Source organism: Methanobrevibacter sp. AbM4, assembly GCF_000404165.1.
Classification (GTDB): domain Archaea; phylum Methanobacteriota; class Methanobacteria; order Methanobacteriales; family Methanobacteriaceae; genus Methanarmilla; species Methanarmilla boviskoreani.
On the sequence record NC_021355.1, the window covers coordinates 830,172 to 887,842 of the forward strand.

The window sequence follows — 57,671 nt, forward strand, 5'->3', positions numbered from 1 at the left end:
TCAAAATCTCTACTAACTGCAATAATACTTGGAGCCATATCATTAATTGTCCTACAATCAATAGGAGTTCTTCCACGACTGTCTACAATGATTCGTATAGGATTATCTTCTTTTCTTGCTTTGACTCTTCTTACAGTAAGTTTAGGATTATCTGATAAAACGGTACCAATGCCTACCATGATTCCATCAACATCACGTCTTAATTCGTGAACTCTTATTTTATCTTCATTACCTGATATTTCAGAAGATCCTGTTTTTGTGGCTATTTTCCCATCTAGGGTCATTGCTGCATTAAGTATTACGTAAGGTTTCATTTAATCATCCTTAAAATTATTTTTTTTTTATAAAAATTAGATTTACTATAATAATATATATTATATATTATAATTATTTACTATTTCTTTTGAATATGAAATTATTTTTAAATTAAGTTTTCTTGTTTTTAAATTAAGGTCATAATTTAATATTTAATCTTATTTTCTGGATTTTTATTTAAAAATAAATTATTTAAGTTATAATTATTTGAATATTTTTTCCTTTCTACCTATTTTATCTGGATTTTAATTTTTTTATATTTTTTAAGTAATATTCTGGTTGGATTGAATTTTTATTCAATCATTTTCTTTTTTAATGCTATTCTATATAATTTTTTTGATATATTCCTAAAAATATTAAAATAATGGTAAGTTTTAGGCATACCTAAACATTTATATATGAGTTAAACGTAATTATTATACAAGAAGTTTAGGTAAGACTAAATATTCTAAACTTTTTAGATTTAATTTATTGCAAATTAAATTTTCAATTTAAATTAAAATTAATGAGCTTAAATCATTTAAAATATTATTTTTGATTTTAATTTAGATTTTATAATATTTTTTAATAAGATTTGGAGAGATTTAAATGATAAAAACATTAGATCAATTAAAAACTGGTGAATCAGGTAAATTAGTTTCATATAACGAAGACGGAGATACAGAACTTAAAAGACATTTAATGGGTATGGGATTTGTTAGAGGTTCCGAGATTACTCTTGAAAAGATTGCACCATTAGGTGATCCTTATGAATATAAGGTAAAAGGATATTCTGTCTGTCTTAGAAAAGAAGAGGCTAAAAATATAGAGGTTGAAATAGTAGAATAATTGATTTAGTTTTTTCATTTAAATTATTTTAAATTAAAGGAGACTGTGTATGGAGAATATTAAAATTGGACTTGCAGGAAATCCTAATGTAGGAAAAACTACATTGTTCAATAATTTAACTGGACTCCATCAACATGTAGGTAATTGGCCAGGTAAAACTGTTGAACAAGCAGTAGGTCACTTTGAAGAGGATAACAAAAGATTTGAAGTTATTGATTTACCTGGTAACTATGCATTAAGTGCTCATTCCATTGAAGAAATCGTATCCAGAGATTTTATAGTTGATGAAGAATCTGACGCAATTATAAATATTGTAGATGCCGCAAACCTTGAACGTAACTTATATTTAACTGTTCAAATGATGGAACTTAATGCTAATATGGGTGTTTGTTTAAACATGAACAAAATTGCCCGTAAAAATGGAATTACTGTTGATGTTGATAAATTATCTGAATTATTAGGTGTTCCGGTTATTGAAATTGAAGCAAATAGTGATGTTGGACATAAAGATCTTCTTAAAATGATAGAAGATTTAAAAAGTCATCCTATTAATAGTAAGGATAAACTTGTTTATGGTAATGAGTTAAAAGAACATCTTCAGGACTTGGTTGATGTAATCTCAAAAGATAAAAATCTTTTAGATGTTTCCGCATTCTGGACAGCAATCAAATTACTTGAGGATGATGAGATTGTAATGGATAAGGTTCAACAATCCTCAATGTCAAATCCAATATTTTTAGAAGTTAGGAAGGTCAAAGATCACCTTAAAGATATTTATGGAGTTTCTGCAGAAGAGGTTATTGCGGATGCTCGTTACGCTTATATTGATGGATTAATAAATGAATGTGTTAAATTACCTGAAAACCGTCAATTAACATTATCTGAAAAAATTGATAAAGTTGTTACAAACAGGATTTTAGGTATACCTATCTTTTTAATTATCATGTGGGTTGTTTTCCAGGTAACATTTACCATTGGTGCCCCTTTCCAAGATTTATTAGATGCAGGTTTTTCAGCATTAGGTGATGCTGTTATTGCCGGTATGGGTGAAAACATGATATCATCACTTTTAGTAGATGGTGTTATAGGAGGAGTAGGAAGTGTTTTATCATTTGTACCTCAAATTATATTGCTTTTCTTATTACTTAGTTTCTTAGAAGATAGTGGCTATCTTGCAAGAGCTGCTTTTGTAATGGATAGGGTCATGCATAAGGTTTTAGGTCTTCATGGAAAGGCATTTATCCCAATGATTCTTGGTTTTGGTTGTGGAGTTCCAGGAATCATGGCAACACGTACTATGGAACATGAGGAAGATCGTTTAGTTTCCATGATGCTTATACCATTTATGTCTTGTACAGCAAGACTTCCAGTATATTTAATGTTCGTTGGAATATTCTTTGCATCAAACCAAGGTAATGTAATATTTTCACTTTATTTACTTGGTGTAATAGTTGCAATTATTGTAGCTGCAATACTTAAAAAATCATTATTTAAAGGAGTAAGTACTCCATTTGTAATGGAACTTCCATCATATAAATTACCTACACTTAGAGGAGTACTTATGCACACAGGTGAAAAAACCTGGGGATTCGTAAGAAAGGCTGGTACTATTATTTTAGCAGCAGCTATTATTGTATGGGTTTTAAGTTACTTCCCTGCAGGTGTAGACTATGGATCTCAAGGAAGTTTAATTGGTCAAATAGGAACTGTAATTGCACCAATATTCAGTCCATTAGGATTTGGTCACTGGCAAGCAGCTGTAGCATTACTCTTTGGTATGGTTGCTAAAGAAGTTGTAGTCGCTACATTAACCTCTGTATTAGGTGGTAGTACTGCTGCACTTGCTACAATATTCACTCCATTAACCGCTTATGCATTTATGGTATTTGTATTATTATACATTCCATGTTTTGCAACTATCGGAACAATTAAACAAGAATCTAATGGATGGAAATGGCCGTTAATAATGGTATGTGTAACATTATTTACAGCATTTATTGTGTCCTTCTTAGTATTCCATGTCGGATTACTTTTAGGATTCCATTAGTAAATTAAGAAATCTTTATGATTTCTTTATTTTTTTATTTTAGAGGTGATGAAATGAAATCAAGATCTTGCTTAAAAGGTATTAAAATACCTAAGGAAGAGAAAGAAGAATTAGACTCTCAAGATAATAGGAAGTAATATAAGTTGTGACATTAAAAAAATAAGCTTCCTTTATCTTGAGTTATATTGTATATTATTATAATCATTAAGTTTTTAATAAAAATCTCTTGGAGGTGTTTAATGTGGAATGTAGGATGTGTGGATATGAATTTGATCCTAAGGAAGTAAAGGATGACTGTGATGAGTCTTCATGTTGTGGATGTGAAGAGTGTAACTATGTGGTATGTCCTAATTGCGGATATTCAAATTCATTAGATTATGATGTAGAGGAATTTAAATTTATTGTAGACATTAAAAAATTGATTAAAGAAAAATTAAAAGCATAAAAATTACTTTAATCAATCATTTATTTAGAAGGAGGAATTTATATGGAGGATCATGTAAGACCAGCATGTTGTCAGAAAAAAGTGGAAGTTGATGATGGTTCAAATAAATCAAAATTTAAAAAAGCATTATTAAAAGTTAAAAACTTCTTCTTTGGCTGTTGTAGATAATTATTTTTATTTTTTTATTAGTTTTTATTCATAATTTTCATTGATCTAATTAAGTGTCTCTTTATCTATTTTTAGTAGTTTTTTGTATTTTCTAATTTTATTTTGTTGTTGTTTTAATTGTTTTTTCTGGTTTTTTGTATATTTTAATTCTATTTTGTTGTTTTAGTTGTTGTATGCTATAATTTCATTTAATTTTATCTTGTTTTGTTTCTTTATTGACTTTAAAGTAATTTTGGCTATTTGTCATTATATTTATACCATTTTTATATATTATATTATACTTTAGGGGTTATTTTTTCTTGTTTTCTCTGTCCATTGATCCTTAGAAGAATTAAATCAATTTTTATTGATGTCTTGTTCTGTTTTTAATTATTTAGGTGTAATAATTATTTTTTTTAAATATTTTATATTTTTATTGTATCTAAACTATTGAATTATTTGTTTTAATTGCTTTATTCCATTTATTGCCTTCTAATAATGATTTTTTAAAATTATTTTATATAATAATAATATTTTTTTATTAGTAATTTATTTTTTATAAAGTAAAATTTTATTATTTTTTAATTTTATTCTTTTATAAAAGTATAAATAGTATAATCATTATAAAAAATATTGGAGAAACTTTATAATTAAATTTTAAAATTGGGTTTTAAGATGATAAAACGAGATTTATATATACAGTCCTTGGATGATGTTAGGAATACTAAAACAGTTAAGGTTTTAACTGGTGTTCGTCGTGTAGGAAAATCATGTGTGTTATCATCTTATGTGGATAAATTGAAGGAAGATGGAATTAAAAGTGAGGATATAATCTTCTTGAATATGGATTTAATAAAATATTCTAATTTAAGGGATTATGAAAAGCTCTATGAATATGTAAGTAGTAGGATTAATGATGATTCAATGAACTATTTGTTCATTGATAATGTATCAAAAATAAAGGATTGGTGGCGTGCTGTAAATTCTTTAGCTATAGAATATCCTGATTCAATTGATTTTTATATATGTGGATTGGATATGGATATTGAAGAGGCTGATATTCGCAAATTCTTAAATGAACCTGTAATTGAAATAAATATATTGCCGTTATCATTTAGGGAATATCTTCAGTTCGATAAGAAATATTGGGGTGATACTCAATCAATAGATGATAAGTTTAATGATTATCTTCATTATGGGGGATTGCCTGTAATATTTGAACATAAAAAATCAGATTTGATCTTTAATAATATTCTAAAGGGAATATATTCGACAATAGTTGTTAAGGATTTGCTTTCAAAAAACAAGATTAAAAACACTTTACTGCTTGAAGAAATATTTAATTTTGCAATAATTAATCAGGGAGAAAATATGTCCTCTAAAAAAATAGCTGATTATTTTAAAACTGAAGGTGTTAAAACAACACCAACTACAGTACTTGATTATCTAAAACATTTCGATAATTCCTATTTATTGTATTCCCTAAAAAGGTATAATCTTAAATGTAATGCATATCTTAGAACATTGGAAAAACATTATATTGTGGATTTGGGTATTAGAAATACTCTGATTGGTTTTGAAGATGAGCATTCCCAGGGTGTTCTTGAAAATTTGGTCTATTTTGAACTTTTAAGACGTGATTATAAGGTTAATATGGTGAAATATAATAGTCATAAAATAGATTTTCTGGGAGTAAGGCCAGATAGGAAGGTTTATTATCAAATCGTTAAGAATTTAAATGATGATGATCTATTAAACAAGAAATTAAAAGATTTGGAATCAATAAAGGATAATTATGAAAAGGTCATTATCTGTTTTGATAAAACTCATACAAAGAATATTAAAGGAATTAAAATTACAAACATTATTGATTTCTTGTTAAATGATGATGGATTTGGTAGTTTATAGGATGATTATTATTTATTAGTTAAATTATGAAACTTGGTAAATTTGTATAGGATTGAGAGGGATTAAGATGTCAAATGATAAGGATAAATTAGATGAAGCTTTTCAGCTAGCATCCTCACTTTTTGAAAATCATCAATTTATAAGTTCTTTAGATATTTTTAAACAGTTACTTCTTGAAGACTATGAACTTGATTTAATCCTACCATATATGATTAGAATATCATTAATCAACCATGATCTCTCATCAACATTGGATTATATTAATCTTTATCTGAGTGATAATCCTGAAGATATTGAGATTTTGTTTATGAAGGCTTCAATTCTTCTTAAAAACTATAAGTTTGAAGAAGCTTTAGATGTTGCAAATCACATATTAGAATTAGATGAGGACAATGACTCAGCTATTTCTATTAAAGTTTCTGCCCTTAAAATGTTAGGTCGTTTTGATGAAATTGAAGAATTAGGTGATTTTGATTTAGGAATTCTTGAGGATGGTGCATTATATGATGGGGATGAGGAAGAATTATTATATGATGCTTATAGGGATAATCCTTTAAACAATTCTTATAGTAACGACTCTTTTCAAATTAAGCAAAATATTCAAAACAATAAATTTTCAAACGAAACTAAAAACAGAAACACCCCTAAAGTGGAGGATAGTTTCACCAAGAAAAGTTTAGGTTTTATAACCGCATATAATATTGAAACTGGTGATGGGGATAATAAGAAAGAATATAATCAAGGCAATGGTTTAGCTGGTGGAAATAGTATAAAATCTAATGAAGATTACAAAACCACTGAAGAGGAACTTAAAAAAGAGGGAATCAAAGAAGAGAATTTATTATTCACCACAGCAAATAATCTATCAAAATCTAAAAATGAAAATCACATCAAATCCAATAAAGAGGACAATTCCATTGATACGGATATTAGTTTTATAAAAACTAACCACAATAAAAATATTGATAATGAAAATTTAATTAAAGCTCAAAATGATAAGGAGGATAATTCTAAATCAGATGCTTTATTAAATAATTTTATAAATTCTATAGATAAACAAATGTATTCTGATTATGAAATGGAGGATTTTAAGGATGATGATGGGGATGAATATCATTTATTTGATGATAATGATCCTTCAATAAACAAGGATAATGTATTTAATGAGATTTCCGATGATGAGATAGATGAGATATTAAACGAAAACGATGATTCTTATGTTAATGATGAAGTTAATCATGATTTAGTCAGTGAAAATGATGAGGATAATTTGTTTAATGATAAGGAATTAAACATTTTAGATGTTGATGATCTTGATGTGCCATTGCTTGGTGACGATTTTACTGGTTTGGATAATGGAAATTGTTCAGATAAAGATGATGTTGATTTAGATGAAATCTTCGATTTTGATGATGACGGAAATTTAATAGATGAAGATAATGAGAATAAAACTTTAGATTTCTATGATATGGAAAATGATAATTCAAATGATGGTGATTCTCTTGATTATGGTGATAATATAGAAGATAGTGGTTCTGATTCTAATTATGGTGATTATGAGAGTAATGGGGTAGATGGGGATTATATTGAGTATGATGATATAAATGATGATGATTCTGACTTGGGTGTTGATGATTCTGTTGGTTATGGGGGTAATGTAGAGGATGGTGATTCTGGTTATAATAATGAAAATCAGGAAAATCGTGATTATAAGGACAATAAATCTCATTATGTCAGGGATATTGATGATAAGGAACCAAATCATGATGAGAATAAAACTATGGTTTATAAAGAAACATATAATAAAAATAGACTAAAAGGTAGAAAATTCAGGATACATAGAAATATGCCATCTACTTTAGATTATTTCTTTAACTTTTCATCAAGTGGTAAATGATTCATATATAAAATTAATCATTATCTATAAATACTATTTTTATTAAATATTGTTTGTAAAAATTTTAATCAGTGTTTCTTGAGGAATGTTTATGCCAAGAATGGAAAAGTTTTTTAAAAATCCTAATGATTTCTATATAATGGAAGATTATGATACAACAGTTCAACATTATAATCAATTATTTTTAGATGCTGATTTTGACAGGGCAAATGATTTATATAATAAAAGCGAATATGATGCAGCTATTAGATTATATAAACAATTGCTTCAAAGGGATTATAATCCCTTAAAGGTATTTCCAAATTTAATAAATTCTTATTTATATAAACAGGATTTTGAAAATGTTATTTACTATTTAAATAAGTATGCTACTTTAAAACCGATGGACAGAAAAAGTGTTGATGCATTACTTGAAAATATTTTAGTTGAACTTCCAAAACTATCTAAGAATCAATATTATTTATATATAAACAAGGCAGTTGTTCTTATTCAATTTAAACATTTTGATGATGCAATTAAATGTTTAGATAAAGCTATAAAATTAAATCCAGAGGATATTTATCCTGTTCAACTTAAAGCCATACTTCTTTTTGATAATGGGGATATGGAAAACTCTTTAAAATTATTCAATAAAATAATTAATATTAATGAAAGAAACTATGTTGGACTAAAATATTTAGGTTATATTTCCCTTGAAATGGACAATGTTAAAGAGGCTATTGGCTATTTTAAACAAGCATTATCAGTTAATAATAAAGATCCTGAAATATGGAGACAATATTACTTTGCAATCGCATATTCAGGAAATCTAAATAAGGCCCTTGAAGTTAATAATGACGGATTAAAAATATTTCCAGATAATGAAATCTTATGGTATGATAGATTTCAATTGTTTGATAGCATTGGTGATCGGGGTAATGCTAAGGATTGCTTAAAAAGAATTGAAGAGATTAATCCTGACTTGTTTAAAGAATAATTAATTTTTTTTTAAAAATTTAATATTTAACTCTTTTCTATTTATCTTTTAGATTTTATTTTTTTTTCATTGATTTAAGGGAATTTTATTTTTATAACTTAATAAAATAAGATTTTATAATTGTCTGTTTTTAATTTAAACATATATCCTATATATTTTTTCCAGATTAATTTAGAAACTTTTTTTAAGTAAATTAGTTATATTTCTATTTATAAAAATCAATTTTTATTAAGGACAATATTTATGTTAAATTTTAATGAGAATCTTGAAGAGGCAAAGAAATCATATGAAGATGGAGAATATGGTAAGGCTCTAAATCAATTTATTAATCTTTATAATGAAGATTGTGATAAAACTCAGATTTTACCTTATATTATTTTTTCTTATTTATATCAAGGAGACTTTGTTGGTCTTGTTAAATATTTTGAGGAATATACTGATTTGGATATTTCGGATGAGGAGATTAAAAATTTTTTAAATATATCTTTCTCAATCTTTAACAGTCTAAACATAAATGAATTTAGTTTAAATGTTAATAAGGCTCAGTTTTTAATCAAATTTGAATATTTTAAACCGGCTTTAAAATATTTGGATAATGCTTTGGCCATAAAATCAAAGGATGTTTATGTCTTAAACCTAAAAGCATTCTCATTATATAATTTGGGTCATTTTGATGATTCTTTAAAATTATTCTCAAAAGTCACTCGTATTGATAACTTAAATTATGAGGCATGGAAATTTAAAGCCCAGATTTTATATGTTGATGATGAGGATGAAAAGGCAATGAAAGCCTTTCAAAAAGCATTATCAATTGACTGTTCAGATATATTTGTATGGAGAGAATTTATATCCAGTTGTGTATTCTCAGGACATTTACGTAAAGCTATTAAAGAGTGTAATAATGCTTTAAAGATATTTCCAAATGATCTGGATCTACTTTTAGATAAGTTTGACATTTATATGTATGATGAGAATTTTAAACAGGCAAAGATTGTTGCTGATACTGTAGCCAGGGAATATCCCAATATAATTGACCAATATTTGGCAGGTGAAAATGATAAGTTAAATGATGATTTAATCAGTTTTGTTCTTGAAGGTAAACCATATAATGATGGAGATTATATTTTTGAAAGTAATTTCTTTGATGATTTAGATGATGTCGGGGAGGATGATTTTGATTTGGATTTTGATGATTTGGATTTAAATCAAATTTTCTTTGACTTTTTAAAATCTGCATTCATTAAGTCTGGAGACAATACTCCAATATTTTCAAAAGAGGGTAAGGAAATTAATATAAATATGAATGACATAATTAATCTATTCCTATTTGATGATACGATATTAAATAAAGAAGATAAGAATAATCTGTTGAATATACTATCTAAGGATAATAATCTTGAAGTACTTGACGGGAACAATCAAAAGATAGATGACTATATACATGAATATGAAAAAAACCTTCAAAATTTACTTGAAAATCTGGATGAAAACTCAGAGGAATTTGAGGAGATATTTAAGATCAAAACAATCTTTGATGATTGTAACTTCAATATTAAAGATGATTTAAAGAGGATTATATTTAAAGCCACGGTTCTATTTCAATATAAAAAATATCTGAATGCATACGCTTATCTATCTGAGGCAGATAAGATCGCTCCTAAAAACATTTATATTATACTTTTAAAATCTGCAATTCTTTTCTATCGGGGGAAATATGAGGATAGCCTAAGATATGCAAATATGGCTTTGATTATTGATAAATATAATTACTTTGGATGGGTTTTTAAGGCATTTAACCATATTTATCTGGAGGATATGTTTAATGCATTACAATCATTTAATGTGGCTTTATCAATAGATAATAAGGAAAAATCTTTATGGAGGATGTATTATCTATCAGTAATGTATATTGGCAACATGGATTTGGCTATCAAATTAAATCATAAAGCTTTGGAGATATTTCCAGATGATTCTCAACTATGGTCTGATAGATCATTAATAATTAAAAACTTTGATAAAGATAATAATGATTTAAAAGATGATAAAGTATTAGATATTGATTTTAACTCTAAAAAGGATGCTATAGGTGAAGATATTAATCTAAGTCCTCAGGACTATATTGATTATGATTATTTTGATAATTTGGTAAATATAATCTTCAATAAATTCACTGTTAAAACTAGTTAAATCTGATTTAACTGTTTAATGTCATTTCATTTCATTTATTTTTTTATAAAATACTTTAATTACTCTTTTTGAATATTATCGTAATGATTTGATGGATTTTAATCTAAATTACTTCTATAATTTTTTTTATTTATTTTCATGTTTCAATATTGATGGTAAAATTATTTATTTAATTATAAACTTATTCTAATAAGGTAATAAATTTTTTAAATTTGTATTTTTTCAATTTTTATTTTAGATAAATTATATTAAAGGTAGGGCAAATATGGTAGATTTAAAAGAAGATTTCAATAAAGCTAATGATTTATTAACTGAAGGTAAATTAGACGAATCTTTAAAAATATTTCAGGATTTATATGATAAGGATTATGAAAAAACAGATGTATTATATAATATGATTAATATTTACCTTCAAAAACAGGATTTTAGAAATGCTGGAAAACACTGTGATTTATATCTTCAGATTAATCCTGATGATTTACAGATATTGTCTATTAAATGTTCCTGTTTAATAAATATCAAAAAGTATAATGACGGTCTTGATTTAACGGATAAAATGTTGGACTTAGATCCAACAAATGTACAGGCTTATTTAATGAAACTATCTATATATGAATCATTAAATCAGGTAGATGAAGGAACTCAATTAATTGAAAATATTAAAAATAATGATAAGGATACCTTCAGCCAATTGGAAACTATTTGTAATGCAATGTTTAATGAAGAGGACAATCCTATTAATCATTTTTCAAATAATGATTTAAAATTGAGTAATAATGAGGTTAATTCATTCTTATATGATTTGATTCGATATGATGATGAAAATGATGAGATTAAATCTATTTTAAACATGGTTTCAAGTGATATAACAAATAATAATTTGGATATGGGACTTTCAGCTTTGGATGAGATTCTATATAAATATCCTAATAATATTCCTTCCTTATTATTTAAGTCAGCTATTTTAGTTAATTTGAATAACTATGATGATGCTTTAGAAAATGTTAATAAAGTTCTAGCTTTAACTAAAACCGATTCGTCTGTATGGGGTATGAGAGGAATTGTTCAGCTTGATTTAAAAAACTATAATAATGCTCAAAGATCATTTAAAAAGGCAATTGATTTAGATGATTCCATTGTGGAATTCTGGAGATATTATGCATATTCAATGATTTATTCTAATAAATTTGATAAAGTTTTAGAAATAAATGAAAAGGCATTAAAGCTATTTCCAGATAATGAAGATTTAAAAGAGGATCATGAAAAAATCTTAGATGAACTTGAAAAAATAGATATGGATTCATTTAACAAGGAGAATATGGTATTCATGTAAAATATTTTATTTTACCTATTAAATAAATATTATACTATTTTATTTTATTTAAAAATTAAAATACATTATTTATCTCGGATGTTTCTTGGAAATAAAAATAAATATTCTATAAACGTTTTTTATTTGAGTATTCTATTAAGATATTTCCATTTATTCGTTTTTAGAAAAACTTCGTTTGAAGTAAAATTTTTAATTTTTAAACTTCTTAAAAATTTTATATAAATAAAATTTTAAATTTTAAAAGTATATTATTGAATAATTATAAAAATATAATAAACCTATCATGGGGATATTATGTCTGATTTCGAGGAAGAGTTAAGTAAAGCAAAAGAGTTTTATTCTAATATGGAATTCCATTCTGCTTTGGATATTTATAAAAAGCTTTATAATGAGAATCCAAATAATATAACTGTTATTAACAATTTAGTTTCAACTTATATTAAAATTTTTGATTATAATCAAGCTATTAAATATGCTAATATCTATTTGGATATAAATCCGAATAATATAAATGTTTTGTTCTCAAAAACCGTGGCTTTGATTAATCTCAAACGTTTTGATGAGGCTTTGGAGGCAATTGATAGAGTTATACATATTTCACCTTTGGATTTAAATGCTTATACATTTAAATATAAGATATTGAATGCTTTGAATATGGAAGAGGAAAAAAGGGTTTTCTTTAGAGATTTAAAAAACTTCAGTCCACGTACTTTTACACGTTTGATGATTGTTTTAGGTTTTCTTAAGGAACAAGGTGATGATATTACTTTAAGGGAATTTGATAATATGTCTGAGGCTAAGATAAATAAAATGTCTAAAGAAATTGTAAATGATTTTTCCTTTTTATATGAGGATATCAAGAATCCTTTTGTGGAATATAGACAGAATTTATTTATCACAATTCTTGAAAACCTTGCCTGCAAAAATCCTAATCTTCAGGAAATTCTTGATTTAATGGTTGATGATGACTATGAAGGCGCATTAGATGAGGTTAATCATCAGATTACAGTTAATTTTGATGATGATGAGTGTATAAATGAGGATATGGACTTAAATAAAGATAGTGTATACTGTGAAAAGAATAAAAATTTACTTATTTTTAAATCAGTAATATTATTCAATTTAAATGATGAGAAAGATGCGTTTAATATAATAAATAATCTTTTGGATATTGATAACAGTTCATTTGAGATTTTATCTATACGGGCTATAATACAAGCTAGTCTTGGAAATTATAATAATGCTTCCAGATCTTTTAAAAAAGCTTTAAATATAAATGATGAGAATCTTGATTTATGGGTATTATATATTTACTCACTTGTATTGAATGATAATTTGGATAAGGCAATTGAAGAAAATGAGCATGCATTAGAATCAATACCTGATAGCGATATTTTAAAAGCTAATCTTGAAAATATTAAAAATGATATGGAAAATGATGAGGTATCTGATTAAAGTATTAAACATTTGACAAATTTTAAATAAACACATTTTTAGAAGGTAAAGTTTTATGGAAATTTTATTAGAAAAATACCATCACGCTAATTCATTGTTAAAGAAGGGAAAGATAGATAAAGCTGTAAATATTTATCTGGAATTATTGGATAAAGATTTTAGAAAAAAAGAGGTTTTAGAGAAATTAGTATGGTTATATTTTGAAAACTATGATTTTGATAATGCTGAGAAATATATTGATTTATATTTGGAGGAAAATCCTATAAGTGTTGATGTTTTATCTGCTAAAGTTTGTATTTTATTTAAAAACAAGGAATTTTCAGAAGCTTTAACAATATGTAATAAGATGATTGAAATAGATTCAGAATCCCAGATTGCATATTCATTTAAATTATCCCTTCTTGAGGTATTGGGAAGAAATTCTGAAAGGGAAAGAATTATTAACTTCTTAAAAAAGGATAAACCTGAAATATATAAGAATATTAATTATTTTGATGGTAATCAGAAGAAATTGGATAATAATAATTCCAATTTACAGGATTTCTATAATGGTGTTGAAAGCCAAATTGAAACGTCCGATGATAGAATTAAAGAGTTTTTTAATAGGAAATATCTTGAGATTACAAGGGATAGTGAGGATTTAACCCTCTATAATTTTTTAATTTCTGATAAAAATGAAACAGATAATAAGGAATTTAATGCATTGCTTAAGAATTCACAGAAATATTTCGATGAGGGCAATTTTCCAAAATCATTAGAATATATTAGCTGGGCATTGGAATTTTATCCAAACAATATAGAGGCATTACTTTTTAAAGCATTAATCTATATTAATGTTGGAGATTTTGATAAGGCTTTAACCACTGTCGATTCAATTCTCGAGTTAAATAGGAGAAATGTATCCAGTTTACTACTTAAGGGATTAATATATATCTATACTAAACAGTATAATAGGGCACAGATTATCTTTAAACAATTATTGAATGATCATGATAATGATGTTACTTTATGGCGTTTCTATTATATGTCCGTTGCAATAACTGGTGACTATTTAAGGGCATTACAAATTAACTATGATGCTATATCCAAATTCCAGGATAATAAATCTTTATGGAAGGATTATCACTATTTTGAAACTAAAGTTGATAAGATTGAAAAACAGAATTTAAGAGAATCCTTTGATAAAAGCTATAAAAAGGGTTCCAATTTTAAAAATTCAACCTTAGACGATTTTTTTTAGTTTAATCCTATTATTTTTATTCTTATTCTTATTCTTGAAAAGTGGTAGTTGATATTATTAAAAGATTAAAAAAATAAAAGATTAAAAGATTTTATTTCTTTGGTTTAATAGTTGCTAACCCTATTGAAGATAAATTTAATAATAACATTATCTGTCTGGATAGAATTTACCTCTTTTTTTTTAAAACTTACTTGTATTATTAGACTTGATTCTTTCTTTGATATTTTAGAGAGAATTTCTATTAAGTTTTTTTTTAAATAGATTAAGATGAACTAAAGAAATTTAATATGCTTTTTTTAAAACATAAGAAAATACTTTATATGATAAATATTATAATATTAATAAATTGTAGTTTAATTTAATCATTAATAATTTGGAGTATTGTATTTATGCCTAATCTAGATAATATTTTTAATCAAAACTCTTCAGGTAGTGAGGAGACTGTTGAAAATAATACTCGGGATAATAAAGATTATTCAAATGAAAATATTGATGATTATGTCTTAAATTTACAAACCGATTTGAAATTGAAAAATAAGATCTATTACATTTTTAAGGAATTGGAAGAAGAGTATGATGATGAATTTGATTTAAATATTGAAAAATCCAAGGTTTTTGCAGATATTGAAAAATATGAAGAGGCTATAGTTTATTTAGACAATGCTTTAAAAATTAAAAGTGATAAAAAAATCCTGTTTTTAAAAGCCAGATATTTGCATGAACTTAAAAATGATGAAGAATCTTTAAAAATTGTTAATATGATTTTAGATAAAGATCCTGATTGTTATGATGCTTTAAAATTAAAAGTTTCCCTTTTATGTTCACTTAAAAAATATGATGAATCTGAGATAATATTTAACAAAGCAACTTCAATCAATCCTGAGGATATGGATATTTGGCAATTGTATGCTGATGAGTTTGATGCAATATCAGACTATGATAAGGCATTAGAGATAAATAGTAATGCATTAGATTTGTTTCCAGATAATCTCGATTTGTTATATGACAGACGTTATTATTTAATAAACAACGATGCCGATGAATCTACAATTAATCAATTAAACAATAAAATAAATAATCAAGAGCCAGACCTTCCGGAAGATTATGGTTTAAGTTCAACTATTATCTTATCAGATATGGATGATGATAAGGATAATGTGCCAATTACAGAACTTGAGGATAATCAGAACCAATCATTGGATAACTTTATTGTAAGTGGTCCTAAACACTTGGAGGACAGTGATAGCGAAAGTTCTGATGATAATGATATTTTCGATATAGATTCTGAGGATAAACATTTTGATGATGAGGAAAATGTAGATAATCTGGATTATGATGCTGAAGCTGAAGAAGATTCAAATGATGAACATATTGATTATAAAACTAGAACTAAAGAAGTAACATTAGATAGTTTTTTTAATTAGATAACTATCCTTATATTTTTTTAAATTTTAATAGGACTTCTATAATTTCTAACTGTTTTTAAAATTTTATTGAATAAGTTTATTAGTTATAAATATAATATTATATTTAATATTTTAATGAGCTATTTTTTTAATTTCTAACTTTTTTTAAAATTTTATTAAATAAGTTTATTAATCATAAATATAATATTATATCAAATACAATTTTAATCTTAACAAATCAATTATTATCTTTTAATTTTTAATTTTTATTTGATTATATGAGTAATGGAGGCAATATTATGTCTAGTCTAGATGAAAAATTTGAAAAAGCATATGACAATTATGAAAATCACCAAATCGATGAAGCTTTAAAATTATTTGAAGAATTGTTTGAAGAGGAATATGATTTGGAGAAAATCATTCCACCAATGATTGATTTATATCTTGCAACAGATGATTTAGAAAAGGGAGAGGAATGTGTAGATATATTGCTTAAAGACGATTCTGAGAATTTGGAAGCATTATCTATTAAATCTTATATTTTAACCCATATGGAAAAATTTGAAGATGCATTAGAGTATGCAGAAAAAATCATAGAACTTGATCCAAATGTTGAGGAGGGATACCTCCTTAAGATATCTATTTATCATCTTCAAAATAGGACTGAGGATATAAATAATTATGTGGATGAACTTGTTGAGGAAAGACCTGAAGTAATTGATGGAATTAAAGAATTTACAGGTTTAGGTCCTGAAGATTTAAAAACAGGTATTGTTCCGGAATTTGATGATGAGGTTGAGGAACACGACCATAGTGAATGTGACCATGACCATCATCACCATCATCATGATGACGAATGTGAACATTATGATGAACACCATGGTCCAAACAGTGATGATGATTATGAATGTGAGCATCCCGAACTTCATGAACACGACCATGCCCATGACCATCAAGAGCCTATGGATGAGGAAACAATAAATAACATGCTTAAAGAAATCTATGAAGAGGTTGATGCAAATACTGATGATGAAGTGGAACGTAATCTCTATAAAGCAAATGGTGCAGCACAATTTTCAAGATTTGAAGAATCATTAGATTTTATTGATGAAGCTTTAAAAATTGATGATAAAAACATGGATGCACTTCTTTTAAAGTCTGCCATATTATTCAATCTTACAAAATTTGATGAGGCATTAACTACTATTGATAATGTAATTGAATTATATCCGGATAATACCGATGCATTAACTTTTAAAGGATTTGTTTATCTTAATTTAGGTGATTTTAAAGAGGCGGAAAATTCATTTAAAACAGCTTTGGATTTAGATAATGATGACTTTGAAGTATGGAGGCAATATTCATTTGCGGTTGCATCCGGTGGAGACATGAATAGGGCAATTGGTATTAATCAGAAGGCCCTTAAAAAATTCCCAGAAGAGTCTGATCTATGGTATGATAGATATAACTTCCTAAACCAAATTGACTCTAAAGCTAAAGCTCAGGAGGCTTTGGATAAATGTTTAGAATTAAATCCTAATCAATTAGATTATCAAGGAAACCCTGTATCCAGTGATAATTCTGATGAAACTGAGGAAGAATCAGATTTTGGTGATTTTGGTGATAATGATCAATTTGATTTAAACAATGTGGATTTAAACAATGTAAATCCTGAAGATATTGAATTATCTCCAGAAGAAGAAAGATTATTTACATTATTATCTGAAAATGGATATGATTCACAGAAAGCTACAAATTTAGTTTTATCTTCTTATCAAGAGGTAATGTCTCAGAATTTAAATGTTTCCGATGAAGAAGAGCTATTTAAAAAAGTAGTGGATCTTGTTGAAAAGAAGATTCATAATGGTGATATCTAGATAAAAAGATTATCTTCTTTTTATAAGATTCTTATTTTTTATTTTTAAAGGGTTTTTATAATAGTTAATTTTTTTATTTTTTTAGATGTTTTTTATTTTAAAAGGGTTTTTATAATCGTTTTTTTAAATTAAATGTTAAATACTTTTTTTGCATTGTTAGTTGTTATTTTATCGACTTCTTCCAGGTCGATATTTTGTATTTCAGCTATTTTTTTAGCACCTCTTAAAACATATGCAGGTTCATTTCTCTCTTCTTTAGTAAGTCCTAAAAACGGACTATCTGTTTCTGTTAACATATATTCAACAGGTATTTTTGCTGCTAAATCCTGATGATGTTTTGAATAACAAACCATAGTTGAAAATGACATAAAATAATTGTCATGTTCCATTATTCTTTTTGCGGTTTTTAAACTACCACTAAAACAATGGAATACTACATATGGAATATTATCGTATTCATTAACAATGTTTAATCCTTTTTTATCACAGTCCCTTACATGTAGAAGTAAAGGTTTTTTGTATTCATCTGCAATTTCTACAAAAGATATGAAGTTTTCCCTCTGTTTTTGACGTGAGGCTTTGTCCCTTACAAAATAGTAATCCATTCCAACTTCACCAATAGCAACACAGTTATTAATATTGTCTATTAAAAATTCCTGAAATTCCTTAATCTCCTCTTTAGTTTTTTCATGGGATGATACTGGTGAAAATCCTAAACTAGGATATATAAAATCAGGATATTTTTTAGCTAATTCTAAAATTTTTAGACCTGTTGCTTTATTAATTCCAGAGTCAACAATGGAATCTAATACATTTTGGGCTCTATCAATAACATCCTTTCGGTCTTTATCATACTCTTCAAAATCTATATGGCAATGTGTATCAATCATGGAAGTCACTTATAAAAATAATTTTTAAAAAAATAGTGTTAAGATTTAAATAAAATAAATCTTTATAATAAAAAAATAAAAGGAATTTAGGTACCAAAACGTCTGTCTCTTGCTTGGTAATCTCTAATTGCTCTTAAAAAATCAGTTTTTCTAAATTCCGGCCATAAACTGTCACAGAAATATAATTCGGAATATGATGATTGCCATAGTAAGAAACCACTTAATCTTTCCTCACCACTAGTACGGATTATTAAATTAGGATCCTCAAGTCCTCCTGTATAAAGGTTTTTACCAATTATCTCTTCATTAACATCATCGATAGATAGTTTACCTTCTTCAATTTCTTTATACACTTTTTTAACAGCATCGACAATCTCAAGTCTGCCGTCATATCCAATTGCTAAGTTAAATAATCTGTCTTTATAATCCTTGGTTGATTCCTCAGCTTCCTTTATTGCATCTTTAACATCATCCGGTAAAAGGTCGGTTCTGCCAACAACTTGAACTTTCACATGATTTCTATGTATTTTTTCATTAGTAGTTAATCTTTTAAAGTTTTTAACAAATAAATCCATTAATCCGTCTACTTCATGTTTTGATCTATTAAAATTCTCAGTAGAAAAAGCATAAACGGTAATAATTTTAATGCCTAAATCGATAGTCCAGTCTAACACTTTTTCTAATGTATCTACTCCTTTTTCATGCCCTTTGATTACATCCATATTTCCCTGAATTTTACTATATCTACGATTGCCATCCATTATAATAGCAATATGCTTGGGCATTTTATTAGGGTCTAAGTGTTTCATAATATACCATTCGTATATTCTATAAAAAAATTGAGCCACCATTTTATCCCTTTTTTTCTCTTTTTAAATTTGAATAAATATTTTAATTCCCCAAAAAATATATCAAATTTTCATAAATTTATATTATAATAATATATTTATTTATTTATTTTATAATATAGTTAACTACTGATTTATAAATTAAATGTTTAGTTTTAAAAAATATTTTTTTTTAAAAAAAAGGAAGTAGATTAAGATATTAGTTTTCTTTTTTATTTTCCGCAAGCCGAGCTGCAAATTTAAGAATCCTTACATATCCCTCTGTTGTCTGATCTCTACTTGTATCAATATAAAAATCATCTATTCCCAAGGTTATACCGCCATAACTAGGCCAATTACATAATAAAACCAAAATTCTAAATATATAATTTCCAATAATTCCATTAGGTGCTAACAGAATATTATTATTCTCTTTAATTGCTTTTTCAATGAGAATATAATAATTTTTAATTGTTGTGTTATTGAATCTTTCATCCTTTGAAAATTCAGATTTTAACCTTTTCTCAATTAATTGGCTTTCTTTTAAGGTTTTATCTATTTCTTTTGTACGATTAAAATCATCACTTCTTCCACCTGAGAGTATTGCTATTTTTGGTTCTTTGTTGATTTTAAGTAGAAATTCACATCCCTGTTCTACAAGTGTAATCTTATCTTCAATACTTTGACCTTCATCAATGCCGACAGGTAGAATTAAAAATTCATGGTCTTTAGAATGAATATATGTTCCACGGTTAATTTTTAAGGAGGGATTCTCAGATTTTAAACTTTTAATAACATTAGAGGCAGCAAGGGATCCCCTTATAACTGCATCAACATCCTTATTTTTAATAGCATCAATTAATTCCCTTTCATTTTCTACAAGATTGACCTCAATATTGTCATCTTGGTTTACAATTTCAGATGCTTTAATTATATTTCTGTTTTTTCCTAAACCTGCTGTAATCTTTATCATTATGTTATTATTATTTGAATAAATTAATAAATATATTTATTAATAAGTTAATTTCTTAAGTCTTGAAAGTATATCAGTGATTTTTTCTAGTTTATTCTATTTTATTTAATTTTCAGTTGACTTTTGAATTTTTTTTAATTCAATTCTATTAAATTTCTTTATTTATTTTAATAAAAAACTCTTATAAGGGTTTATATTCAAGTTTAACTAAATTTATTCCTTTTTTTTATTTAAATTTATAGATTAAATATTTTAATAAGATTTTCATTTTTTTATAATTATTTATTTAATATTTTATACTATAACAATGTTATTTATAAGAAAATCCATTAATATTATATGTTAAAAAAAATATATAATCTATAGAATTAAATTATTTAAGGAATATATCTAATTTTTTATAAATTTAGATTATTATAGATAATTTGAATCTATAATTAAAGTGAGTTTTATGAGACGAACAAAGAAGTTGGTTATTGCAATTCTATTTGTAATACTTGTAGGATTGGTTGCAAATTATGCAGGTACTTATATATATCATGTGGGTACCTCACAAGGAGAGTTAGCACAAGGAGATAAAAACATATTGATTTGTGCAATTGATGAAAGCGAAAAACGTCCAGGAATGGGGGCATGTGATATGGCTTTCATTGTTCATTTACATAATGGTTCAATTGTTAATTACACAGCTGTATATCCACATGGTATGACTCACCCAACTAAAGCAGAGCCAGCAGAAGCTCAAGCTCAAGGAGCAGGTTCTAAACTCCTACTTCATGATTCTTTCTGGGAAAATAATACAGATCAATCAATGCAGAATGCTAAAGAGATTGTAGAGTATAATACTAATGTTTCAATAGATGCTGTTGTTGCTGTGAATAGTGAAGCTATGACTGCGATAATTGATTCAGCAGGACCTTTAGTTGTTGATGGTAAAACTATTAATAGTAGTGCTATCGATGTTGTTCGTGAAGAGCAATACACTAATAAAAACTCTAGGGGAAGCTCTGTAATGATGTTAGTTAAAGCTGTTGCTAATGCAACAAATGATCCTGGTAAAAAAATGAATATGGTTAACACAGCTTTGAATCAATATAATAAAGGAAATATAGTAATGACTCCTAAAGGTGCATTTACTAGTTTATTATATACCAAAGGAATAAATGCATTATTATAAATAATGTATTTTCCTTTTTTTATTATTAACTCTCTTTAAATAATTTAATTTCATTATTCTTTTTTTTATTTAATATTTTCAATGTTTTAAACTCCTTTTAAAAGTAAATGTTCTTCTTTTATAAAAAAATTTTATTGATTTTTAAGTAATTAGAAATATTTTTAAAATTAGTGGTTTTCATTTAATTATTTAAAAAGATTCAATAATATAATAATATATAATTATTAAAAATTACATAGTATAATTATAATAAATTAATTAAACCAATTAAACTTATTTTAAATTATTATTAAATGATTAGTGATATAATGGATGTAATTAAGTATGATGATAGTCAACTTGAAGATATTATAAAAAGATCTGAAGAAGATGTTAATAATGTTCTTGGTACTGTAAGTGATATCTTGGTTGATATTAAAGAAAATAAAGACAAAGCTATCTTAGGTTACACTGAAAAATTCGATGGTGTTAAACTAGGTGATATGAAGGTTTCTAAAGAGGAAATTGAAGAGGCTTATAATAATATTGATGATGATCTTATAGATGCTCTAAAAAGTGCGTCAGCCAATATTGAAAAATTCCATAAGGCTGAAATTCCAAAGGAATGGGATATGGAAGTAATTGATGGGATTAAAGCAGGCCAAATCATAAGACCCCTTGAAACCGTTGGTTGTTATATTCCCGGTGGAAGGGCTGCATACCCCTCAACTATTTTAATGACTGTAATTCCTGCTAAGATTGCAGGTGTTAAAAAGATTGTTTGTTGTACACCACCTGGAAAGGACGGTAAAGTTATGGATGCAATTTTAGTTGCAAGTGATATTGCAGGAGCAGATGAAATATATAAGGTTGGTGGAGCACAGGCTATTGGTGCAATGGCATATGGTTCAGAAACTGTTCCCAAAGTCGATAAGATAGTAGGCCCTGGAAATATATTTGTAACAGCCGCTAAAAAATTGGTTTATGGAAATGTGGATATTGAATTTCCGGCAGGTCCGTCAGAATTGCTTATATTGGCTGATGAAACTGATGATGCGGAATTTATTGCATATGATTTCTTATCACAAGCAGAACATGATCCCAATGCAGCTTGTATATTTGTAACACCTAATGAAGAATTAGCAGATGAGGTAGCAGTTGAAATTGATAAGAAAACTAAAGAGGCAGTACGCCGTGAGATTATTGAATCATCTATTGAAAAAAGGGGAAGGATTGTACTTGTTAAAGATTTAGATGAGGGAATATATCTAACAAATAAATATGCTCCGGAGCATTTAATTATTTCAACTAAGGATAATGATTACACATTAAGTAAAATAAACAATGCAGGTTCTATATTTTTAGGTAATTATTCACCTGTGGCATGTGGGGATTATGGTTCTGGAACAAACCATGTACTTCCAACTGGTGGTGGTGCAAGAATGTATTCTGGATTATCTACTGAGGATTTCCTTAAAAAACCTACTGTACAGGAAGTTTCAAAAGAAGGTTTGAATGTTCTTAAAGAGACTATTATTCCTATTGCAGAATATGAAGGTTTCTTTGCACATGCTGACTCTGTAAAGGTAAGATTTAGGGAAGATAAAAACTAGTTATTCTTAATTATTTAAGGTGATATTATGCCATCTAACTCAGAGAATATACTTGAGCAGATAGAGGAGATTTCAGAAAAAATCACTGAAACAAATAAGTTTACAAGATCTCAGAAAGGACTTGTTGACGATATTACAAGAGCGATTGAATATGAGGAAGAAAATGAATTTGAAAATTTAATCTCCAATGTTGAAGATGATGATGTTTTCATTAAAACCTCAGAGGATTATAAAAAGATTAAAAATGATTTAGATAAACTTAATAAACTTAATCTTGAACAGGTTAAGGTTTTAAATGAGATTAAAGGTCTTATCTTAAAGAGTTTAAACTAAAATTCATTATAATTCTATTTTTTTTTTTAAAATTTTTTATTAAGATATCTTTTTTATTTTATCATATTTTAAGTATTTATTTAATGTATGAATTTGGGTTTTGGTCAAATCTTAAGGAGAAATAGTATTAGGGTTTAAAATCTTTTATTTTTCAAACTTGATATTTTAAAAAAAGAGTAGATAATTGATTACAATTATCTAATAAAATTGGTTCTTACTTCTTTTTCATGTTCTGGTTTTTCAACTTTATCAAAAGCATTTAACATCCAAGCCATGTTTCTTGCAAGTGTTCTCATGGTTTGAACTCCTTCCTTATCCTGTCTAACCTCTTCAGGGGTGTTACCATGAACAGCATTCCAGTATTGACTTGGTACAATTGGCATGTTTCTAATAGTAAAGTATTTATTTAATCTATCAAAACTTGCAGTTGAACCTGAACGTCTACAACTTACAATACCCGCTCCAGGTTTATTTGCAAATTTGCCTAAATCATGGTAGAAAACCCTATCAAGTATTGCACATAATGCACCATTAGGCCCTGCAAAGTAAACTGGTGAGCCTACAATAATTCCATCACATTCAAGTAATGCTTTCTTAATATCATTAGTACAATCATCTGTAAAGTTACACAATCCGTCTTCAAGGCATTTTTCACATGCAACACAGCCACGGACCTGTCTGTTTCTAATCCATATTTTTTCAGTATCAATATCATATTTGGCTAGCTCTTCACTAATGATTGTTAAAGCTTCATTTGTACATCCATCCCTATGTGGACTTCCATTTACAAGTAATACCTTCATATTATCACCTAAAATCTAAAAATATATAAATTTAAAATTGTTTTTTATATAATTATATATTTATATTTATGAATATTTAAAATTTTTAACATTTTAAATCGATTGAAAGCATTATTAAAATATAAAGTTTATTAATTAAAAATTATATAAATACTGATGTATGAAATACTTCTTAAAAAATTATTGAAATTTTAAATCTTAAATTTGTTTGAAACAATAATTAAGCTATTTTGTTTATAGAAAGAGATTTTTATTAAATATAATTTTTTATATTTCTTACTCTTATTATTTTTTTTATTATAGAGGTGAATTAAGTGGAATACTTATTAAGAGACTTAAGAAGAACTCATTATACTAAAGATGTTACCACTGATGTAATAGGTCAGGATGTAACTATTATGGGATGGGTTCATGAAATTCGTGATTTAGGTGGAATTATTTTCTTACTTATTCGTGATTTCAAAGGTATGATACAGGTTACTGCACCTAGTAAAAAAGTATCTGCTGAAATCTTGGAAGATATTAGAGCTCTTAGAAAAGAATCAGTAGTTGCAGTTAAAGGTACTGTACAAGACTCTAATAAAGCACCAAATGGTGTAGAAATTATACCATCCGAAATTACAGTATTAAATATGGCTGATCAACCATTGCCAATGGATCCAACTGAAAAGGTTAAAGCTGAAATCGATACTAGATTAAATTCCAGATTCTTAGATTTAAGAAAACCTGGTGTAAGTGCAATATTTAAGATTAAAAATCAAATGTTTAAATCTGTACGTGAATACTTTGCAGATAATGATATAATTGAGATTCATACTCCTAAACTTGTAGCATCAGCTACTGAAGGAGGAACTGAACTTTTCCCAATTACTTATTTTGAAAGAGAGGCATTCTTAGGACAATCACCACAATTATACAAACAAATGATGATGTCTGCTGGATTTGATAAAGTATTTGAAATTGGTCAAATATTCAGGGCAGAAGAGCATGATACTCTAAGACATTTAAACGAGGCAATTTCTATAGATATGGAAGCATCTTTCATGGATGATGAAGATGTAATGAAAATGTTAAATGAAATGTTAGTTAAAGTTATTGCTGATGTAAATGAATATCGCTCTGAGGAATTAAATACTTTAGAACATAAAATAGAGGTACCTCAAGGTAAGTTTGAAGTAATCGATTATGATGAAGCTGTGGACCTTGTTAACTCCCGTGGAGTTGAAATGGAATATGGTGAGGATTTATCCCGTGAAGGTGAAAAGGTTTTAGGAGATGCAATGGATGATTTCTATTTCTTAACCGGATGGCCTACTGCAATTAAACCATTCTATGTAATGCCTTATGAAAACAAACCTGAAAAATCCCATGCTTTCGATTTAATGTATAAAAATCTTGAATTATCTTCAGGAGCAACCCGTATCCACCAATATGATCTTTTACTTAATCAATTAATAGCTAAAGATTTAAATCCTGAATCATTTGAAGCATACTTAAAGGCATTTAAATATGGTATGCCTCCTCACGCAGGATGGGGTCTTGGTGCAGACAGAGTAAACATGGTTTTAACTGGTGTTGAAAACATTAGGGAAACTGTACTCTTCCCAAGAGACAGACATCGATTAACTCCTTAGGTTTAAAACCTAAGGTTTATTTTTTACTATTTTTTATTATTTTTATTTTTCAATTTAGTCTTGCTGTTTTTTTAGTGTAATCTTTAATGTAATTGCTGTTTTATGAATCTTTTCACTTTTTAGAGGAACCTGTTTTTATATTATAAACTCTAATTTTTAAATTATGTTTTAATATTATGAGGAACATAGTAATCTTATGGTCTATGATATTGTTATTATTGGGGGAGGAGCTAGTGGGATGATGTGTGCAATTAGTGCTGCTCAAACATCACCTGGAACTAAGATAGTTCTTCTTGAGAAAAATGATCGATTAGGTCGTAAATTAGCTATTACTGGTCATGGACGTTGTAATATAACAAACTCCGCTCCCCTTAGAGAAACTCTTAACAAATATGGCAAGAGGGAAAGTAAATTCTTGAAACACTCTTTTTACAATTTAAAAAATGAGGATTTACTTAATATTTTTAGAGAAAAAGGTTTGGAGTTTAAAGTTGAGGGGAATAATAGGGTTTTTCCAATAACTGAAAAATCACAGTCAGTAATAAATGTATTAAAATCATATTTATCTGATTTAAATGTGGAAATCAAATTAAACTTTGATGTTGAATCTGTTGAAAAGGATTCTGATTTATTTTTAATTAAATCCAAGGATAATGTTATTAAATCTAGAAGTCTTGTTTTAGCTACTGGCGGTCTAACCTATCCGAATACCGGCTCAACAGGTGATGGTTATAGATTTGCAAGTAATTTATCACACCATATATCTGCAATAAAACCTGCTGCCTGTGGTTTTATAATCAATGATAATAATTTAATCAAGCTTAAAGGATTAAGCTTTGAAAATTTAAAGGTATCTTTTAGGGATATGTCCGGTAAAAATATTGAAAGATGTGGGGATATGCTTATATCTCATAATGGTCTTACAGGACCTGTAATAATTAATCTTAGTAATGAACTTATGAATAATCAGGATTTTGATATGTTGAATGGTATTAAAGACTTTAAAAAAACTGATATCTTCATTGATTTTGCTCCGGATTCAAACAGGGAAGAGCTTAAAAATGGTATAATCAATACCCAAGATAATAAGAAAGAGATACATAATTATTTAAATAATTATCTTCCAAATAATTTCTCCAAATACTTTTTGGATACTATTGGTGTGGATAGAACAGTAACTTTAAGTAATTTATCAAAAAAGGATAGAAATAAAATAATTGAAGGATTGAAAAGTTTTAAATTAACTGTTGATAATATAGCTATTAAAAGTGCATATATTACTCTTGGAGGTATTGAATTAGACGAGATTAATCCGAAAACTCTTGAATCTAAATTGGTTGATGGTTTATATTTTGCAGGGGAAATCTTAGATGTCTGTGGACCGACTGGAGGATATAATTTAATGATTGCATTTACAACTGCCTATCTTGCAGGCCAATCAGTAGCCAGATCAGTAAATTCTTAGTTAAGATTTTAAGTGTTTTTTTTAAATTTTTATAAACTAAATATTATGGCAATTATCTAATTTAATAATTTAATTAATTATAAAAACTAATAGAACATATATAATTATATTATATAGGTGAAATAATGGAAACTTATGCAATAGAATATATTTTTAATCATATTCACAGATTATACTCAGAAAATCCAAAAGGAGATTATGGTTATATAAAAATATATCTTAAAAGTAAAATGAGTATTAAAACTCATATTAAAGATATAGTATATGATGAACTAGATAAAGGAATTATTTTTATTAAATATGAGAATAATGAAGACTTCGGGGAATTTATTTCAACTGAAGATATTATTAAAATTAGACATGTAAGTCCATGAAGATGTGATAACAATGTTTATGGGAGCATCTACAGATCAGGGTATGGATATTGCAACGAAAAGTAGGGATATTATACGTTCATTAATAGGTGATGATATTAAAGATTTAAATCCTGCAGAAAGGGATATTGTTGAACGTATTGTACATTCCACTGCAGATCCGGAATATGCTAAATTGGTATCAATTAGTCAGGATTTTGTTGAGGTTAGTCTTAAGTCCTTAAAAAAACATGAGGATATTCTAACTGATATCAATATGGTTAAAGCGGGAATTACCCAGTATGACGGTGAGGTATATTCCTATATTAAAGATGAGAATGTTAAAGAATATGCCAAAGATAAGGGTATTACAAGGGCAGCTGCCGCAATGGAGTATGCCGCAAAAGAAGGTTTTGAGGGTATAATTGTTATTGGTAATGCTCCAACTTCCTTATTTAAATCTATTGAACTTGTAGAATCTGGCAAGCTAAACGCAAGGTCTATAGTTGGTGTTCCTGTAGGATTCGTGAAGGCAGCTGATTCAAAGGAAGCCCTTTCAAAATCAAATATTCCTCATGTAATCACCCGTGGACCTAAAGGAGGTACACCAATTGCCGTTGCATGTGTAAACAGTTTAATTTCAACTTTAAAAAATGAGAATTATTATCAAAGATAATTAGTTTGTGATAAAATGATGACTTCAAAAGAAATGTTTATTATATCAAAAGATTATATTCCTGGAGGGGTTTCATCTCCAGTAAGAGCATATGAACCTTATCCTTTCTTTGTTAAAAAGGGACATGGTTCTAGAATTTATGATGTGGATGGAAACGAATATATTGACCATTGTCTTGCATATGGGCCATTAGTTCTCGGTCATGCAAATGAGAAAATCACCCATAAAATTTCACATCAATTAAAATTAGGTACCGCATATGGGGCACCAACCGAAGCCGAGATTAAACTTGCAAAAGAAGTTGTAAATAGGGTTCCATGTGCTGAAATGGTAAGATTCTGTAATTCCGGTACAGAAGCAACAATGGGAGCAATTAGACTTGCAAGAGGTTTTACAGGTAAAAATAAAATAATCAAATTTGAGGGAACTTATCATGGTGCTCATGATTATGTGCTTGTGAAATCCGGTTCCGGTGGAGCTTGTCTTCCAGATTCAATAGGTATTCCTAAAGAAACTACTGAAAATACAATTTCCTGTCCATTTAATGATGAGGATGCATTAACCAAGCTTATAATGGAAAATAAAGATGATATTGCAGCAGTTATTATTGAACCTGTAATGGGCAATATAGGTTGTGTAGCTCCTGATGAAGGATACTTGGATTTTGTCCGTGAAATTACAAAAGACCATGATATTCTATTAATCTTTGATGAGGTAATTACCGGTTTTAGATTGTCACGTGGTGGAGCTCAGGAATACTTTGATATTTTACCTGATCTTGTAACCTTTGGTAAGATTCTAGGTGGGGGTTTTCCAGTAGGTGCAATTGCAGGACGTAAGGATATAATGGAAATGTTGGCTCCTAATGGTCCTGTTTATCAGGCAGGTACTTTCAGTGGTAATCCAATTACAATTAACGCAGGTCTTGCAACTATGGAACAGTTAACTTATGATTTCTATAATAAGTTAAATGCTAAAGGCCAATATTTAAGGGAATCTATTAATGATATTGTAGAAGATTTGGATTTAGATATTCAGCCTGTTGGTTTAAGTTCAATGTTTCAAATTTACTTTACACCTAATGAGGTCCATAATTATGCAGATGCACAAACTGCAGATAAGGACCGTTTCCTTGTATACTTTAGGCAATTACTTAAAAACAATGTATTTATACCACCAAGTCAATTTGAATGTAATTTTATATCTATTAAACATACAGAAGACGACTTGGATAAAACGGCAGATGCAATTGAGAATGCCTTAAGAGTTGCATGGGATTTACCTGTAGAAGATGATGATTAAATAATAAAATCTTTTAATTTTTTATTTATCTTTTAATCTTGACTTTTTTTTATTTATTTAGATTGTATTTTGTTTCTTTATTTTCGCTTTGACTATTTTTTTTTATTGAGTTTGTATTTTATTTCTTTATTTTCGCTTTGACTATTTTTTTATTTAGATTGTATTTTGTTTCTTTATTTTCGCTTTGACTATTTTTTTTATTGAGTTTGTATTTTATTTCTTTATCCTATTTTAGCTCCTTTTTTATTACAATCAATATTTTTTTAGGATAATCCTATCTTTATTGTTAAAATTTTAATACAATTATTCATCATAGTATTTTTTATAAAAATTTTTTTAACTTAGGTTTATTTTTATAAATTATATTTTAGAAAATATTTGTGATTTGGTTATTTTATTAAAAGTTTATTGTATTATTTATTTGTTCATTTTCATGTTTCTGATTCTAATTAGTTAATTGTTTAAAAATATACATAACCTTTATTAATATTAAAATAAATAATATTAATGTAAAATTAATGAGTACATATATTATAATTTAAAAATAAGATTAGTGTATAAAATTAATATTTATCCAAGTTAATAATTTATATAAATTTCATATAATGGAAAATATCATTTATATAAATCTATTAATTCAAATAATTTATAAATAATAATTAAAATTTAAAAGGTACATAAATTGTATTTTTAAATACTTTCAATTGTTATTTAATGAGTTTATCATTATTAAAATGGCAATCTTTGATTGTTATTTTTAATATACATATAATTTTGGGAAGGGTTTTTTATGTATAAGGATGAAATGATACAAATGCATCAATTTTTAGTTTATGTATTAAAGTACTTAGCAGAAAATGATGAAATTAAAAACGATTGTAGTGAATATATTGCATTAAACATTAGTCCGCATCATATTCACAGGACTAAAGCAGAACACAAACATGCAATATTTGTATTGGCTAATACAATATCTAAAGTAATATTAAATAAAGATGAAAATTCAATTCCGCCAAATGTTACTAATGCTTTACAGGAATTGGTAAAAAGATCTGAAAATGATTTGGCTAAGGCTGAATCTAAATAGTTGATTATATCCTTTATTTATTTTTTTTACTTTTGATTTTTTATCTTTTTTTAATGTTTTCCTAAATCTTTTTAGGTTTTACTCTTAGTTTTTGCTTTTTAATAGATTATCTTTTTTAATGCTTTATTATTATCAATATATTTTAGTAATTTTTATCATTTATTAAATTTAATTATTTTATAACTGTTTTTTAGAATAATCGAGAATTATAACATTTTCTTTTACTTTTTGCTGTTTATATAGTATGGGAAATGTATTTCTAATAAACAGTTTTTTAATTTTTATAGAATTCTGTAAACATATCCATTTCAGTAAAATAATTCTTTATTTGTTTTTTATTTTTTTCAGGTTTTTTTTATTGTCTCATCATTAATCATTCTATTATTTTGATATTTTCTTATTTTCATGATACTAATTTATTTAAATGTGCTTCTAGAATATTATCGAAATAAACTTGTTTTATACAATTGATAAGGATACATTAGTTTTATTGTAAAATTTATAAACTTTTATTTCGAAACAATAAAATCTTTATTATAGATTAAATATAATATTAATATTATTCAATTTTTTTTAGGTTGGTTTTATTATGACTAGTATTCTATGTTTGGTTGATGGGGAACATTATCTTCCTGTTACAAAATCTGCTATTGTATCAATTAATGATATTGAAGACTTTGAAGTAATAGGTATGGTTTTTATTGGAGGAACTGAGAAACTAAAAACAGATAATCCCCAGGCATATTCTGAGGTGATGGGCTTTCCAGTTTATTTTGGTGAGGATGAAAATGAAATTCCATATGATTTAATTTGTAAAATGATTAAGAAATATAGTCCTGATATTGTAATGGACTTATCTGATGAACCAGTACTTGATTATTCTAAAAGGTTTAAGATAGCATGTAATGTTTTGTCTTTGGGATGTATATATGAGGGTCCTGATTTTAAGTTTGAGCCACCTACCTTTGATGATATTCTTGAAAAACCATCCCTTAAAATATTGGGTACAGGTAAAAGAATTGGTAAAACTGCAGTGAGTACTTATACCTCACGTTTAATAGCTAAAAATCAATATAATCCCTGTGTTGTAGCAATGGGTAGAGGGGGACCTGAGGTACCGGAAATTGTTCACGGTGATGAATTTGAAATAACCCCTGAATTTTTAATGGAACAATCCGAAAAGGGAGTTCACGCTGCAAGTGATCATTGGGAAGATGCATTGATGAGTAGGGTTTTAACTATTGGTTGTAGACGTTGTGGTGGTGGAATGTCTGGTGAGGTCTTCATGACTAACATGTTGGAAGGAGCTAAGATTGCAAATAAACAGGATAAAGATTTTCTAATATTTGAAGGTAGTGGAGCGGCTATACCTCCTATTAAAACAGATAAGAATATTGTACTTGTTGGGGCTAATCAGGATATAATTAATATTACAAATTTCTTTGGTCCATATAGGATTGGTTTAGGTGATTTGATTATTCTTACTATGTGTGAGGAGCCATTAACCCCACAGGTTAAAATAGATGAGATAATTGAGTTTATTCATGGTATCAAACCAGAAGTGGAAATCATTCCTACGGTCTTTAGACCGAAACCATTAAAATCTATTAAAGGTAAGAAAGTTCTTTTTGCAACCACTGCACCAAATGCCGTTAAGGATAAACTGGTGGAATACCTTGAAGGGGTTTATGAATGTGAGATTATAGGTACAACACCCTATTTATCCAACAGACCTTTACTTAAAAAAGATATTGGAAAGTATATAAATGATGTTGATTGTATGTTGACTGAACTTAAAGCTGCTGCAGTTGATGTTGCAACTAAAGAAGCTATTAATGCAGGTTTAGAAGTAGTTTACTGTGATAATATACCGATTGTAATAAAGGGTGATTATCCGAATCTGGATGAAGCTATTTTAAATCTTGTAGATTCTGCTATTTCAGATTTTAATGATAACTGATTGTTCAATTATTAATCTTGATGGTTTTATCGTTTTATAATTCAATTTTTTAAAAAAACTTATTATTTTTTTTATTTTAGTCAGAAATTATTGAATTCATTTTTTTATATAAATAAACTTTTAAATAGAAACTAGCTGTTTTTACCGTTTTCTTATAAAATCTTTAAAAAATTTACTCAATTATCAATTCTTAAAAAAAAGTAAATAGTTTTGTATGTTAAATTTATCTAAATTAATCATTATAAGATTGGAGTAATATGTCGAATAAATCATCTATCATAGTGTCTGATTCTAAATCTAAGAAATTTAATCCCTTTTCAGTAATTCCTCCAGGTGTACAAACAGTATTAATTAGATTATCACAATTATCTTCACTATTTAAACTATCTTTACTTAAAACTTCACTTGTTCCTATTAATGTTTTGAGAATTAAATATTTACACTCATCATAATCTAAATCGGAATTGTCAAATCCATATTCTGCAAACTTTTTAACAATTAAAGAAATGTAGGCTGGAGCACAACTTGTAAGTATGGTAGCTATTTCAATGTCCTTTTCTGATGGAAGAATTTTTACATATGAAAAATTATTAAACATATTCTCTAAACTTGTAGAATCAAGGAAATTAACTTTAGAATTATGAACTATTAAACTAATTCCCTTTTGTTTGTCACTTTCTGTAAAACTTGAGGATATGGTTGGGATAACTAAACTTACAGATCCGTCATATACCTCTTCAATATCTTCAAAGCTAACTCCTGCACAGGTATGAATCAAATGTTTGGATTCTAGATTTTCCTTAATTTCACTAATCACATTTAATAAATCATCGCTTTCAACGGATATGATTATTTTATCTGCCTTTTTAGAAAGCATTATGTTATCATCTGTAATTTCGATATCTGGATAATAGTTTTTTATTGCATCTAATTTCTTGATGTTTCTATTTGATATGATCAATTCATCTTCGTTAACAATATTGTTTTTTAGTAGATTTTCACTAATCATCTTTCCAATATTTCCATATCCTATTATTCCAATCGTCATTATATCCCTTTTAAAATATTATTGTCTTTTAAATTTTATTTGATGTTTTGAATCTCTTTAATTCATCTGGAATTCAAATTCAATAGTTTTAGTTTTATTTTTATAATATCTGTTTAAGTATTTCTATTAAGAAATTTCTTCAATGTTTTAATAATCTATATCGAATGGTTCTGTAGTAACAATCTTAGGTAATTTGCCTATAGTACCAACTAACTGGCCAATAGTAATTAAAACTCCATCATAATAATCTTTATAGTCTTCGGCACTTTCAAGACCATTTGTCATTCCCTCCTCATCACTTTCGCCATATACATCATTAGCTATTCTTGTTGCAAGACCATCACAAATACTGGCTTTCGGACCTACAACAGTAACGGATTCCGAATTTCCAAAACTTATGGAATGTCCAACAGTTGCAGATGAGGTACAGATTCCAAGAGCTTTATCCCTTGCTTTTAATTTAAATCCAATATCCTTTATGGTATTTGAATAAATACCGCAAACCATAGGCTTATTATTGATAATGGATATATCTCCCCCATTTTCCACAGAACTTAATTTTGTACCTTTATTTATAAGATAGTTTAAAGATAGTTCGGATATTGTGCCTGCTACAGTTGCCATAGGTCCCACATTACTTATTTTACTTGCATGATGCATACTATTGATGATACTTGAATTATCTTCTGGTTTTTCATCCAAAGGTTCAAGTCTATTTAGAAAATCGGGATTTGTATAGATATATCTTTTTAAATCTTTTCTTATTGTCCGAATATAATTTTCTAGATTATGATTTAAAATATCTGATATAAGTCTAATATGGGTTTCTTCAATATTTATATGTTGAATATTTTTTTTATTCATTTTAATCATTTTTTAAATTTAAGCTGATGGTTTATATTGGATTTAAGTTGTTTAAACATCTTAATCGTTTATTATTGCTTAATTGATTGGTTTATATTGGATTTAATTTGTTTAAACATTATTTTTTTGTATTATTATTGAATTTGAATTGTTGATTGATTCAAACTTATTTAAGCATTATTTAAAATATTAATTTAATTAAATAAATTCCTTTTGGATAAATCAAATTCTCTTTTTCTTATTCTATCAATACTTTTATAAACTATTAGATTTTAATTATTAATTAATTTTATAATATTATTTTTAATTGATGGTGAAATAGAATATGAAAGCTTTTAAATTTCTTTTAAAAGATAGAGAATCAAAACCTCGTAATAAAGGTATAACTATGGTTTTGGATAAAGGATTAGGATATGAAACTGCTAAATGTTTAATGGAATTAGCAGGGGAATATGTGGACTATTTAAAATTTGGTTGGGGCACTACCGTTGTTCAGGATGAACATATCGTTAAAGCTAAAATTAAAATGTATAAAAAATATGATATTAAACCATATACTGGCGGAACATTATTTGAGCTAGCATATTTGAATAATAAGGTTCCTGAGTTTTTCGATGAGGCTAAAAGATTAGGTTTTGATACATTAGAAATATCTAATGGTTCTACCGAGTTGTCATATGATAAAAAATTAGATTATATTGAAGAGGCTGTAAGCAATGGTTTTCATGTTTTATCGGAGGTTGGTAAGAAAAATCCAGTTCTTGATAAGGACATCACCCTTGATGAGAGGATACAACATATGGAAAATGAATTAAATGCAGGTTCTAATAAAGTTATTGTTGAGGCAAGAGAAGGCGGAAAGAATATTGGAATATTTGATGAGGCAGGTAAAGCTAAAGATGATGAGATAGATTATATTATAAATAATATGTCTGATCCTGATAAGATTATATGGGAGGCTCCTCAAAAAGATCAACAGGTTTATTTTGTTTTAAAACTTGGTCGTGATGTTAATTTGGGAAATATTCCAACAGATGATATCATATCCCTTGAAACGATAAGATGTGGATTGAGGGGAGATACCTTAGGTAAATTCTAAAGAATTTATTTTCTCTTATTGTAAGTGCAACCTTACATTTTTTTAAATATTATTTTTGTTATTGTAAGTGTGACATTGCATTTTTTTTTAAAATCTCATTTTCTCTTATTGTAAGTGTAACCTTACATTTTTTTAAAATCTTATTTTTATCTATTTTTTAATAAAACCCTTGAAAATCTATAAAACTTATAGATATGCTTATTTTGTTCATAATTTTTTAAAATGATTATATAATTAAATTGATTATTTGATAATAATCTCTATTTCATTGTTATAATTTTATGTTTAAATGATTTTTTAGTAATGTTAAGTTAACATTTTGGGCTAAAAAGTAATATTAAGCTTACATACGTGCTAAAAATCTTTATATACTTTGAAAAATTATTATTAACTATGTATTTTTTATTTTAGTATTTATTTGATTTTGTTTTAAAAATAAATATTAAAAGTTTAGGAGTGTATTTGCTTGGAGAGAACTATTGAAAATATTAATGAAAAGATTGAAAATGGTGATGTGCAAGTTTACTCAGCATCTGATTTTAAGGAATCTATCCGTAATGGTGATGTGCCTTCATTCGAGGAGGTTGATGTTGTAACTTGTGGAACCTGTGGTATAATGAGTGGTACATCTGCTATTTTTAACATTATTGTTTCAGAACCTGGTTCATTTAAAAAAGCCAATAAAATTTATTTAAATGGAATTCCTGCTCAAGTAGGTCCTTGTCCAAATGAATTATTAGGTTCCGTTGATTGTATTATAAATGGAACAGGCCGTAGTAAGGATGATATAAATTATGGTGGAGGTTTCTTATTTAATGATTTACTTAAAGGTAAAGATATTGAAGTAGAAGTTGAAACCTATGAAGGTAAAACTATTAGAACTACTACTAATTTAGATGAGATTGTAACTGCACATATGATAGGTACAAGAAATGCATTTAAAAATTATACTGCATTTGTTAATACCGGTGATAAACCTATCAATTCCATTTTTTATGCTAAGCCTATGGAATCTGGTTTTGATAAGATTTCATTTTCAGGTTGTGGAGATATAAACCCACTTCAAAATGATCCTAAGAGAAATGTCATTAAAATGGGGGCTAAAATTTTATTAAATGGTTCAGAAGGTTTAGTTTTAGGTTCCGGTACAAGATCAAGTGATGAGGCACCAAATTTAATGTTGTCTGCTGATTTAAAAAAGATGGATCCCTATTATATAGGGGGTTTTATGACTGGTATGGGTCCTGAGGTATATGACTCTGTAGCTATTCCAATTCCTGTTTTAAATGAGGGGATATATAATAATTTACTTGTATTAAATGAAGATGTTCCCCTTAAGGTTGCGGATATTAAAGGAAGAAGCTATCACATTACTGATACCGATTATGGTCAAATGTGGAATGGTCACGACATTAACAGACCTAAATTTGATGAGGGTAAATGTATTGGATGTGACGTATGTGCTGTAGAGGAGAATTGTCCTACTAACTCCGTAAAACATATGATTCAAAATAATAAAATAATTGTTGAATTAGATAATGAAGCCTGTTTTGGTTGCGGAATATGTTCTACTTACTGTGTTGGAAATGTATTTGAGTTGGATACAGGTATGGCTAATTTAAACATTGACGGAGAGAATCACAGTGTTCATATCACTTCACGTCAATCAGATAGGTTAAGGGCTAATCATATAATCAATGATTTAGTTGATAGAATTAATGACGGTTCATTTAAATTTTCATATTAGTTATTTTCTGAGGTTATTTAATGGGAAATGAGTTTAAAGAAGGAACTTTGGATCTTGCAAATTTTATAATGGCTGATTTAAAGTTTACAGTTGGAGATAATCTTTTAAAATGTGTACAGTGTGGAATGTGTACCTCAACTTGCCCTGGTGCACAGCATTCTAATTATAATCCGAGAGATATGATAGAGAAAATACTCAAAGGTGAAACTTCCATTATTGATGATGAGGATCTTTGGTATTGTTTCTATTGTTATACTTGCCATAGTACTTGTCCAGTAGGTAATAGTCCATGTCAGGCTAATCAGGTATTAAGACAAATTAAGATATCCCGTGGAGAAGCTGATGCTCATTTAAGACCATTTTTAGGTTTTGGATATAGTTTTTTAAATAATGGAATTGGCGGAATTCCTTCAAATTTCTTTCCTGAAATGAGGGAAGATATAGGGGAAGATTGGTGGAATTTCAAATGTGACCTTGATGATATACGTGAAAATTTAGGTTTAGGACCTGTAATTCCTCCTAAGGAAACCATTGATGAGGTTTCCACTATTCTAAAACAGGCAGGTTTTGAAAAGAGATTGGAAGAAGTAAAAAGAATTAAAGATAATGAAAAAGTCGAAAAAAGCACTGAATGATTTTCAGTTTTTAAAATTATTTTAAACTTTAAGAGGGAGATTATGGTGGAGATTCCAGATAAGGACATTTTACTTTTTAAAAGTTGTCTTGTTAGTGTAGAGTATCCGGGTATAGAATCATCTACAAAATATGTATTTGATAAGATAGGTGTTGGCTATCATATTGATAAGGGTCAAACCTGTTGTACCGGATTAGGTCATTATTCCGATGTATTTGATCAATTGTCAACTACTGTTAATGGTGCAAGACATTTTGCACTTGCAAAAAAATTAAATCGTCCTAATTTTGTAACAATGTGTGCAACTTGTTATGCAATTAATAAAAAGTGTGGAGAATTACTTAATACAGATGAGAACCTAAGAAATAAGGTTAATAATATTTTTGATAAATCTGGTTATGGTTGGATGAAGTATACTCAGGGAGATATTGTTCCTGAGGAAAACATATTCCATATTGTGGATATTTTTTACAGTAAACGAAGAGAAATTGCTGAAAATCTTGTATATGATCTTTCTGATATTGTTATGGCGACACATCATGGTTGTCATTACTATAAGGCACATTATAAAGAGGATATTACAAGTATTAGAAATCCCCATATTTTAGATGATGTAATACAATCTTTAGGTGTGAATACTATTGGTTGGTATGATTTTAAAAGAGCTACCTGTGGAAGTGGTATTTCACAGAGATTTGTACATAAGGAATCTTGTCTTGATGCAACTGAAGATAAGTTAAAATCTCTAAAAGATAATAATACAGATTTATTAGTCCATTTGTGTCCTAATTGTCAAGTACAATTTGATAGATACCAACCATATATTGATGAAACAAGGGATAAGAATTATGGTTTCGCACATTTAAATATTGCCCAGCTTGTAGCTTTGGCATTAGGTGGTGACCCATATAAAGTTTTAGGAATTCAAACTCATACATGTCCAGTTGAACCTATTATTAATAAATTAAAACCAATATCAAATAAAAGAAAGGAAGAAATTATTAAACATCTTGATGAGAGAATTGAGTTTGAAAGCTCTCCGGAATATAATGTGGATATGGATCCAGAACCGTTTGTATTTACAGGCTAAAAAGGGGTGAAGTAATGGAGTCTAATGATTTAAAAATTGGTGTTTTTCTCTGTCATTGTGGGGGGAATATTTCAGATATAATAGATTTGGAAAGAGTGAAGGAATCTGTTGACGTAGATGTGATAGCCGAATTTACAAATTTATGTTCTATTAAAGGTCGTAAAATAATTAGGGATAATATTATTGGTGAAGATTTGGATAGGGTGGTGATAGCAGCATGTTCTCCAGAATCTCATGGAAAAACTTTTCAGGAATATATTCAGCCATTAAATCCTTTTTTAATGGATATGGCTAATATTCGTGAGCAATGTTCCTGGGTACATAGCACATGTTCAGATGAATTTAATCAAAAGGCAACTGATAAAGTTATTACTTTAATCAATGCTTCAATAGAAAAGGTTAAAAAATCTGAAGCCGTTGATCCAATTGTCGTTCAAACGCCTAATAGTGCTGCAGTTGTTGGTGGAGGTATTGCAGGAATGAGTGCAGCATTGTCACTTGGAAAACAAGGAATTAAAACATATTTGATAGAACAATCACCAAGTATCGGTGGACATATGGCTAAAATCGGTAAGGTTTTTTCACCAGTTAAGATTGCAGAGGAATGCGGTCTCTGTCTTTTAAATCCTGTTTTGAATGATGTTGTATGGAATGATAATATTGAAATTATGACAAATTCTAAAGTCATAAAGGCTACAAGACGTGGTGGTAGCTTTAACTTACTTATTGAAAATAAACCCCGTTATGTTGATGGTGACAAATGTATTTCATGTGGTGACTGTGCAGAGGTTTGCAGTCAAGAAATTCCCGATGATTGGAATGATGGATTAACATATAGGAAAGCTATTTACAAACCATTTTCCCAGTGTTATCCAGATAGTTATGTAATTGATATGGATAACTGTGATAAATGTGGGGATTGTAAACGTGAATGTTCAATGAATGCTATAAGTCTTAGAGGGGAGAAGGAGATTGTTCCATTGGAAGTAGGTTCTGTAATACTGGCTACTGGTCATGAATTGTTTGACCCTAATTTACGTCCTGACTATGCTTACTTCAGATATGATGATGTAATAACCCAAAGTGAACTTGGAAGAATATTAGGTGTTAACGGCCCTACAAAAGGTAAATTCCAGTGTTTGTCTGACGGTCACATACCAAAAACAGTGGTTATGATCCAATGTGTAGGTTCAAGGGATGAAAAACCTAATTCTGTTAAGTATTGTTGTAAGGTAGGATGTATGGTAGCACTTAAGAATGCAAATATCATTAAACATAAACATCCAGATACCGATATTTATATTTGTTATACAGATATGCGTACTCCGGGAATGTTTGAAAAATATTACAAGCATGTACAAGCTAATGGAGTAAGATTAATTAGGGGTCGTCCTGGAGAAATTGGTAAAAGAGATGGCCATTTGGTTGTAAGAGTTGAAGATACTGTTAATAGGGAATTTAGAGAAATTGATACAGATATGGTAGTTTTAACTACAGGTTTGAAACCTTCTAAAGGAACGGAAGAGGTTGCAAAAATATTCGATGTGTCTGTTACAGAGGACGGTTTTATCAAAGAGGCAAATCCCAAAATTAAACCAGTTACAACCGATGTTCAAGGGGCGTTTGTGGCAGGTACTGCTCAAGATCCAAAAGATATTACTGAAAGTATTCTGCAAGCCACAGCAGCTGCAAGTAAGGTATCCGAGATTGTAAACAATGGTATAGAGGTTGAACCATTTATTGCGGATATTGATTACGAGATATGTGATCTATGTATGGACTGTATTGAGGTATGTAAATACAAATCAATTTCCGTATACAATGAAAAATTATATATTGATCCTATGAGTTGTTCCGGTTGTGGAAACTGTATTGCTAAATGTGATAAGGATGCAATTAGTATTAATGGTAATATTGATGAGATGATATTTGCAACTATTGATGGAATGTTAAAAAATAAAAAACCTGGTGAAAAGCGTATTTTGGCATTTCTTGATGATATTGGCTATACTTCTGCAGATAATATTGGAATTAACAGATTGTCCTATCCGGAGTCAATACATATTATAAAAGTTATATCAGTAAATAGGGTAATGCCTAAACACATTATATATGCTCTTAAAAATGGTGCTGACGGAATATTTATAGGGGAATATCTTGGAGACTTAATGTTTGATGAGATAAATCATAATATTCAAAAGATTAAAAATGAAATCAAATTAAATAATATGAATCCTGAAAGACTAGGATTTTCTAAGGTATATATCCCATATTTTTCAGGTCTTGCACGTAAATTTAGAGAGTTTGATGAAAAAATAGAAGAATTAAATCAGTTAGCTAAATAGTTTAGAAGATTAATCAAATATTGATTTATTTTTAAAATCTATTTTATATTGATTTCTTTTTTTATTTTTTATTGATTTTTGTTATATCGTTCGTTTTTTTATTTTCAGCTATTCCTTTTAGTTTTGTTTTTATTTCTGTGTTTTAGCTATTTTTTGATTGCCTTATATTTTTATTGTTTATGGTGTTTTATTCTATTTGATTTTATTTTAATCGTTAATTATTAAATAGAATCATTTTTTTTAAAATGATTGCTAAATTGAATCATTCCTCTTTTAAAAATTAAATTTTATTTGTCATATTAACTTTTAAATTTGTTTCAATTTTATACTTATATAATATATAATAATATTATATAGTATCAAAAATTATTAGTAAAATTATTGAAAAATATTTGATTAAGTACTAGATATTAAAATTTTTTTAAATTCTTTTTTATGATATGATAACATGGCATTAATAAATACAACTTTTAAATCAATAGCATTAAGTAGAAATGTATCTTTTACTGCAGTTTTACCTGTAGATAATATGGATTATTTAAATGAAAGGAATAGATCATTAAAAGGACCATATAAAACTTTATATTTGCTTAATGGTTTATATGGCGATTGTACAGAATGGTTAACACATACTGATATTAAAAGAATTGCTGAGAGAAATAATCTTGCTGTTATAATGCCTAGTGGTGAGAATAGTTTTTACCGTAATCACATTGAAGACAATAGATTATTTTCTACCTATATTGGTGTGGAACTAGTAGATATTACACGGGATATGTTTAATTTATCTAATAAAAAAGAGGATACCTTTATTGGAGGATATTCGATGGGTGGTTATGGTGCTTTATATAATGGATTTAAATATAACAATAGATTTTCAAAGATTATAGCTCTTTCACCGGCTTTAATTTTGGAAAATAAATTTGATAAAGATAATAAATCTAGTTTTAAGTATAATCAAAATTTTTTTGAATGGTGTTTTGGTTCTTCCCAAAATATTGTAAAAACAGAGGCAAATCCTGAAGTTTTATTAAATAATCTAATTTATAATAATGAGTTTATACCGGATATCTATCTTGCATGTGGGGAAGATGATGATTTAATCGGTTCCTGCCGCAAATTTAAAGGATTTTTAGATGACAGCCATATTGATTTTAGATATAAGGAAGGTAAGGGTGGTCATGAATGGGATTATTGGAATGGATTAATGGATGATATTATTAAATGGTTAAATATAGAATACAAATAATTAAATTCATTTAAATTCTTTAAACTTAATTAAGTGTGTCATTAAAATCTTTACATTTAAGTAAATACTTCTTAAAAATTTTAAAAGAGATGTATATATTAACTTTAAAAAACAAGTTAAAAATTTAAAGGGTAGAATATTTAAATCTCATCCATAAATCTATCTCTTATCTCATCAGGGGATAAATCTATTACCGGAGCTTTTGTATTTCCCACTTCTACTTTATACTCTATAAAATAACATTTATTGCTTTCAAGAATATCCTTAAAGTTGATATCTTCAAAATTATATGCATTTTCAAAGCCAGAGTCTTTAGCTAATTTTACAAGATCTAAATCTTTTGCATATGTTTCCTGATTACCTGTTGAACCATAAGCCCCATTATTAATTACTATCCATATAAGATTGGAGGGTTGATATTTTCCAGCTGTAATCAATGAACCTAAATTCATAAGTAATGCGCCGTCACCATCAAGAACTACTACTTTTTTCTCTTGAGATAATGCAAGTCCAAGTCCAATTGATGAAACTAATCCCATGGAGCCTATCATATAGAAATTTCTTTTCCTGTCTCTTACTTGGTATAACTCTTTAGAGGGAACTCCAATATTTGCAACTACAAGTTCGTCGGTAATGTCTTTCATAATTTCTTTAATTGCATCAATACGTGTAGCCATTTTTATTCCTCCTCTAATTTCCAGTACTTAATTTCAAGAAGTATGCTAACAGGTTTACCTTCTTCTACAGCATCGTTCCATGAATTTTTAACAATATTATATGCTTCTGTAATTTTATATGGCTTATAATAATCTAAATTAAGTGATTCAAGAAGTTTTGGAGTAGCTTTACCCATTGGAACCTGACCAACTATGGATTCTCCCTTAGTTCCCCTATGGCTCATAATCATTACAAGTGGAAATGAATATAATTCATAGAGGGAACATAATGCATTTATACAGTTTCCAAGTCCTGAATTCTGCATTAAAATACATGTTCGTTTTCCTGCCATATATGCTCCTGCACAAATTCCAAGTCCTTCCTCTTCACGTGTTACAGGTATATGGGTAATTTCATTATCATTATCAATTAATTTTAACAATTCTTTTAAATTAGCGCACGGTACACTTACAATAAAGTTAATACCTGCACTTTTAATACCATTATAAATAGCTTCACTACTATTCATTTTATTCGACCATTGTTCTTTTTTTTAGTTTTTATTTATGACTTAAATATTATTTAAATGAAATAACAAAATACTAATATATATAAATAAATATATTAATTATATATTTAAGAATTTTGAATTAATATTTCTGATTAATTTTATTTAAATGAAATATATTGATTTAATTTAAGGATAAAGGTGTTATAATGAAAGCAGATGCTGTAAAAATAGCAGATGGTGTATACTGGGTAGGTGCTCTCGATTGGGATGCTCGTGAATTCCACGGATATACCTTAAATGGTACAACCTACAATTGTTATCTTGTATTTGGTGATGATAAGATTGCTTTAATTGATAATGTATATGGCGGATTTTTCCCTCAACAATGGGCTAGAATCGAAGATGCCTTTGCTCAGGAAGGTAAAGATGAGATTCAGATAGATGTTGTTGTACAGAATCATATTGAAAATGATCATAGTACCACATTACCTACTATTGTGGATAAATTCCCTGATGTGGAAATTTATTGTACTCAAATTGCAATTCCTGGTCTTAAAAAACTTTTCCCAGTTTTAGAAGATAAGGAAATGAATCCTATTAAAACCGGTGATACCTTGGATATTGGTGGTAAATCATTTACTTTTATCAATGCTCCAATGCTTCACTGGACAGATAGTAACTTTACTTTATATAATGAAGAGGGAATTTTATTCTCCAATGATGCATTTGGTCAACATTATTGCAGTGGTAAAAGATATGATGTTGATGTGGATGCTAAAGAACTTGAAAATGTTGCAAAAAAATATTATGCGAATTTAATTACATTATCTTCACCTCTTGTAGTAAATAAAGTCAAAGAAATGGAAGATTTAGGTTTACTTCAAAAGGTAAAAATGATTGCTCCTTGTCATGGACAAATTTGGACAAATCCTCAGACTATTCTTGATCTATACACTAAATGGGCTACTGGTGATGCAGATGATAAGATTACAGTTATTTATGATACAATGCACCACTCAACTCAAAAACTAGCTCATCAAATAGCTGAGGGTATTATAAGTGAAGGTGTAGATGTCTCTATGCATTACTTAAAGGAGGACCATGAAAGTGATGTTGTAACCGATGTTTTGGATAGTAAAGCTATTTGTCTTGGTGTTCCAACAATGATGAATAATCCATATCCTAATGTTGGAAAACTCATTTACTACTTTAATTGTTTAAGTTTTGCAAATTGTGGAGTAAACAAAAAAGCTGTCACATTCTCATCTAAAGGATGGGGTGGGGGTGCTATTAAAAATCTTAATAGTGCTTTAGAAGAGGCAGGTTTCGATGTACTTGCTGATGATGTATTAGATGTTAAATTTTTACCAAATGAAAGTGAACTTGAAAAGGCTTATGAATTAGGTAAAAATATTGCAAAATTAATTAAAGAATAAATTTCTTTAATTATCTTTTTTTTAATATATTTTTTCTTAAAAATTATAATATATCTTATTTTTTTTAAATCCAAGATTTTATTTAGCTATTTATATCTATATTGAATTTTAACTTGTTTTAGGTGTTTTAATGGAATATGAGGAAATTATAAAAAAATTTGAATCATTAAGAAATGAAGAGAATATCAGAGGTCAGGAAAGATTTGGAATTAAATCTAGTAAATCATATGGTATTAGAATGCCTGAAATTAGAAAAATTGCAAAAGAAGTAGGTCATAATCATAATATTGCGGTTCAACTTTGGAATCAGGGTTATCACGAATCAAAAATTCTTGCTTTTATGGTTGAAGAAAAGGATAAATTTACAGAGGAACAATTAGATTCTTGGATTAAAGATTTTGATTCCTGGGATGTGGTAGATCAGGCTTGTATAAATTTTTTAAGACATGTCGATTTCGCAATTAATAAAATTCCCGAATGGGCAGAGTCTGATGAGGAATTCATTAAAAGAACAGCATTTTCACTTATAGCAGTACTTGCAGTTCATGAAAAAGGGGAATCTGATGATTATTTTAGGAAATATTATCCTTTAATAAAAGATGCCTCATGTGATAATCGTAATTTTGTAAAGAAATCAGTTAACTGGGCAATTCGCCAGATTGGTAAAAGGAATCTAGTTTTAAATCGTGAGGCTATTGATTTATCTAATGAAATATTAGAGAATAATTGTAAAGCTAGTAGATGGATTGGAAAGAATGCATTGAAAGAGCTTCAATCTGAAAAAGTTCAATCTAAATTGACATAAAATGGATTTTTTTTATATATTATAAATATTATGTATGAATCTTTTTTTTTGAAATTAATTTTTAAACTTTCTTAAAATGCTTATTTGATAATATAAAAATTTTTACTAAGTATTTAGCTAAATATAATATTGTTCAGTTCTTATTTTATTTTAAAATAAATTTATATTCAAGAAATTTTTAATTTTTTGCTATTTTTTCGAAAAGTTTTTATATAACCTTAAACCCACTATATAATAATAGACTATTTATATAGTTTTTTATTTTTAAAAATTTTATATTTATTATAATTTTATTAAAAATTTATTTTTAAATATTTTAGCTTAAAAGCTTATTGAATTATTATAATTAAGGTGATATGATGGCAAATAATGTGAATCAACCAATTTTCATCTTACCTCAAGGTAGTGAAAGATTCAAAGGTAGAGATGCACTTCATTTAAATATTAGAGCTGCAAAAGCATTGTCTAGTATAGTTAGAACTACTCTTGGACCTAAAGGCCAAGATAAAATGTTAGTTAATAAAAAATTAAATGATGTTATTGTAACTAATGATGGAGCTACCATATTAAGAGAAATGAGTATTACACAACCTGCAGCAAGAATGCTTGTAGATATTGCTATTAAACAAGAAGATGTAGTTGGAGATGGAACTACTTCCGTAGTTATTATTGCAGGGGAATTACTTGCACAAGCTCAAGAATTAATTGACAATGGAGTTCCAGCACCTATTGTATTAAAAGGTTATGAGGATGCTAAAAATAAAACTCTTGAGATTTTAGAGGATATTGCTATTGAAGCAGATGATGATGAAATACTTAAAAAGGTTGCAATGACTGCAATGACTGGTAAGGGTGCAGAATATGCTAAGGATCATCTTGCTGATATTGTTGTAAAATCTTGTAGAAAAGTAACAGATGATGGAAAAGTATATAATAAACGTGTAAATACTCAAAGAATTAATGGTGGTTCAATTGATGATTCTGAAGTTGTAGATGGATTATTAGTTGATAATACACCTGTTGACCCTAATATGGAAACTGATATTAAGGATGCTAAAATTGCTCTTTTAAAATATCCTATTGAAGTTAGGGATTTAACAATGAATTCAAAAATTGATTTATCATCACCTTCCGCAATGAATGCTTTTCTTGAAAACGAGCAAGAAATTCTTAAAGATTTAGTTAAATGTGTAAAAGATTCAGGCGCTAATGTTTTAATGTGTCAAAAAGGTATAGATGATATGGCTGCACATTATCTTAAAGAGGCAGGTATTACAGCATTTAAACGTGTTAAGAATACTGATATGGATAGATTAGAACAAGCTACCGGTGGAAAAATTATTCTCGATGTTCAAGATTTAAAACCTGAACATCTAGGTCATGCTGGCCATATTTACACTGAGAAAATATTTGACCAGGAAGTTACCTTCTTTAAGGATCTAGAGGATTCTAAAGCATGTTCAATTATTTTAAGAGGTTCTACAAGATATGTCACTGGGGAGTTAGCTCTTGCTATGGATGACGCTATGGGTGTAGTATCTGCAACTATTGAAGATGGAGAGGTAGTTGTTGGTGGGGGAGCACCTGAGATAGAAATGGCTAGAAGACTTCGTGATTATAGTGAAACTGTTAGTGGTAAAGAACAATTAGCTATTAAAGGATTTGCAAAAGCTTTAGAAGTTGTTCCAAGAACTTTAGCTGAAAACGCAGGTTTGGATACAGTAAACATTATTGCTGAATTAATAGGCTCTCATGAAAACTCAAACACAATGGGTCTCGATGTTTATCAGGGTAAAGTTGTAGATATGTCTGATGAGGTAATTGAACCTATTAGAGTTAAAAAACAGGCTATTAATGCTGCAACTGAAGCATCTTCAATGATTATCCGTATTGATGATGTTGTTGCTGCTAAAAATGCGCTTAAACAAACTGGTCCTACTGATGATCCTGCAAGTCAAATAGCAGGTGTACCTGGTGCTGGTCAGTTAGGTGACGCAGGAATGCCACCGATGTAGAATCTTCTACATTTTTTATTTTTTATCTAAAAACCTTTTTTAATTTTTTCTAATTTTATTCTTTTTATCTATTTTTTTTTAATTTTAATTGATTTTTATTGTTTTTTTATTAAAGTTAATTGATTTTTTTTATTGATTTTTACTGTATTTTTTTTAATTTTAATTGATTTTTATTGTTTTTTTATTAAAGTTAATTGATTTTTTTTATTGATTTTTACTGTATTTTTTTCAATTTCAATTGATTTTTCATGTTTTTTCATTGTTTTTTAGTGTATTTTTTTAAGGTTAATCGATTTTTTATTAAATTTAGTTGATTTTTTTATTGTTTTTTTAGTGTATTTTTTTTTAAGGTTAATCGATTTTTCATTAAATTTAGTTGATTTTTCTTATTTAATCTCATTAGTTTTTCTAAAATTTTTTCATGATTTTCCGCTGTATTTTTTCCAATTTTTTTACTATTTTTTTTAAAATTTTTACAATTTTTTTTCAATTTTCTATAAATTTATTAAAAAGGTTTAAAATGGGTTATTTTATGATTGTTCTATTAATTTTCTTTATTTTTTAATAAAAAAACTATATTTTTAATAATTTTAATATAAATAACCTTGTTTATATGCTATTTTAATATAAATACTTAATAAAAACTCATATTCAAATTTATGAATTTAGTTAACTTAATTTTTAAATTTTTTATTTATATGCTTTTTTTATTAAATTTGTTTATTATTATAGTTTTTTTATTAATTTCTAATATTTTTGCATTATTTTTATTGATTTACAATTAATTTAAGCTTGTTTTCTTAAAGAAAACATTTATATAAGATTTATGTTAAAAGTGTATATTGTACTAAGTCAAATCCAATATCTTGTAAAATTTTAAAAATTTTTAAGGAATTGTAATTTGATTTTTTATATATGTTTTTAAAATTTTTCTTGAATTGTGTTTGATTTTTTTAAGAGTGTTAAATACAAATTAGGAGGAGAAAAATTGTCGAAGACATTTAAATATTTTACCTTATTTATGGTACTGATGGTTTTTGTAACCTTAGGTGCTATAACTGCAGCTGATGTAAATGGTACAAATAGCACATCATCTGTATTATCAAATTCTGTAGTCGAAAATACAACAATGATCAGTGAAAATAATACTGTTGATAGTGTAGTTTCAAGTACAGATAATGGTACAATAAATGGTAGTGACTCTACCGTTGAAAGTACTGAAAAATATTATAATGCTTCTTTAACAGATTCAAATTCTAATATATTATCAAACCAAAATGGAACCATAGTAACCAATAATGATTATTATGGAGAAAGTAATTCAAACGTAACAAACGTTAGTTTAAGTGTTAATAATTCTGATATTGTTTCACAGTCATCAAATAGTACAATTATTTCAAATACAAGTTTAACTGGAAATAATTTAACTAAGATTTATGGTGATAGTCAGAAGTATAACGTAACTTTAGTTGACTCTGAAGGAAACCCAATAGCTAACCAAACTGTGTATTTCAATATAACTGGAAAAACTTATAATAGAACTACTGATGCAAACGGTATTGCAAGTATGGATATTCGTTTATCTCCTAGGACTGTTGCTATAGTTTACTTTTATAGAGGTAGTGAATACTATGCGGCATCAAGTGGTACTGGGAATATTGTAATATCTAAAAGCCAAAGTAATATTACCGTGGATAATGAAGTTTTTATTTATGGTAATGATAACCGTTTAAGGATAACTTTGTATGATAGTGAAGGTAATGTATTATCTGGTAAAAATGTTTCATTTTTTATTGTTGGTAAATATTATTACCGTGTAACTGATAGTAATGGTTCAGCAGCTCTTAATATTCGTTTAAAACAAGGTAATTATCCTTGTGTTATAAGATATGCTGGTGACAATCTATATAATGGAAGTTCCATATCTGAAAATGTTGTAGTTAAAAATAATGTAACTAGTCTTACACCAATTTCTAATAACATCACATATGGATCTAATTTCAGTGTTAAATTAACTGATGTATTCGGTAATCCTATTGTAGGTAAGGTAGTTTCAATTAAGGTTTGTGGAAAAACTTATAATAAAACTACTGATGCAAACGGTAATGCTAATTTGCTTATTAGATTAAACAACGGTAAATATAAAGTAGATTATTCTTATGTTGATAATAATACCAAGTTAACCTCATCAGGTTCTACTACCATTTCAGTTGTTAAGAACACAACTTCTATTAAGGGTAATGATGTTTATATGATTGTTAACTCTAATGGAAGTTTCTCAGTTAAATTAGTTGATTATAAAGGTAATCCTATTGAAGGTAAAACAGTTAGTTTTACTTTAAACAATGTTGTTTATAATGTAACTACCGATGCTAATGGTAATGCAAAATTAAACATTAAAAATCTTAATGTTGGTACCTATGTAGTTTATTATGAATTCAATAATGACAATATTTCAGCATTATCTTCAAATGGCACAAATAAAATATTTGTAGTTAAAAATGCTACAAGTCTTTCTGCTGCTAATTTAACTATGGATAAAGGTTCTGGAAAATACTTTACTGTTAAATTATTTGATCAGTTTGGTAATCCTATTGAAAATCAAGTGATTGTTATTACTATTGCAGGTAAAACCTATAATAAAACCACTGACTCTAATGGATCAGCAAAACTTCAGATAAACTTAAATTCCGGAGTTTATAATGTTACCTATAATTTTGCAGGTACATCAGCTTATCCTTCAAGTTCAGGAAATGCTACTGTTACTGTCAAAGATGTTCAAAAGAATAATAATACTTTTGGAGTTTATGTCTTTGGAGTTAATATGTACTCAGTAAACTTATCTGAACTTGCTTCAAATGGTTTTAAAAATATTTTCTTAAACTACTATGCGGTTGAGAAATATGGTACAAGTGCTGTTGAGCAATTTATTAAAAATGCTAGTTCTTATGGAATAAGTGTCCATATTTGGATGCAAGCATTTTATGAAGGAAGTTGGGTAAATCCAACTACAGCTGGTAGTTCATATACTAACAGCAAAATAGCTGAAGCTGTAAAATATGCAAACCTTATTGGTGTAGCAGGAATTCACTTAGATTATTTAAGATTCCCTGGTACAGCATACAAATATAAAAATGCTGCTCAATATATAACTAACTTTACTAGAGATTTAGTAAATGCAGTTAAAGCAGTTAATCCTAATATTATTGTATCAGCTGCACTAATGCCTGAGACCTCAGTTAATTCATACTATTATGGTCAAGATTCCGATGAGTTAGGTAAATACTTAGATATCATTATGCCTATGGCTTATAAAGGAAATTATGGTCAAAATAGTTCCTGGATTAAATCAGTAGCAACCTATTTCAAAAATCATTCTGGTAATGCAAAAGTATGGATTGTTCTTCAATCATATGTTTCTGATGATAATACTGCCAAATTAAGTAGTACTGCATTGAAAACCGATGCTCAGAATGCAATGAACGGTGGCGCTGATGGAGTAGTGTCCTTTAGATATGCTTTAACAAATTTATTTAATGCTAGCTCATTAAGTAATAGTAGTAACAACAATAATAGTAATAATAATGGTAACAATTCAACTAGCTATGTGACTATTGCTCAGGTAATGGATGCGGCTAAAACTGTTGATTCATATTATGCTAAGAACAATAAACTTCCAACCACTGTGAAAATAGGATCTTATACCTGTACTATGAGTCAATTCTTATATTATGAGTCTTTGGCTATAGTTTATCTTTCACAGGGTAAGGGAACAAGTACAACATTGAATGTTCTTAATGTTACTGTAAGTGAACCTGGAAATCCAACTGGTGATTCATTAAATGGAAGTAAATTAGGTAAAGCGGATTATGTTGATTCTGCTAATAGGACTTATAAGTTCATCTTGAATTATGGTCAAGGTCCTAACTATTCAACTACATCTATTGGTAAGGTTGAATATTCATTATTAGTTGAGACATTTAGTCAAGTATTAACTAAATATTCAAGTAGTAAATCCTTACCTAGTTCAGTTACTATTGGTGTTACAAATAGTTCATCTAACAATTCAAGTAACACAAATTCAAGTTCTAAGACAGTTACTATTGCACAGGTTATTACTGCAGCTAATACTGTTAAATCATATTATGCAAGTAATAGTAAACTTCCATCAACAGTTAAGGTTGGATCTTATACCTGTACTATGAGTCAATTCTTATATTATGAGTCTTTGGCTATAGTTTATCTTTCACAGGGTAAGGGAACAAGTACAACATTAAATGTTCTTAATATTACTGTAAGTGAACCTGGAAATCCAACTGGTGATTCTATATCAAGTAGTAATTTAAACAAGGACGGTTATGTTGATTCTGCAAATAGAACTTATAAGTTCATTTTGAATTATGAACAAGGGCCTAACTATTCAACTACTACTGTTGGTAAAGTTCAATATGAAAACTTGATTGAGGCATTTAGCCGTGTATTAAGTTATTATGGTAGTAACAGTCAATTACCTAATTATGTTACAATCAATACTGCTTCAAGTAATACTGCTAATACTTCTTCAATTTCATCATTAGCTACTAGTATTACTTCCGGTTTAACCAGTGATTACGATAAAGCTAACGCTTTATTTAAATGGGTAAGAGATAATATTTTATATGATTATTATTACAATTCCCAACAAGGTGCAGAAAAAACACTTAAAATTAAAAGTGGAAACTGTTGTGATCAATCCAATTTATATGTTGCTTTGTGTCGTTCAGTTGGCTTAACTGTTCGTTACGTACATGGATACTGTCATTTCTCTGATGGTTGGTATGGTCACGTTTGGACTGAAGTATATGTAAATGGTAAATGGTATAGTGCAGATTGTGTTTCAACTAGAAACACTTTCGGTGTAATTAATAATTGGAATACCGCTACTGCTACTATATACAATAGATATACTAATTTACCATTCTAGGGTAAAATTAAACAGATTAAAGAATTTATTTAAGAAAAGGTTTATTTTTTTCCTTTTCTTTGAGAGGTTTTAAAATTTTCCTCTCTTTATTTTTTTCTTTTTTTTTTAAACTTTTTTCATCATTACGATTTTTTATTTATTTTGTTTTTTGTTATTTTCACTAGTTTTTTCTTAGATTTTTTTTCCATTGGAATATCTTTTCTTGTTTCTTATTGTTTTAATCTTTTTTTAATTATTTTCAATTATAATTTATTAAAATTAAGTAAAGTATATAAAAGTAAAAAATACAATATGAATATGGAAAATTTTAAGTGGGAAAACATTTTAATAAGATTTTTAGTTAAACTAAAACTTTTTATATAAATTCATAATAAATTATTATTAACTTAATGTTGAGGTTAAGCAATGGCAAAAAAACCAATTAGTGAAAATATAGAGGAATATTTGGAAACTTTATATAGGCAATCCTGTTTAACAGATCACGTTTCTACAAACACATTGGCTAAAGAGTTAGGCGTTGCACCTGGAAGTGTAACTCAAATGCTTAAAAAATTGGAGGGTTTGGGATATATTAATTATATTCCTTATAAAGGAGCTCGTTTAACTAAAGAGGGTAGTAAAATCGCTCAAAAAATTACTAGAAAACACAGAATTTTAGAGTTATTCCTTAGAAACGATTTAAAAATCAAACCTGAAAATGTTCACGAACAAGCATGTGAAATGGAACATTCATTATCTGATGAGGCGGAAAGAGCTTTATGTCAAAGGTTACACCAACCTGATGTATGTCCTGAGGGAAGTCTTATCCCTGCATGTGATTATGACTTTGAAAACTGTGAAGATTGTATGGATTATGATTTGGATATAGATAATAAACAGTTAAGAAAATATAATCTTCTTTCATTGACTCAGATTAGGGAAGGTAAAGGGGGCATTGTCTCATTTATTCGAGGTAATAACTATCACTCTGAAAAGCTTCGAAAACTCAATATTGATATAGGTACCTATATTGAAATTATTGAAAGGGATAAATCTAAGGATTTTTTAATAATTACTATAGATGGAAAGGAGAATCCCATTGAAAGAGATTTAGCAAACAATATATTTTTAAATACTAATGTAAATTTATAATTTAAATTTTTTTTAATTATTTTAATTATACCTATTTGCAATTTAAATTACATCTTTTTTTTCATTAATCTTTTTAATAATATTTATTTGATTATTTGATAGTTATCTTCTTATTATAAGTTTTAATTATATATATGGTGAAATACAAAATATTAATTATATTTAAAGATTTTTATAGATATAGGCTTAAGGTTTAGATTACTAAATTAATTTTTTCTTTATTTAGGTGTTTTAAATGCGTGGAGATTTATATGATGAGATAGTGACTGTTCCAATAACTGAGACTTCAAGAAGACCTATAGCATTAAATGAAAAAAGTCACTTTGGAAAATTAACAGATAAGGCTTTAGAGTTATCTTTAATTGAGGCAGCATATTTGATGAAGAACAATCGTTTAGATATTTATAAAGATGATGTTAAATGTGAACCTTCCTATATTATTAACTTAATAAAAGAAAGAGATATTTATGGGAAATTCCTTGTTTATTCAGATTTAAAGAATAGGGGATATGTTATAAAAACAGGATTTAAATATGGTTCTGAATTTAGATTATATGAACGGGGTTTGGCTCCTGGTAAAGGTCATTCCAACTATCTTGTAAAAGTGGTATATGAAAAGTATGAGATAAATGCTCTTGATTTTGCAAGCTATGTTAGAGTGGCACATGGTGTAAATAAGAATCTTCTACTTGCTGTTGTAGATGATGATCTGGATATAACATATTATAACATAGAATGGACAAGACCATAATTACTTTTTATTTAACTTTTTTTTAAAGATTTTAGGTGATAGAATGCTCGACCCATGGACTGCAGATGCATTTGATTATGATAAACTAGTAAAACAATTTGGTATTAAAGATTTTGAAGACGAACTTAATAAAATTGACAATCCTCATAGATTAATGAGAAGGAAAGTTATATTCGGTCAAAGGGATTTTGATAAAATTACAAATCTCATTAACTCAAATAAACCATTTGCTGTTGTAAGTGGTATGATGCCATCTGGACAAATGCATATAGGTCATAAAATGGTTGTAGATCAACTTAAATGGTATCAGGATCATGGAGCAAAATTATCCTTGCCTATTGCAGATATGGAAGCTTATGCTGCAAGGGGAATTAGTTTTGAGAAGGGTAAAGAATTGGCTGTTAATGAGTATCTTACAAATTATATAGCACTTGGTCTGGATTTAACTAAAGACGATGTTGATGTTTATCTTCAATCTCAAAATCAGGTATTAAAGGATTTATCTTTTAGAGCATCTCTTAAAACTAATTTCAGTGAAATGAAAGCTATCTATGGATTTACTAATTCAACTAATCTCGCCCATGTAAATTCACCTCTTATGCAGGTTGCAGATATCTTGATTCCTCAGGTAGAAGAGAATGGAGGCCCTATCAATACTGTTGTACCTGTTGGTATAGATCAGGATCCTCATTTAAGGCTTACAAGGGATATTGCAAATAAACTTCATGACGAGTTAGGATTTTTAGTACCTTCAAGTACCTATCACAGATTCTTAACAGGATTGACAGGTGCTAAGATGTCTTCAAGTAAACCTAAAACTGCAATATTTTTAAATGATGAGACTAAAGATGCGGTTAAAAAATTAAAATCTGCAAAAACCGGTGGTAGGGAATCCCTTCAGGAACAAAAAGAGAAAGGTGGACAACCTGATCAATGTGTTATTTTTGAAGTATTGTTATATCATCTAATGGATGATGATAAAGAACTTGAAAAGGTTAAAGAGGAATGTTTAAATGGTACACTTCTCTGTGGTGATTGTAAAAACAGAACCTGCCAATTACTTTCCGAGTTTATGGACGATTTACACATTAAACAAGAAGAGGCAAATGAGATTGCCCAAACGTTATTTGATTAAGTTTTCTTTAAAACTTTTATCTGTGGTAATATGAATTCTATTAAAGATAATATTAAAGGATTGTTTACATACATTAAAATGTCAATTACTGTAAATAGGAAGATGTTTTATATTGCTATTTTATTGTTTGTCATACCAACAGTTATGGCATATTTTATGGCCCCTTTCTTTAAATCTTCAGTGGAACCTGTAATAAGCACAATGAGAAAACAAATTACCTCTGGTCAAATTACATTAACCTATCTGTCAATATTCTCAAATAATTTCCATGTATTATTTAGGATGTATTGGGGTGGAATTGTAGCCGGTATACTTCCTGCAATATTGATGGTTTTTAACGGATTGATTATAGGTTACTTCTTGACACGGGGATCTTTCATGCAAATATTGTTGTTCATTCTCCCCCATGGAATATTTGAGATTCCGGGATTAATATTTGGTGGCGCTGCAGGATTTACCTTATTTAAGTTTATTTATTATCTTATTAAAGACATTTGGAAACCAGATTGGGATTTTATTTTAAATAAAACCACCCATAAAGATAAAAATGGTTTAGAATTCAGCAAAGGTCAGGATATTTCTTTAACTAATAGATTTATCATATCCTTTGATAAGAACAATGATATCCTAATACAATCATTTGTTATATTTTTAATAGGTGTTATTTTACTTATGATTGCAGCATATATAGAAGTGTATATTACAAAGGATCTTGCAAATTATTTAATACAGACTTACCATATTAAATAAATCCTGTCCTTGTATTATTGCAATTATTAACCATTTGAACTTTAAATATTATTTTCTTATATTAACTTTTATATTAGAAAAAAAGTTTTATATTATAAAACTTAAAATATATTTGTATTATTTTTTTAAGATTTATTTTAGATATAAATTCTTTATCAAATTTATTTTAAAAAATTTATAAACATTTTTTCAATAATTAAATTAGTATCTTAATTGTTATTATGTAATGAAAAATGAAGATTAAAATTATAAATCTTATTTAACTATTTATTCTTAAGTGATATTATGATTCGATGTATATCTTGTGG

Annotated in this window: 47 protein-coding genes (2 of these 47 cut by a window edge); 38 read left to right on the forward strand and 9 right to left on the reverse strand. The window is 27.8% G+C overall.

Annotation, left to right across the window (positions count from 1 at the left end; genetic code table 11):
- Nucleotides 1–314 carry the start of a 2,5-diamino-6-(ribosylamino)-4(3H)-pyrimidinone 5'-phosphate reductase gene (locus ABM4_RS03300; RefSeq protein ID WP_016358257.1) on the reverse strand. The gene continues 346 nt to the left of window position 1, outside the view, so only the first 314 of its 660 coding nucleotides appear in the window; it begins with the start codon at nucleotides 312–314; its stop codon lies off the left edge, out of view.
- A gap of 589 nt (nucleotides 315–903) precedes the next feature.
- Here ABM4_RS03300 and ABM4_RS03305 point away from each other — a divergent pair.
- The 13 genes from ABM4_RS03305 (at nucleotide 904) to ABM4_RS03360 (ending at nucleotide 18,061) form a co-directional block, all read left to right on the forward strand.
- Nucleotides 904–1,143, forward strand: a complete 240-nt coding sequence (locus tag ABM4_RS03305) for a FeoA family protein (protein WP_016358258.1) — start codon at nucleotides 904–906, stop codon at nucleotides 1,141–1,143.
- Nucleotides 1,144–1,192: 49 nt separating this feature from the next.
- Entirely contained in the window at nucleotides 1,193–3,190 is a 1,998-nt protein-coding gene (gene feoB / locus ABM4_RS03310; RefSeq protein WP_016358259.1) for a ferrous iron transport protein B, read from the forward strand.
- A gap of 241 nt (nucleotides 3,191–3,431) precedes the next feature.
- Nucleotides 3,432–3,635, forward strand: a complete 204-nt coding sequence (locus tag ABM4_RS03315; RefSeq protein WP_048200816.1) for a hypothetical protein — start codon at nucleotides 3,432–3,434, stop codon at nucleotides 3,633–3,635.
- Between the two features lie 42 nt (nucleotides 3,636–3,677).
- Nucleotides 3,678–3,803 carry a hypothetical protein gene (locus ABM4_RS09150; RefSeq protein ID WP_016358261.1) on the forward strand — a complete coding sequence of 42 codons (126 nt, stop codon included), beginning with the start codon at nucleotides 3,678–3,680 and terminating at the stop codon, nucleotides 3,801–3,803.
- Nucleotides 3,804–4,457: 654 nt separating this feature from the next.
- Nucleotides 4,458–5,690 (forward strand): ATP-binding protein, encoded by a 1,233-nt coding sequence (locus ABM4_RS03320; protein WP_016358262.1) that lies wholly within the window; start codon nucleotides 4,458–4,460, stop codon nucleotides 5,688–5,690.
- Nucleotides 5,691–5,757: 67 nt separating this feature from the next.
- Entirely contained in the window at nucleotides 5,758–7,587 is a 1,830-nt protein-coding gene (locus ABM4_RS03325) for a hypothetical protein (protein WP_016358263.1), read from the forward strand.
- Between the two features lie 91 nt (nucleotides 7,588–7,678).
- Nucleotides 7,679–8,563, forward strand: coding sequence for a tetratricopeptide repeat protein (locus ABM4_RS03330; protein ID WP_016358264.1), 885 nt, complete (start codon nucleotides 7,679–7,681; stop codon nucleotides 8,561–8,563).
- Between the two features lie 243 nt (nucleotides 8,564–8,806).
- The gene (locus tag ABM4_RS03335; RefSeq protein ID WP_016358265.1) at nucleotides 8,807–10,750 is read left to right on the forward strand and encodes a hypothetical protein; all 1,944 of its coding nucleotides are present in this window, start codon (nucleotides 8,807–8,809) and stop codon (nucleotides 10,748–10,750) included.
- A 265-nt stretch (nucleotides 10,751–11,015) separates the two neighbouring features.
- Complete coding sequence (locus ABM4_RS03340) at nucleotides 11,016–12,083, forward strand: tetratricopeptide repeat protein (protein WP_016358266.1); 1,068 nt, start codon at nucleotides 11,016–11,018, stop codon at nucleotides 12,081–12,083.
- A 294-nt stretch (nucleotides 12,084–12,377) separates the two neighbouring features.
- Nucleotides 12,378–13,538, forward strand: a complete 1,161-nt coding sequence (locus ABM4_RS03345) for a hypothetical protein (RefSeq protein WP_016358267.1) — start codon at nucleotides 12,378–12,380, stop codon at nucleotides 13,536–13,538.
- Nucleotides 13,539–13,593: 55 nt separating this feature from the next.
- A complete protein-coding gene (locus ABM4_RS03350) occupies nucleotides 13,594–14,778 on the forward strand; it encodes a tetratricopeptide repeat protein (protein ID WP_016358268.1) in 1,185 nt (394 codons plus the stop codon).
- 389 nt (nucleotides 14,779–15,167) lie between these two features.
- Nucleotides 15,168–16,202, forward strand: a complete 1,035-nt coding sequence (locus tag ABM4_RS03355) for a lipopolysaccharide assembly protein LapB (RefSeq protein WP_016358269.1) — start codon at nucleotides 15,168–15,170, stop codon at nucleotides 16,200–16,202.
- A 281-nt stretch (nucleotides 16,203–16,483) separates the two neighbouring features.
- Entirely contained in the window at nucleotides 16,484–18,061 is a 1,578-nt protein-coding gene (locus ABM4_RS03360; protein WP_016358270.1) for a tetratricopeptide repeat protein, read from the forward strand.
- 128 nt (nucleotides 18,062–18,189) lie between these two features.
- Here ABM4_RS03360 and ABM4_RS03365 read toward each other — a convergent pair whose 3' ends face one another.
- From ABM4_RS03365 to mtxX, 3 genes are all read right to left on the reverse strand, one after another.
- Nucleotides 18,190–18,951, reverse strand: a complete 762-nt coding sequence (locus tag ABM4_RS03365; protein ID WP_016358271.1) for a TatD family hydrolase — start codon at nucleotides 18,949–18,951, stop codon at nucleotides 18,190–18,192.
- An 86-nt stretch (nucleotides 18,952–19,037) separates the two neighbouring features.
- Entirely contained in the window at nucleotides 19,038–19,802 is a 765-nt protein-coding gene (gene uppS, locus ABM4_RS03370; protein ID WP_016358272.1) for a polyprenyl diphosphate synthase, read from the reverse strand.
- Between the two features lie 196 nt (nucleotides 19,803–19,998).
- Entirely contained in the window at nucleotides 19,999–20,751 is a 753-nt protein-coding gene (gene mtxX / locus ABM4_RS03375; RefSeq protein WP_016358273.1) for a methanogenesis marker protein Mmp4/MtxX, read from the reverse strand.
- 451 nt (nucleotides 20,752–21,202) lie between these two features.
- Here mtxX and ABM4_RS03380 point away from each other — a divergent pair, with 451 nt between their 5' ends.
- From ABM4_RS03380 to ABM4_RS03390, 3 genes are all read left to right on the forward strand, one after another.
- Nucleotides 21,203–21,928, forward strand: a complete 726-nt coding sequence (locus ABM4_RS03380; RefSeq protein WP_016358274.1) for a DUF4012 domain-containing protein — start codon at nucleotides 21,203–21,205, stop codon at nucleotides 21,926–21,928.
- A 308-nt stretch (nucleotides 21,929–22,236) separates the two neighbouring features.
- Nucleotides 22,237–23,520 carry a histidinol dehydrogenase gene (gene hisD / locus ABM4_RS03385; protein WP_016358275.1) on the forward strand — a complete coding sequence of 428 codons (1,284 nt, stop codon included), beginning with the start codon at nucleotides 22,237–22,239 and terminating at the stop codon, nucleotides 23,518–23,520.
- A 27-nt stretch (nucleotides 23,521–23,547) separates the two neighbouring features.
- Nucleotides 23,548–23,853 carry a hypothetical protein gene (locus ABM4_RS03390; protein ID WP_016358276.1) on the forward strand — a complete coding sequence of 102 codons (306 nt, stop codon included), beginning with the start codon at nucleotides 23,548–23,550 and terminating at the stop codon, nucleotides 23,851–23,853.
- Nucleotides 23,854–24,047: 194 nt separating this feature from the next.
- On the opposite strand, the gene ABM4_RS03395 is transcribed toward ABM4_RS03390, so the two are convergent.
- Nucleotides 24,048–24,656, reverse strand: a complete 609-nt coding sequence (locus ABM4_RS03395; protein ID WP_016358277.1) for a flavodoxin family protein — start codon at nucleotides 24,654–24,656, stop codon at nucleotides 24,048–24,050.
- Between the two features lie 314 nt (nucleotides 24,657–24,970).
- Here ABM4_RS03395 and aspS point away from each other — a divergent pair, with 314 nt between their 5' ends.
- The 7 genes from aspS to ABM4_RS03430 all read left to right on the forward strand — a co-directional run bounded on the left by aspS (nucleotide 24,971) and on the right by ABM4_RS03430 (nucleotide 33,133).
- Nucleotides 24,971–26,290: an aspartate--tRNA(Asn) ligase gene (gene aspS, locus ABM4_RS03400; protein WP_016358278.1), complete on the forward strand. Its 1,320-nt coding sequence runs from the start codon at nucleotides 24,971–24,973 to the stop codon at nucleotides 26,288–26,290.
- Between the two features lie 196 nt (nucleotides 26,291–26,486).
- Entirely contained in the window at nucleotides 26,487–27,755 is a 1,269-nt protein-coding gene (locus ABM4_RS03405; protein ID WP_016358279.1) for an NAD(P)/FAD-dependent oxidoreductase, read from the forward strand.
- A gap of 125 nt (nucleotides 27,756–27,880) precedes the next feature.
- Complete coding sequence (locus ABM4_RS03410) at nucleotides 27,881–28,129, forward strand: hypothetical protein (RefSeq protein WP_016358280.1); 249 nt, start codon at nucleotides 27,881–27,883, stop codon at nucleotides 28,127–28,129.
- Between the two features lie 13 nt (nucleotides 28,130–28,142).
- On the forward strand, nucleotides 28,143–28,784 hold the full coding sequence (locus ABM4_RS03415) for a cobalt-precorrin-8 methylmutase (protein WP_016358281.1): 642 nt from the start codon (nucleotides 28,143–28,145) through the stop codon (nucleotides 28,782–28,784).
- 18 nt (nucleotides 28,785–28,802) lie between these two features.
- Nucleotides 28,803–30,086: a glutamate-1-semialdehyde 2,1-aminomutase gene (hemL, locus tag ABM4_RS03420; RefSeq protein WP_048200817.1), complete on the forward strand. Its 1,284-nt coding sequence runs from the start codon at nucleotides 28,803–28,805 to the stop codon at nucleotides 30,084–30,086.
- 790 nt (nucleotides 30,087–30,876) lie between these two features.
- The gene (locus ABM4_RS03425) at nucleotides 30,877–31,173 is read left to right on the forward strand and encodes a UPF0058 family protein (RefSeq protein ID WP_016358283.1); all 297 of its coding nucleotides are present in this window, start codon (nucleotides 30,877–30,879) and stop codon (nucleotides 31,171–31,173) included.
- Nucleotides 31,174–31,762: 589 nt separating this feature from the next.
- Complete coding sequence (locus ABM4_RS03430; protein WP_016358284.1) at nucleotides 31,763–33,133, forward strand: cyclic 2,3-phosphoglycerate synthetase; 1,371 nt, start codon at nucleotides 31,763–31,765, stop codon at nucleotides 33,131–33,133.
- 232 nt (nucleotides 33,134–33,365) lie between these two features.
- Here ABM4_RS03430 and ABM4_RS03435 read toward each other — a convergent pair whose 3' ends face one another.
- On the reverse strand, nucleotides 33,366–34,181 hold the full coding sequence (locus ABM4_RS03435) for a pyrroline-5-carboxylate reductase (protein ID WP_016358285.1): 816 nt from the start codon (nucleotides 34,179–34,181) through the stop codon (nucleotides 33,366–33,368).
- 147 nt (nucleotides 34,182–34,328) lie between these two features.
- The gene (locus ABM4_RS03440; RefSeq protein ID WP_016358286.1) at nucleotides 34,329–35,054 is read right to left on the reverse strand and encodes a UPF0280 family protein; all 726 of its coding nucleotides are present in this window, start codon (nucleotides 35,052–35,054) and stop codon (nucleotides 34,329–34,331) included.
- A 316-nt stretch (nucleotides 35,055–35,370) separates the two neighbouring features.
- On the opposite strand from ABM4_RS03440, the gene comA reads away from it, so the two are divergent.
- The 6 genes from comA (at nucleotide 35,371) to ABM4_RS03470 (ending at nucleotide 43,209) form a co-directional block, all read left to right on the forward strand.
- On the forward strand, nucleotides 35,371–36,144 hold the full coding sequence (gene comA, locus ABM4_RS03445) for a phosphosulfolactate synthase (protein WP_016358287.1): 774 nt from the start codon (nucleotides 35,371–35,373) through the stop codon (nucleotides 36,142–36,144).
- A 466-nt stretch (nucleotides 36,145–36,610) separates the two neighbouring features.
- Nucleotides 36,611–37,891: a methanogenesis marker 16 metalloprotein gene (locus ABM4_RS03450; RefSeq protein WP_016358288.1), complete on the forward strand. Its 1,281-nt coding sequence runs from the start codon at nucleotides 36,611–36,613 to the stop codon at nucleotides 37,889–37,891.
- A 20-nt stretch (nucleotides 37,892–37,911) separates the two neighbouring features.
- A complete protein-coding gene (hdrC, locus tag ABM4_RS03455) occupies nucleotides 37,912–38,526 on the forward strand; it encodes a ferredoxin:CoB-CoM heterodisulfide reductase subunit HdrC (RefSeq protein ID WP_016358289.1) in 615 nt (204 codons plus the stop codon).
- A 39-nt stretch (nucleotides 38,527–38,565) separates the two neighbouring features.
- Entirely contained in the window at nucleotides 38,566–39,615 is a 1,050-nt protein-coding gene (gene hdrB / locus ABM4_RS03460; RefSeq protein WP_081585233.1) for a ferredoxin:CoB-CoM heterodisulfide reductase subunit HdrB, read from the forward strand.
- A 14-nt stretch (nucleotides 39,616–39,629) separates the two neighbouring features.
- The gene (hdrA, locus tag ABM4_RS03465) at nucleotides 39,630–41,960 is read left to right on the forward strand and encodes a ferredoxin:CoB-CoM heterodisulfide reductase subunit HdrA (RefSeq protein WP_016358291.1); all 2,331 of its coding nucleotides are present in this window, start codon (nucleotides 39,630–39,632) and stop codon (nucleotides 41,958–41,960) included.
- A gap of 448 nt (nucleotides 41,961–42,408) precedes the next feature.
- A complete protein-coding gene (locus ABM4_RS03470) occupies nucleotides 42,409–43,209 on the forward strand; it encodes an alpha/beta hydrolase family protein (protein ID WP_016358292.1) in 801 nt (266 codons plus the stop codon).
- A gap of 140 nt (nucleotides 43,210–43,349) precedes the next feature.
- Here the strand turns inward: ABM4_RS03470 and comE are convergent, their stop codons facing one another.
- Both comE and comD read right to left on the reverse strand, forming a co-directional pair.
- Nucleotides 43,350–43,886 carry a sulfopyruvate decarboxylase subunit beta gene (gene comE / locus ABM4_RS03475; RefSeq protein ID WP_016358293.1) on the reverse strand — a complete coding sequence of 179 codons (537 nt, stop codon included), beginning with the start codon at nucleotides 43,884–43,886 and terminating at the stop codon, nucleotides 43,350–43,352.
- 2 nt (nucleotides 43,887–43,888) lie between these two features.
- On the reverse strand, nucleotides 43,889–44,395 hold the full coding sequence (gene comD / locus ABM4_RS03480) for a sulfopyruvate decarboxylase subunit alpha (protein WP_016358294.1): 507 nt from the start codon (nucleotides 44,393–44,395) through the stop codon (nucleotides 43,889–43,891).
- Nucleotides 44,396–44,583: 188 nt separating this feature from the next.
- Here comD and ABM4_RS03485 point away from each other — a divergent pair, with 188 nt between their 5' ends.
- The 9 genes from ABM4_RS03485 to thrC form a co-directional block, all read left to right on the forward strand.
- A complete protein-coding gene (locus ABM4_RS03485; protein WP_016358295.1) occupies nucleotides 44,584–45,813 on the forward strand; it encodes an FprA family A-type flavoprotein in 1,230 nt (409 codons plus the stop codon).
- Between the two features lie 130 nt (nucleotides 45,814–45,943).
- Nucleotides 45,944–46,618 (forward strand): DNA alkylation repair protein, encoded by a 675-nt coding sequence (locus tag ABM4_RS03490; RefSeq protein ID WP_016358296.1) that lies wholly within the window; start codon nucleotides 45,944–45,946, stop codon nucleotides 46,616–46,618.
- 359 nt (nucleotides 46,619–46,977) lie between these two features.
- On the forward strand, nucleotides 46,978–48,633 hold the full coding sequence (gene thsA / locus ABM4_RS03495) for a thermosome subunit alpha (RefSeq protein ID WP_016358297.1): 1,656 nt from the start codon (nucleotides 46,978–46,980) through the stop codon (nucleotides 48,631–48,633).
- Between the two features lie 988 nt (nucleotides 48,634–49,621).
- Complete coding sequence (locus tag ABM4_RS03500) at nucleotides 49,622–53,596, forward strand: pseudomurein-binding repeat-containing protein (protein ID WP_016358298.1); 3,975 nt, start codon at nucleotides 49,622–49,624, stop codon at nucleotides 53,594–53,596.
- 405 nt (nucleotides 53,597–54,001) lie between these two features.
- Nucleotides 54,002–54,727 (forward strand): metal-dependent transcriptional regulator, encoded by a 726-nt coding sequence (locus ABM4_RS03505; protein WP_016358299.1) that lies wholly within the window; start codon nucleotides 54,002–54,004, stop codon nucleotides 54,725–54,727.
- A 235-nt stretch (nucleotides 54,728–54,962) separates the two neighbouring features.
- The gene (gene endA, locus ABM4_RS03510) at nucleotides 54,963–55,478 is read left to right on the forward strand and encodes a tRNA-intron lyase (RefSeq protein WP_016358300.1); all 516 of its coding nucleotides are present in this window, start codon (nucleotides 54,963–54,965) and stop codon (nucleotides 55,476–55,478) included.
- A gap of 43 nt (nucleotides 55,479–55,521) precedes the next feature.
- On the forward strand, nucleotides 55,522–56,613 hold the full coding sequence (locus tag ABM4_RS03515) for a tryptophan--tRNA ligase (protein ID WP_016358301.1): 1,092 nt from the start codon (nucleotides 55,522–55,524) through the stop codon (nucleotides 56,611–56,613).
- A gap of 30 nt (nucleotides 56,614–56,643) precedes the next feature.
- Nucleotides 56,644–57,363, forward strand: a complete 720-nt coding sequence (locus ABM4_RS03520; RefSeq protein ID WP_016358302.1) for a stage II sporulation protein M — start codon at nucleotides 56,644–56,646, stop codon at nucleotides 57,361–57,363.
- A gap of 285 nt (nucleotides 57,364–57,648) precedes the next feature.
- Nucleotides 57,649–57,671, forward strand: the start of a protein-coding gene (thrC, locus tag ABM4_RS03525; protein WP_016358303.1) for a threonine synthase. Its footprint extends 1,183 nt past the window's final position; the window shows 23 of its 1,206 coding nt (coding positions 1–23); it begins with the start codon at nucleotides 57,649–57,651; its stop codon lies beyond the right edge, outside the window.

Excerpts from the sequence above, each read along its gene's own strand:
- ABM4_RS03410 (WP_016358280.1), top strand. The coding sequence starts at position 27,881 with ATGGAAACTTATGCAATAGAATATATTTTTAATCATATTCACAGATTA.
- mtxX (WP_016358273.1), bottom strand. The coding sequence starts at position 20,751 with ATGATAAAGATTACAGCAGGTTTAGGAAAAAACAGAAATATAATTAAA.
- hdrC (WP_016358289.1), top strand. The coding sequence starts at position 37,912 with ATGGGAAATGAGTTTAAAGAAGGAACTTTGGATCTTGCAAATTTTATA.
- ABM4_RS03305 (WP_016358258.1), top strand. The coding sequence starts at position 904 with ATGATAAAAACATTAGATCAATTAAAAACTGGTGAATCAGGTAAATTA.
- ABM4_RS03435 (WP_016358285.1), bottom strand. The coding sequence starts at position 34,181 with ATGACGATTGGAATAATAGGATATGGAAATATTGGAAAGATGATTAGT.
- ABM4_RS03390 (WP_016358276.1), top strand. The coding sequence starts at position 23,548 with ATGCCATCTAACTCAGAGAATATACTTGAGCAGATAGAGGAGATTTCA.
- ABM4_RS03350 (WP_016358268.1), top strand. The coding sequence starts at position 13,594 with ATGGAAATTTTATTAGAAAAATACCATCACGCTAATTCATTGTTAAAG.
- ABM4_RS03395 (WP_016358277.1), bottom strand. The coding sequence starts at position 24,656 with ATGAAGGTATTACTTGTAAATGGAAGTCCACATAGGGATGGATGTACA.
- comA (WP_016358287.1), top strand. The coding sequence starts at position 35,371 with ATGAAAGCTTTTAAATTTCTTTTAAAAGATAGAGAATCAAAACCTCGT.
- hemL (WP_048200817.1), top strand. The coding sequence starts at position 28,803 with ATGACTTCAAAAGAAATGTTTATTATATCAAAAGATTATATTCCTGGA.
- ABM4_RS03415 (WP_016358281.1), top strand. The coding sequence starts at position 28,143 with ATGTTTATGGGAGCATCTACAGATCAGGGTATGGATATTGCAACGAAA.
- ABM4_RS03335 (WP_016358265.1), top strand. The coding sequence starts at position 8,807 with ATGTTAAATTTTAATGAGAATCTTGAAGAGGCAAAGAAATCATATGAA.
- ABM4_RS03440 (WP_016358286.1), bottom strand. The coding sequence starts at position 35,054 with ATGATTAAAATGAATAAAAAAAATATTCAACATATAAATATTGAAGAA.
- endA (WP_016358300.1), top strand. The coding sequence starts at position 54,963 with ATGCGTGGAGATTTATATGATGAGATAGTGACTGTTCCAATAACTGAG.
- ABM4_RS03425 (WP_016358283.1), top strand. The coding sequence starts at position 30,877 with ATGTATAAGGATGAAATGATACAAATGCATCAATTTTTAGTTTATGTA.
- ABM4_RS03470 (WP_016358292.1), top strand. The coding sequence starts at position 42,409 with ATGGCATTAATAAATACAACTTTTAAATCAATAGCATTAAGTAGAAAT.
- hisD (WP_016358275.1), top strand. The coding sequence starts at position 22,237 with ATGGATGTAATTAAGTATGATGATAGTCAACTTGAAGATATTATAAAA.
- ABM4_RS03320 (WP_016358262.1), top strand. The coding sequence starts at position 4,458 with ATGATAAAACGAGATTTATATATACAGTCCTTGGATGATGTTAGGAAT.
- ABM4_RS03340 (WP_016358266.1), top strand. The coding sequence starts at position 11,016 with ATGGTAGATTTAAAAGAAGATTTCAATAAAGCTAATGATTTATTAACT.
- ABM4_RS03330 (WP_016358264.1), top strand. The coding sequence starts at position 7,679 with ATGCCAAGAATGGAAAAGTTTTTTAAAAATCCTAATGATTTCTATATA.
- ABM4_RS03345 (WP_016358267.1), top strand. The coding sequence starts at position 12,378 with ATGTCTGATTTCGAGGAAGAGTTAAGTAAAGCAAAAGAGTTTTATTCT.
- ABM4_RS09150 (WP_016358261.1), top strand. The coding sequence starts at position 3,678 with ATGGAGGATCATGTAAGACCAGCATGTTGTCAGAAAAAAGTGGAAGTT.
- ABM4_RS03380 (WP_016358274.1), top strand. The coding sequence starts at position 21,203 with ATGAGACGAACAAAGAAGTTGGTTATTGCAATTCTATTTGTAATACTT.
- ABM4_RS03485 (WP_016358295.1), top strand. The coding sequence starts at position 44,584 with ATGAAAGCAGATGCTGTAAAAATAGCAGATGGTGTATACTGGGTAGGT.
- comD (WP_016358294.1), bottom strand. The coding sequence starts at position 44,395 with ATGAATAGTAGTGAAGCTATTTATAATGGTATTAAAAGTGCAGGTATT.
- thsA (WP_016358297.1), top strand. The coding sequence starts at position 46,978 with ATGGCAAATAATGTGAATCAACCAATTTTCATCTTACCTCAAGGTAGT.
- feoB (WP_016358259.1), top strand. The coding sequence starts at position 1,193 with ATGGAGAATATTAAAATTGGACTTGCAGGAAATCCTAATGTAGGAAAA.
- comE (WP_016358293.1), bottom strand. The coding sequence starts at position 43,886 with ATGGCTACACGTATTGATGCAATTAAAGAAATTATGAAAGACATTACC.
- uppS (WP_016358272.1), bottom strand. The coding sequence starts at position 19,802 with ATGGTGGCTCAATTTTTTTATAGAATATACGAATGGTATATTATGAAA.
- ABM4_RS03520 (WP_016358302.1), top strand. The coding sequence starts at position 56,644 with ATGAATTCTATTAAAGATAATATTAAAGGATTGTTTACATACATTAAA.
- ABM4_RS03405 (WP_016358279.1), top strand. The coding sequence starts at position 26,487 with ATGGTCTATGATATTGTTATTATTGGGGGAGGAGCTAGTGGGATGATG.
- ABM4_RS03490 (WP_016358296.1), top strand. The coding sequence starts at position 45,944 with ATGGAATATGAGGAAATTATAAAAAAATTTGAATCATTAAGAAATGAA.
- ABM4_RS03360 (WP_016358270.1), top strand. The coding sequence starts at position 16,484 with ATGTCTAGTCTAGATGAAAAATTTGAAAAAGCATATGACAATTATGAA.
- ABM4_RS03515 (WP_016358301.1), top strand. The coding sequence starts at position 55,522 with ATGCTCGACCCATGGACTGCAGATGCATTTGATTATGATAAACTAGTA.
- ABM4_RS03505 (WP_016358299.1), top strand. The coding sequence starts at position 54,002 with ATGGCAAAAAAACCAATTAGTGAAAATATAGAGGAATATTTGGAAACT.
- ABM4_RS03355 (WP_016358269.1), top strand. The coding sequence starts at position 15,168 with ATGCCTAATCTAGATAATATTTTTAATCAAAACTCTTCAGGTAGTGAG.
- ABM4_RS03325 (WP_016358263.1), top strand. The coding sequence starts at position 5,758 with ATGTCAAATGATAAGGATAAATTAGATGAAGCTTTTCAGCTAGCATCC.
- ABM4_RS03365 (WP_016358271.1), bottom strand. The coding sequence starts at position 18,951 with ATGATTGATACACATTGCCATATAGATTTTGAAGAGTATGATAAAGAC.
- ABM4_RS03430 (WP_016358284.1), top strand. The coding sequence starts at position 31,763 with ATGACTAGTATTCTATGTTTGGTTGATGGGGAACATTATCTTCCTGTT.
- hdrA (WP_016358291.1), top strand. The coding sequence starts at position 39,630 with ATGGAGTCTAATGATTTAAAAATTGGTGTTTTTCTCTGTCATTGTGGG.